The sequence below is a fragment of the Thermoanaerobaculia bacterium genome (assembly GCA_018057705.1).
Lineage (GTDB): Bacteria > Acidobacteriota > Thermoanaerobaculia > Multivoradales > JAGPDF01 > JAGPDF01.
Genome location: JAGPDF010000042.1, coordinates 1 through 41,783 on the forward strand (window position 1 = coordinate 1; position 41,783 = coordinate 41,783).

Consider the following 41,783-nt stretch of genomic DNA (forward strand, 5'->3'; position numbering starts at 1 on the left):
TGCCGATGTTGGCGTTGATCTTGGTCTTGAAGGCTTTGCCGATGACCATCGGCTCGAGCTCGGTGTGGCGGATGTTGGCCGGAATGATGGCGCGTCCGCGGGCGACCTCCGAACGGATCGACTCGGGGTCGATGCGCTCCTTCGCGGCGATGAAGTGCATCTCCTCGGTGATGACGCCCTGGCGGGCGTAGAAGAGCTGCGTCGGGGTGGCGTCCCCGGTGCGGCGCGCGACCCAGGGGGCGCGCGGCAGGGCGATGCCGAAACTGTTCGTGGAAGGCTGGTTCATGTCGCATTCCCTCCGCCGGTCTGAACCGGTTCAGGTTCCAAGGGTCTGATCTCAGCCCCCCGCCGGCCCGAACGGCCGCGGCAGGACACCCCTTGCGATGACGTTCAGTGAATCTGCAGCTTGACGAATCTCCGCTTGCCGACCTTGACCAGGTAGGGTTCGGGGCGCGCCGCGAGGGCGAGGTGAGCATCGCTCACGCGTTCCCCGTCGACCGCCACGGCGCCTTGCTCGACCAGGCGCCGTGCCTCATTCTTGGACGCCACGACGCCCGCGCCGACCAGTTGCTCCACCAGCAGGCTCCCAACCTTTACCGAGCCTTCTGAACCGGCTGCCGAAAGCGTTCCGGAATCCGAGACAAAAACAAACTCCGGGACTTCATCCGGCGCGCCGCCGCCGGCGAAGACGCGCTCGAACTCAGCCTCGGCTTCGGTGGCCGCCGCCTCGCCGTGGAAGTCGGCGACCAGGCGGCGGGCGAGCTCCTGCTTGACGAGCTTGGGGTGCAGGGCGCCCGCGGCGACGGCGCTCTTCTTGGCGTCGATGTCGGACTTCGGCAGGTCGGTGAGCAGAAGGAGCCAGTCCCACATCAGGGTGTCGGGGATCGACAGCGTCTTGCCGTAGATCTCCTTCGGCGTGTCCTCGACCGCGATCGCGTTGCCGAGCGACTTCGACATCTTCTCGTGGCCGTCGAGGCCGACGAGGAGCGGCACCGTCAGGCAGACCTGGGGCTCGAGTCCCTCCTCCTTCATGAGGTCCCGGCCGACCAGCAGGTTGAAGATCTGGTCGTGACCGCCCAACTCGACGTCGCAGCCGAGGTCGGGGATCTTCGCCATCTCGACCGAGTCTTTCGCCTGCACGAGCGGGTAGAGCAGCTCGTGGAGCGAAATCGGCTGCTGCTCGCGGAAACGGGTGCGGAAGTCGTCGCGCTCCATCATCCGCGCCAGCGTCCACTTGCCGGCGAGGCGAATCATCCCCTCGGCTCCCAGCGGCGTCAGCCACTCGCCGTTGTAGCGGATGACGGTCGCCTCACGGTCGAGCACCTTGAAGACCTGGCGCTTGTAGGTCTCGGCGTTCGCCAGCACCTGCTCGCGCGTGAGCTGCGGGCGGGTCGCCTTCTTGCCCGTCGGGTCGCCGATCATGCCGGTGAAGTCGCCGATGAGGAAGATCACCCGGTGGCCGAGCTGCTGGAAATGCCGCATCTTGCGCAGCAGCACCGTATGGCCGAGATGGAGGTCGGGGGAGGAGGGATCGAAGCCGGTCTTCACCGCGAGCGGCTTCCCGGTCTTCCGCGATCGCTCCAGCTTGCGCGCCAGATCGGCCTCCGAGACGAGGTCGACGGCACCGCGGCGGAGCACCTCCATCTGTTCTTCGACCGGCAGGAATTCGCGCGTCATGAGGCCGGCGAGCTTAGCAAATGGGAGATCGCGGAACCGGCGCCGCGCTGGGCGCGACTCAGGCCGACCAGCGGGGAGCGGGCGGCGGCGGCAGGCCGGCCTCGGGGGTCAGCTCGACGCTGCCGAGGATGCGGGCGTCGCCGGCGAGCGACCAGTTGCGCAGCGCGGAGTCGACCGTCTGGCCGTCCACGGTGAGCGTGAAACCGCCGAGCGTGCTCGCGGAGAGCGGGAGCCGCGCGAGGTTGAGCAGGAGGCCGACGGCGGTCGCCGCCAGGACGCCGGTGCCGCAGGCGAGGGTCTCCGCCTCGACACCACGTTCGAAGCTGCGGATCTCCATCCGGTTCGAGGTCGGAAAACGGACGAAATCGACGTTGGTTCCGCCTGGCGCGAACTCAGGATGGGCGCGGAGGGCTCCCCCCAGTTCGGCGACCGGAGCGTTGGCGAGCGACTCGGGCCAGACCAGCACGAAGTGGGGTACCCCGACGGTGACGAACCACCCTTCGTGAGCCCGCCCGGCGACCTCCAGGATGCGCCTGCGCGGCACGTTCTCGGGTGCCGGTAGCTGGAGCGCGATCTCGGTCGGGGCGACGGCGCGCGCCGCGAAAGTGCCGGCATCGGTCGTGATGCGGAATCTGTCCTTCGCCCAGCCGAGATGGAGCGCCAGCCGCGCGGCGCAGCGAGTGCCGTTGATGCAGAGCGCCGCGGGGAGGCCGTCCGCGTTCCAGTAGCGCATCCGGACATCGCCCGGAAGGTCGGCGTCGGCCGGGAGCGGGGCGCTGCTCGGCGGAGGGGCCGCTCCCGCGGGCGGTACGGCGGCGACCCGCTGCAGAGTGAAGAGGCCGTCGGCCCCGAACGACAGGCCGCGCGCGCACCAAGAACGGATCTCGTCGGCGGACGGCTCGCGTTCCGGCGCGGCGAGCGCCAGAAAGTCGTTGCCGCCGCCGGAGACCTTGTAGACCGGGCTCACGGCACGCGGGTCGCGACCGCGGCGCCCGGAGGGCCGAGGTTCCCCGACTTGTCGATGGCAGCCACCCGGAACCGGAAGGTGAAGCCGGACGACAGACCGCGGTCGGTGAACTCGAGAGCGGCGACCGGTTCGGCATTCACGCGGTGAAAGTCGGCATCCGGCTCGGCGCGCTCGATGACGTAGCCGGCGACGTCGGGATCGGGGCTCGCCGACCAGACCAGGCGGACCTCACCGACGCTGCCCAGCGCCGAGAGCTCCGCCGGCGGCAGAGGAGCGAAGCGGTCCTGGTGGTCGATCTCGCGTTCGGCCGAGAGCGCGCTCTCCGACAGCGGCTCCCGGGTGCCGATCGCTGTCAAGGCGTAGATGTAGCGCCGGCCGTAGACGACACCGGTGTCCGCCATGGTGGCGACGGTGGCGTCGAGCGTAGCGATCGGTGCGCCGTAGGAAGTGCGCGCAGCGTCCCGCCGGTAGACGTTGTAGCCGGCGATGGCGCCGGTTCCGGCAACACCGGGGCCACCGGCCGGCGCCGCGGTCCACGAGAGCTCGACGCCGTTGCGGCTGGCGACGGCGAGGAAGTCCGCGGGCGGCGACGGCGGCAGACGCGGCACGAGCCCGGCGAGATTCGACCAGTCGGAGGTCTCGCCGCCGGTGGCGTGAGTGCGGACGCTGAAGATGCGCGCCGGCATGTCGGTCGCGAGCGGCTCGGGGAGGCGGAAACGCAACGTGATCCGGTCGCCGGAGATGGCGCTCGCGAGCTCCGCTCCGGAGAGCGCGAGGAACGGCTTGGCTGCCAGCGCGAACTCGCGCGGATCGGGCATCACCAGGACGAAGGCAGCGCCCGGGGCGCCCGGGGGCGGCGCTGGTGACGCGGTGACCGGGGGGGGCGCAGGGGTCGCAGGGGTCCCAGAGGGTGCAGGAGTCGCAGGGGTCGCAGGAACGGCAGCGACCGCCGAGGCGACCGGCCGGTCGAGCGCGAAGAGCGTCACCGCGTCGATGCCCGGCAACGGCAGGCCGGCGACGGTCGACTTCGGGTAGGCGAACTCCGCCACGACCTCGAGGCCGCGCTGGCGAACCTTGAGGTCGCTCGCGGCCTGCGGAATCGTGCGCGGCGCCGGCATCGGATCGCCCTTCTTGCCGCAGGCGAGGACGGGCAGGAAGAGGGCGCCCAGAAGGAGCGCGCCCAGGGCGCGCGTCGAGAGGCGAACCGGTCGGCTAGAGGACATAGCGGCTGAGATCCTGATTCTGGACGATGTCATCGAGAATTCTGCGAACGAATGCGGCGTCGATGTCGAGCACCACTCCGGCCATGTCCGGGGCTTCGAAGGAGACCTCCTCGAGCAGCCGTTCGATCACCGTGGCGAGCCGCCGGGCACCGATGTTCTCGGTCGAACGGTTGACCTCGACGGCGATGCGCGCGAGCTCGACGATCGCGTCTTCCTGGAAGCGGATCGTCAGCCCCTCGGCCCCCAGGAGCGCGGTGTACTGCTTGGTGAGGGCCGTCTCGGGCTCGGTGAGGATGCGGATGAAATCGGCCTCGGTGAGCGGCTCGAGCTCGACCCGGATCGGAAAGCGGCCCTGGAGCTCGGGGATCAGGTCGGAGGGCTTCGAGACGTGGAACGCCCCGGCGGCGATGAAGAGAATGTGGTCGGTCTTCACCGGCCCGTACTTGGTCGCCACCGTCGTACCTTCGACGACCGGCAGGAGGTCGCGCTGCACGCCCTCCCTGGAGATGTCGGGGCCGTGGCTCGAGCCTTCGCGCCCGGCGATCTTGTCGATCTCGTCGAGGAAGACGATGCCGGTCTGCTCGACCCGGGTGCGCGCCTCGCGCGCCAGCTGCTGACGATCGATCAGCTTCTCGGCCTCCTCGGCGATCAACGCTTCGCGGGCCTCGGCGACCGTGGCCTTCTGCCGTCGCCGCCGCGAGAAGAGGCCGGGCATCATCTCCTTGAGATTGATGCCGATCTCTTCGACGCCCTGGGGCGTGAACATCTCGAGCGACGGGGCACTGCCGTCCTCCACCTCGATCTCGACGATGCGCCCGTCGAGGGCGCCCGAGCGCAGCTTCTCGCGCAGCTTCTCGCGCGTCGAGTGGGCGTCCTCGGGGTGCGCTGCCGCCGCGCCGGTGCCCGCGGCGGGCGGGGCGCCCGTCACGCCCGCGGCAGGGGCCGGAACCGTTGGCGGCGAGGTGCCCAATGTCGCGAGCGTGGTCGCGCCGGAGGGAGGCCCCGGTGGCAGGAGCAGGTCGAGCAGGCGCTCTTCGGCGCGTTCGGCGGCGGTCGCCGCGACGGTTTCGCGACGCTCTTCGCGGACGATCGCGACGCCGATCTCGGTGAGGTCGCGCACGATCGATTCGCAGTCGCGGCCGACATAGCCGACCTCGGTGAACTTGGAGGCCTCCACTTTGAGGAACGGCGCCTTGGCAAGCTTTGCGAGGCGGCGGGCGATCTCGGTCTTGCCGACGCCGGTCGGCCCGATCATCAGGATGTTCTTGGGCACGATGTCGTCGCCGACTTCGCGCGGCAACTGCTGGCGCCGCCAGCGGTTGCGCAGGGCGATCGCCACCGAACGCTTGGCGGCGCGCTGGCCGACGACGTACTTGTCGAGCTCTGCGACGATCTGGCGCGGGGTCAGATTGTCGAGCGCGAGCTCCGGCCGATCGGCGGAAGCGCGCGGGCCGTCCGGCGGTGAGGCGGTCACAGCTCTTCCAGGGTCAGGCGGTCGTTGGTGTAGATGCAGAGCTCGGCCGCGATTCGCATCGCCTCGCGGGCGACCTCGTTCGCGGAGAGTGCCGTGTGGCGCAGAAGAGCCCGGCCTGCCGCGAGGGCGAAGTTGCCGCCGGAGCCGATGCCCAGCAGGCCGTCTTCGTCGGGCTGCAGCAGGTCGCCCGTGCCCGAGACGAGGAAGCTCTTCTCGGCGTCGGCGACGATCATCACCGCCTCGAGCTGGCGCAGGACGCGGTCGGTCCGCCAGTCCTTGGCGAGCTCGACCACGGCGCGTTCGAGGTTCTGGTTGAACTCCTCGAGCTTGGTCTCGAACCGGGTGAAGAGCGCCAGACCGTCGGCGGCGCCGCCGGCGAAGCCGACCAGCACCCGGCCCCCCTTCCCGGCACGCTTGACCTTCGCGGCGCCGGACTTCATCACGGCGTTGCCGAGGGTCACCTGACCGTCGGACGCCATCGCCACGCGGCCATCGCGTCGCACCAGGAGGACCGTCGTCGCGCGCATTCGGGGCATCGGACGGTCATTGTATCAACCGGACGACGCGGACCGGACGACGTGCGGCGGACGATGCTCAGACCTGCGCTGGCGGAGCTTCGGCGAAGTAGACGCGGATATGGGTACCGGCTCGCGGACGCGACTCGAGGGCGACGGCGGCGCGATGAGCGCGGAGGATCCCGAGAACGGAGGGCAGGCCGAGCCCGCGTCCGCGCTCCTTGGTGGTGAAGAACGGTTCCCAGATGCGCTCCATCGTCGCGACTTCCATGCCGGAGCCGTTGTCGATCACCTCGAGGAGCACGGCAGGGCCGGGCGTCATGCCGTCTCCGAGCAGGAGCGACCCGAGGTCGCCGGGTCGGAGCTCGACCCTCCGCGTCCGGACCAGCACCCGCCCGGGCTCCTGACCCTGCCCGGCGCCCGCGCCGGCGGCGCTCGTCGGCATGGCGGCGATGGTGGCGATGGCGTCGTGCGCGTTCGAGAGCAGGTTCAGGATGACCTGGCGGAGTTGGCTCGAATCCCCGCGGATCGGCGGCAGGCGCGGCGCGAGATCGAGGCGGGTGGCGGTGGAGAGGGTCGCCAGCGCCCGCAGCAGGTGGATCACGTCCTCCACCAGGGCGTTGAGGTCGATCGCCCGCGGCTCGATCTCGCCCCGGCCGGCGTAGACCAGAAGCTGGCGTGCCAGCTCCGTGGCCCGGTCGGCCGCCGCGCTGATGGCGAGCGCCCGGTCGCGAAGCGGCGAATCCGCAGGCAGCCGGTCGAGCAGCAACTCGACGTTGCCGACGATCGGCGTCAGCAGGTTCGAGAAGTCGTGCGCGATGCCGCCGGCGAGGAGCCCGAGACTCTCCAGACGCTCGGTGCGCCGCAGGAGCTCCTCGCTGCGCTTGCTTTCGGTGATGTCCTGGGTCATGCCGAGGATCTGGCGGATGCGCCCTTCGTCGTCGCGCAGGAACGGCGTGTTGTGCGACCGGAACCAGCGCCACTCGCCGTTCCTGTGCCGCAGGCGGAAGTCGACCGTCAGGGAGCTGCCGTCGACGAAGCCCTGCCAGCGCGTATCGCGATCGAGCGCCGCCGCCACGTCGTCGGGATGACAGAGCTTCGCGAACGGGTAGGGACCGAGAGCCGCGGCCTCGGCAGGGGAGTAGCCGAGCGCTGCCGGCACCGAGCGGTTGATGTAGATGTCGCGTCCGAGGTCGTAGTCGTAGATGAAGAGAAAATAGGGCGCGACCTCGGCGATCCGCGCCAGACGCCGGCTCATCTCCTGGGCGTCGCTCCGCACCTGCTCGCGGTCGGTGACGTCGCCGAGGAAGGCGAGCACCGCCGGCCGGTCGTGCCACCGCACCGGCATGGAGTGCACTTCGAGCACGAGAATGTCTCCGCCCGGGCGGACGATCTTCGTCACCGTGCTCCGTTCGCCCGTGTCGCCGGCGAGGCGGCGCAGGTAGAGCTCCTGGACGACGCTCTGGTCCGCAGGGTGGACGAAGTCGAGGAAGGAGGCTCCGATGAGCTGGTCGATGGCGCTCGCGGAGATGCGGGCGGCTGCGCGGTTCGCCACCGTGATCCGGCCGTCCTGAAGGACGAGGATCGCTTCGTGGCTGTTGTCGAAGGCGACACGGTAGTGCGCGTCGGCCGCAGGCTCGGCCCCGGCGGCGGTCGCCGGCGGCGCGCCTGCGGACGGTGGCCTCGTTTCGTGCATCCCGGGAGCTCCTGTCGACTCCGGTTCTAGCCTACTCGCATTCCGTCCGCCGCGGAGGTACGGGCTGGGCGTGCCCGCAGGAGCGGCCCGCGAGGGTCGTGAGCGCCGGAAGCGCCGTGATCGAAGCCACGAGACGCCGGATCGCGGCCGGGGCGCCCTCGAGGAAGAGCGTCGGCTCCGCCAGCTCGAGCTCGAGCAGGAGTGGGTCGCCGGCGTCGTCGCGGGCGAGGTCGACACGCGCGTAGAGGGCCTCCGGAGTGCCGGTCGCCTCCCGGGCGGCGGTGAGGATGCGCCGCGCCGCGGCGAGCTCGTCGGGCGCCGCAGCGACCGGAATGCCCTCGGGTACGCCGGCCCGGCGTCCGCCGAGAGTAAGTGCGTTCTTGCGCACGGCGTGGCTGAACTGGCCGTCGATGTGGACGAGGGAGCGTTCGCCATGGGTCTCGACCGACCTCAGGAACGGCTGCACGAGCATGTCGCGCGCGGGCAGCAGGCGCGCGAGGTGTGCCTCGCCGGCCTCCTTGTCATCGGCGCGCACGACGATCGTCTCCCAGGAGTCGGCGGAGATGGCCGGCTTGAGGACAGCGTCACCCCAGCCCCGGGAGGCGAGAAGCCGGGAGAGGGTTCCGGCTGCGCAATCCATGGAGCGTGGCAGGAGTGCCGTCGGAACGACCGGCAGACCCCGCGCTGCGAGCTCCACGAGGTACCCCTTGTGCAGGTTCCAGCGCACCGTCGGCAGCGGGTTGACCAACAGCGTCGCCGCGGCGGCGCGCTCCGCCCAGGCGAGAAACTCCGCCGCGCGGTGAAAGTAGTCCCAGGGCGACCGCAGCAGGGCGACCCGCGTCGACCCCCAGTCGAAATCCGGATCGTCCCAACAGACGATCCCGACGTCGAGCCCGGCGGCTCCGAGCGCCCGGGCGAGCGGCCGGTCGTCGGGGAAGAGCTCGGGAAGCTCGGCGCAGGTGACGAGCGCGATGTCCATCAGGCCTTCTGCGCGCTCGCGGGGGAGATGTCGGCGGGGGCGCTGTCGGCGGGGGTTGCGGTCGTCTCCGGACCCGGCCCGCCCTGCGCGCGGGCGCGTGGGTGGGCGTCGCGGTAGACCGCCTGCAGGCGCTCGATGTCGACGTGGGTGTAGCGCTGGGTCGTCGACAGCGAGCTGTGGCCGAGCAACTCCTGAATGGCCCTGAGGTCGGCGCCGCACTCGAGAAGGTGGGTGGCGAAGGTATGGCGGAGGGTGTGCGGATGGACGCCGCTCGCGGTGGCGGTCGCATCGACGTAGCGGTCGAGGATGCGGCGCACCGAGCGGTCGGTGAGGCGCTCGCCGCGCAGGTTCACGAACAGGGGCTCCTCGGAGGCTGGCGCGCGGCGACCGGCGAGGGCGCGCTCGCGCAGCGCCGTCCAGCCGCCGCGCCAGGCGCGTAGCGCCGCCTGCGCGGGACGCCCGAACGGCACCATGCGCTCCTTTCCCCCCTTGCCGAGGGTGCGGAGCACGCGCTCCTTGAGCTCGACGTCGCGCCAGTCGAGTCCGACCAGCTCGGCGACACGCAGGCCGGTGGCGTAGAGCAGCTCGAGGACGGCGCGATCCCGCTGCGCCATGGGTTCCTCCCCGGCCGGGGCTGCGAGCAGGGCCTCGATCTCGCCCGGTCGCAAGTGGCGGGGCAGGAGCTGCGGCGCCTTCGGGGTGCGCACCCGCTGCGCCGGGTTCGCGGCGGCTTCCCCGACCCGGCAGGCCCAGCGGAAGAAGGTCCGCAGGGCGGAGAGGGCGCGCCCCTGGCTGCGCCGCCCATGGTCCTTGGCGAGCGCGGCGAGGTAGGAGCGCACGGCGACGACGTCGATGGCGGCGAGGTCGATCGCCTCGGGAGGCTGGTTCCAGTAGTCGACCGAGAGGAACTCGACGAAGCGCAAGAGGTCGCCTTCGTAGGCGCGGACCGTGTGCGGCGAGAGGGCGCGTTCGCCTTCGAGATGAGCGAGGAAGCGGACGATCAGAGCCCGCACTGCGCCTTCCACTCGCCGAGCGCGGCGAGCGCCCGCCGGGCATAGACGCCGCGGCGTTCGTCCTTCTTCGGCAGCGGCTCGACGGGCGTGAACAGCCCGTAGTGGATGTTGGCGGGCTGGAAGTGCTTGGGATCGGACTCGGTCAGATGGCGCGCGAGCGCGCCGAGCGCTGTGGTCGCCGGAAAAGAGGGGGGTGGCGCACCGTCCTCGCCCGCCCGGCGCTCGAGCACGAGATAGAGCGCCACCGCGAGTCCGGTGGCCGCCGACTCGAGGTAGCCCTCGACGCCGGTGATCTGGCCGGCGAGGCGCAGCCGGGGCGACTTCTTTACCCGGTAGTCGGCCGTCAGGTGGCTGGGCGAGTTGATGAAGGTGTTGCGGTGGATCTGGCCGAGGCGGACGAACTCGGCGTTCGCGAGCCCGGGCAGCATGCGAAAGACGCGCTGCTGGTCGGGCCACTTCATCCGCGACTGGAAGCCGACCAGGTTGAAATGGCTCTTGGTGAGGTTCTCCTGGCGCAGCTGCATCACCGCCCAGGGCCGGTTGCCGTCGAGGCCGCGCAGGCCCACGGGCTTCATCGGCCCGAACCGGAGCGTGGCTTCGCCGCGCCGCGCGAGCTCCTCGATCGGCAGGCAACCCTCGAAGAAGAGCGCCTTCTCGAAGTCGTGGAGCGGCAGCACCTCGGCGTCGAGGATCGCCTGGTAGAAGGCGGCATACTGCGCCTTGTCGAGCCCCGAGTTGAGGTAGTCGTCGCCGTTGCCTTTGCCGTAGCGCGACATCCAGAAGAGCTGCGTCATGTCGAGCGACTCGCCGTCGACGATCGGCGCGATGGCGTCGTAGAAGTAGAGGTAGTCGCTCCCCAGGAGCTCGCCCAGCTCGGCGGCGAGCGCCGGCGAGGTGAGCGGTCCGGTGGCGAGGACGGTGTCGTGCTCCGCCGTCAGTGCGGCGAGATCGGTGACCTCTTCGCGCCGGATCTCGAGTCCCTCGAGGGCTTCGAGCTTCGCCGAAACGGCGGCCGCGAAGCGGTCACGATCGACCGCGAGGGCGCTGCCGGCTGGGACCGCGCATTCACGCGCGGTCCCGATCACCAGCGAGCCGAAGAGCTCCATCTCGCGCTTCAAGAGCCCGGCGGCATGCTCCGGGTCGTCGCTGCGCAGGGAGTTCGAGCACACCAGCTCGGCGAAGTCGCCGCTCTTGTGCGCCGGCGTCTCGCGCACCGGTCGCATCTCGTGCAGCACCACGGGCACCCCGCGCGAAGCGAGCTGAAAGGCGCACTCGCTGCCGGCGAGTCCTCCACCGACGATATGGACGGGAGCGAGCGGGGAGGGCATGGCCCGCATTGTAGCTGCCGTGACCCCTGGACAGCCCCGTTTCCGCCTGTAGAGGTAAGGGCGGGACACCTCTGCCGCCCGGGGAGATCTCCGATGGACGCCGCGCTCGCCATGCCGAACTTCCTCACGCGCCCGAAGCTGGGCGAGACCCTGCGGTTCTTCGGCCTCCTCTCGGGCGCCGAAGTCGAGATTGCCCTCAGCCGGCAGGCGAACGAGGGCGGCCGCCTCGGCACCTGCCTGCTCGACACCGGCCTGATGGACGAGGCGACGCTTCTCGCGGCGCTCGGCGCACAGCTCCATGCTGCGACCGTCGATGGCGCGACGCTCGCCGCCGTGCCGCAATCGAACGCGACCCTGCTGCCGGCGCGCGCTGCCCTGGTCGCCCGCGCCGTGCCGCTCGCCAGGAACGGCCGCACCCTCGAGGTCGCCATGCTCGATCCGGGCTCCATGCGCCTGATCGACGAGCTTTCGGCGGTCAGCCGGATGATCATCGTGCCGCGCCTCGCTCTGGAGGTGCGCCTGACGGAGTGCCTCGAGCGGCTCTACGACCAGACGATCTCAGGGCGGCTCGCCCGCACCCGGGCGAGGATCGAGCGGCGGCGAGAGAAGCAGGATTGCCAAGCGTCCTGAAGCCGTGAGGCCGTGACAGGACGGCGGGAGATCACCAGAAGACGCGGATGCCGAAGCTCTCGAACGCCGGGTCTCGGGTGACGAGCGGCAGCTCCTCGAGCGTGCTCTGCGCCGCGAGCATGCGATCGAAGGGGTCGCGGTGGGGATGAGGCCAGGCGCCCGCTCGTTGCGCATGCTCGATCGCGACCGGCAGGGCGGCGAAGCCGGCGCGTCGTACCCAGCCGTCGATATCCTGGACGAGCTCGCTCGCGACCGCGAGCTTTCCGAGGCGGTACTTGGTCGCGATCTCCCAGGCCGAGGCGGCGGAGACGAGGATCTCGTTCTGTGGTTCGGCGACGACCTCGCGCGCCGCCGGCGAGAGCCTCGGGTCGTCGAAAAGCCACCAGAGCAGGGCGTGAGTGTCGAGCAGGAATCTCAACTTTCCCATGCCGCAAGCTCCTCTTCCGGGAGAGGAGCGAACAGATCCTCGGCGACCTTTCCGTGGAGGAGGCCGGGCTGGCGGCGCGCCGGTGCCTGCAGCGGGCAGAGGCGGGCGTGCGGCCGGCCGCTTTTGGAGATGATGACCTCTTCGCCGGCGTGCGCCCGATCCAATAGCTTGGAGAGGTGCGTCTTCGCCTCATGGACGCTCACGGTCTTCATTCTGAAATTGTGACCAACAAGGTGAGCTAAGTCAACCAAGCGTCAGTGGGTCATCCGATCTGACCTTCCTTCGGGGGGTGGAGAGGGTGGTACGCCCTCGATGCGTTTCGCTGCGCCCTACGCACCCTACAAGGTGTTACCTACTCGGTGGCGCCGGGGCTTTCCGGGGCCTCGTAGGGTGCCGTGTAGTCGCACTCCTCGTTGGGGCAGACGAGCTCGGTGCCGCGGCGTTTGGTGGTCTTCAAGGTGAGGAGGGCGTAGGCGCACTTTGGGCAGGGTTGGGCGACTGGCGGGTTCCAGAGCGCGAACTTGCAGTCGGGGTAGCGGCTGCAGGAGTAGAAGATCTTGCCGCGGCGCGACTTCTTCTCCTGGATCGTGCCCTGCTTGCACTCGGGACACGCGACGCCGGTGTCCTTCGGTGGCGCCGGCGGCGGCCCGGTCTTGCGGATGTTCTTGCACTCCGGGTAGCCGGTGCAGCCCAAGAAGGTGCCGAAGCGGCTGCGGCGCATCGCCATGGGCTTGCCGCACTTCTCGCACGGCAGGGTATCGGATGGCTCCGCCGACGTTGCGGCTCCGCCTTCGGCGCCGGCGTTCAGGTCGCGCGTGTAGTCGCAGGGCGGCTCGTTGCGGTAGGTGCTGCAGCCGAGGAAGGCGCCGTAGCGGCCGAAGCGCATCACCAGATCCGAGCCGCACTTGGGGCACTTCTCTTCGACCGGCACGCCGTCGCGCTTGACGTTCGGCATCTTGTCGGTGGCGGTCGCGAGGTCCTTCGAGAAGCGGCTGTCGAACTCCTCGACCGCCTGCTTCCAGGGCATCTTGCCCTCCTCGATGCGGTCGAGCTCCTCCTCGAGCTGGGCGGTGTAGCCTTCGTTCAGGATGTCGGCGAAGCCCTGTTGCAGCATGCTGTTGACCATCTTGCCGAGCGCCAGCGGGTTGAATCGGCCCTCGAGCTTTTCGGCGTAGTCGCGCGTGGTCAGCGTCGAGAGGATCGCGGCGTAGGTCGAAGGCCGGCCGATCCCGTTCTCCTCGAGCGCCTTGACCAGCGTCGCCTCGCTGAACTGCGCCGGCGGCTGGGTGAACTTCTGCTCCTTGTCGAGCTTGACCAGCCTCAGCGTCTCGCCTTCCTTGAGGGCCGGCAGGAGCCCATCGGACTCGTCCTCGTCGTCGACGTCGCCCTTTTGCGCGGCGCGGCGCTCCGCGGCCTCCTCCTTGGCCTCCTGGTAGACGGCGAGGAAGCCCGGGCTCTTCATGACCTTGCCCGCGGCGCGCAGGGTGTAGATGCCGTTCTCGATGTCGACCTGGGTGACGTCGAAGACCGCCGGCAGCATCTGGCTGGCGATGAAGCGCTCCCAGATCAGGCGATAGAGCTTGAAGTCGTCGGGCTCGAGGTAGGGCGCGACCGCCTCGGGGGGCAGGTCGAGATAGGTCGGGCGGATCGCTTCGTGGGCATCCTGGGCGCCCTTCTTCGAGGCGTAGACGTTCGGTTTCGCCGGCAACTTGTCGGCGCCGTAGGTCGCGGCGATCGTCTCGCGCACGGCGTCGATCGCCTCCGCCGCCACCCGCGTCGAATCGGTACGCATGTAGGTGATGAGACCGATCTGGCCACGGTCGCCGATCTCCTTGCCTTCATAGAGACCCTGGGCGATGCCCATCGTGCGCTTCACCGAGTAGCTGAACTTCCGGGCCGCCTCCTGCTGCAGACGGCTGGTGATGAAGGGGGCCGAGGGGCGCTGCTTCGACTCCTTGCGCTCGATCGCGGCGACCTTGAACTTGCCCGCCAGGAGGTCCTTCTCGATGGCGGCGGCCTGCGTCCCGTCGCCGACCCTGGCCTTCTTGCCCGAGATCTGGTGCAGGCGGGCCGTGAACTCCGGCGGCGTCTTGGCAGCGAAGCGCCCGCCGACGATCCAGTATTCCTCCGGATTGAAGGCATCGATCTCGGCCTGGCGCTCGCAGACCATCTTGAGCGCCACCGACTGCACCCGGCCGGCGGACAGGCCCCGCTTCAGCTTGTCCCAGAGCAGCGGCGACAGCTTGAAGCCCATCAACCGGTCGATGACGCGCCGGGCCTGCTGGGCGTCGACCCGGTTGTAGTCGATCTTGGACTTGTTCTCGAGCGCCTTCATGACCGCGCTCTTGGTGATCTCGTTGAAGGTGACGCGGTGCATCTCCCCCTCGACGTCGCCCAGAACCTCGGCGATGTGCCAGGCGATCGCCTCGCCTTCGCGGTCCGGGTCGGGGGCGAGGTAGATCTGCTTGGCCTTCTTCGCCGCTTCCTTCAGTTTTTTGACGACGTCCTTCTTGGTGGCGAGGACGGCGTAGGTCGGTTCGAATCCGGGTCCCAGCCCCATGTCCTTCTTGGGCAGGTCGCGAATGTGTCCGACGGAAGCTTCGACGGCCCAGTCGCGCCCGAGGAACTTCTTCAGGGTGCGCGTCTTGGCGGGGCTTTCGACGATGATCAGGTTTTTGGCCACGGGAGTCCGATAAGGAAGGCGGCGCGGCGAAAATTCCGCGCCGGAGGGTGCCGGAGCCGCGGGATGCCTCCCGGGGCTTGCGAAACGAGCCGGCCGGCTTGGGGGGCCTTCCGGCAGCTTTTCGAAGGGGCGGAGGCTACCACAGCCGTCAAGGGGACCCCCGGCGGTAGCCGCCCACGGCGGACCGGATCGCCCAGCCGGCGAGCTCCAGCTCGAGCAGCGCCCCGACCGCCACATCGATACCGAGATCGGCGTTCGCCGCCAGCTGGTCGATGGCGAGGTCGCGCGTCGGATCGAGCGCCTGGAGCAGTGCGGACTGCGCCGGCGGCAGGCTCGGCGGGGCCAGCACCGTGCCCTCCGGGCTCGCACCGCGAGCTTCCCCGGTGGGCAGGCCGAGGCGCTCCAGGATGTCCGCCGGGTGGGTGACCGGCGCGGCGCCGTCGCGCAGGAGGTCGTTCGTCCCCAGGGCCTGCTCGTCGGTGATCCGCCCAGGGACGGCCAGGACTTCCCGCCCGAGCTCGAGGGCGAGCCGTGCGGTGATCAGCGAGCCCGAATGCGCCGCCGCTTCGACCACCACCGTGATTCCGGCCAGGGCGGCGATGATCCGGTTGCGAATGGGGAAGTTTCCCGCCGTCGGGCCGAGAGCGCAGGGGAACTCGCTGATCAGGGCGCCGCGGCCGCGGATGCGCTGCCCCAGCTCGCGGTGTCCCTTGGGGTAGTCGCAGGAGAGCCCACAGCCGAGGACGCCGATCGTCAGACCGTGCTCGGCGGCGAGAGCGCCCTGATGGGCGGCGGCATCGATCCCCCTGGCGAAACCGGAGACCACGACGACCCCCTGTCGGGCGAGCTCCCTGGCCAGCCAGGAGGCGACTTCGAGACCGTAGGGCGAGGCCTTCCGCGAGCCGACGATGGCGACTGCCGGGAAGCTCGAGGTGGGGCCCGACAGGGCGGCCTCGGCTGCGGGCAGGGTGGCCCGAGCGCCCGGATGCTCGAAGAGGGCCGCGCCCGAGCCGGCGATGGCAAGAACCGGCGGCGGCAATGCGAGGTCGGCGAGCCGGGTGGGATAGTCCGTTTCGAGCCGGGTCACGAGCCGCGCTCCGAGGCGCTCGGCCGCCTGTTCCTCCGCAAGGAGTGTCGCCTTCGCTCCTGCGACTCCCTGGATGGCGGCCCGGGCGTAATCCAAGGAGATGGAGAATCGGCTGGCCAGGGCTCTCTCGCGGCCGGGCTGCATGCAGTCCCGCCAGGTGTCGATCTCCTGCGCCAATCGGCACAGCGCCGCCCGGGGAAGTCCCGGGCAGGAGTTGAGGGCGACCAGGAGAGCGCGGTCGGAGGGGCGGTCTGGGCCTTGCATCCCGTTCATGAGCAGTTGGTAAAGACGAAATTCCAGGTCCACATCTGGCAGTTGTGCCGCAAAGATGCGGAGACCGATATGCCGGGGGGTACAGCCGGACTCCGGGAATGCGTCGTATATTCTGCCGACCGGTCGGCAAGGCACGCTGCGGGCCCCTGCCGCACGAGGTCTTTCCGGCTGGCGAGCAAGAGGGGGTTTATGAACCGGCTCAAGGTCGCGCGCAGCGCAGTCACAGTGTCGGTCCTGATGTGGAGTGTCTGGAGTCCCCCCGGTGCGGCCGCCAAGTCCGCCCCGGACGCCAAGTCCCAGCTCGCTTTCGGGGTCGACATGGCCAAGCGCGGGCTGTGGAGCGAGGCGCTCTTCCGGTTCGAGCAGGCGCGACTCCTCGCGCCCGGCAGTGTCTCGATCCTCAACAACCTGGCGATCTGCTACGAGGCTGGCGGCCGCTTCGAGGAGGCGCTCGAGGCCTATCGCGAAGCGCTCCAGCTGGCGCCCGAGAACAAGGCCGTAAAGCAGAACTACTCCCGTTTCGCCGAGTTCTACCAGGGCTACCGTCCCCGCAAGGCGACGGCTCCCGCGACGGCCCCGGCCCCCGTGCCGGTGCCGGAGGAAGCGCCGGCGCCCCCGACGGACGCCCCCGCATCCCCGCCGTCCCCAACGTCCCCAACGTCCCCAACGTCCGATGCTGCACCCGGCGCAGCCGCCGACCCGGCCGCGCCGCCGCCGGCCGCCGAACCGGTCTCCGGAGGTGGCGCGTGACCGGATCCCGCGGGTCCCGCCGGCGCCAAATGCCGCTCTGGCTTTCGGCAACGCTGCTCGCGGCCGCGCTCGGGACGCTCGGGTTCGAAGCACCGGCCGCCGCCGCCGTCGAGGTCAAGCTCCGCCTTCCGGTCCGGGCGCGCATCGATCTCGCCGGCAAGCGCACGATCACTCCGGCCCCCTTCATCGTCGTCACGCGTGAGGGCGCCGGTGAGACGCCGGGCGCCTCCTCGCTCAACGTGCAGCGCGAGTTCGAGCGCTACCTGGTCAAGGTCCTGCGGCGCGAGACCTCGCTCAAGATCCTCGAGAGCGGCCCGGTCGACTACCCCTCTTACGACCTCGATGTGCTGTCGCGCAACGTCGAATTCTGGCGCGCCCTGGGCGAACGCAGCCAGGCCGATCTGATCGTCGCCGGCAGCCTCGACTTCGACGTCCAGGACAAGAGTGGCTACCGCACGGAAGAGTACGTCTCGCCTTACGATGGTCGGGTCTACTACCGACAGGTCCTGGTCGAGCGCACCGGCTTCGACTACGACATCGCCATGATGGTCTTCGACGGCCAGACCGGCGAGCGCATCTTTTTCGACAACTTCAAGGACTTCAAGCAGTTCGAGGGTGAAGGCGCCGATCCCCTGAAGGGGATGTTCGAGAACCTGGCCTCGCTCGAGGACCGCATCGTCAACATCTTCACCCAGAAGACCGTCGAGACCAGCCGCACGCTGTTGACCGATTGACCGGAAAGGAGTTCCCTTTGGCTCATCTGGACCGCCTGGATCGATCGGCTGCTCGCACCGGCCGCGCCTTCGCCCGGCTCGCTGGCGCTGCTCTCGCCGCTCTGCTCTTCCTTGCCCTGGCCCCCGCCGCGGAGGCCCAGTTCGGCAAGAACAAGATCCAGTATCGCGACTTCGACTGGAAGCTCTATTCTTCGCCGCACTTCACCTTTTTCTACTACGAGTCCGAGGCCGACCAGCTCGAGAAGGTGGCCTCGCTCGCCGAGAGTGCCTACGACCGGCTGACGCGGGAGTTCGATCATCAGATCCAGGATCCGATCCCGATGATCTTCTACCTCACGCATTCGGCGTTCGAACAGAACAACATCATTCTGAACTTCATCCCGGAGGGTGTCGGCGCGTTCGCGACTCCGGTGCGCAACCGCATGGTCCTGCCGATCGACCTGCCGGACGGCGAGCTCTTCGCCCTGATCCTCCACGAGCTGACCCACATCTTCCAGTACGACATCCTCTACGCCGGCAAGGTCGGGCGAGGGGTCGGCGGCGGGGCTCCGCAGTGGTTCATGGAGGGAATGGCCTCCTACATGGCGAAGGACGAGTCCACCTCCGACAAGATGTACCTGCGCGATGCGGTGGTGAACGACTCGATCCCCTCGATCCTGCAGCGCGGCACCTCCGGGTTCCTCGCCTACCGTTTCGGCCATGCTGCCTTCGACTTCATCGAGGAGCGCTGGGGCAAGGAGGGGTTCCGCGACTTCCTGTTCGAGTTTCGCAACACGTTCGGCGGCCGGGCCGACCGCGCGGTCGAGCGCTCCTTCCGGATCGATCCGGAGGATTTCGACCTCGACTTCCGCCGCTGGCTGCGCAAGAAGTACCTGCCGCAGCTGGTCGAGACCGGCGAGCCTTCCGATTTCGGACGGCCGTTCCGCGACGACAAGGGCGAGATCCAGCAGGTCCTTTCGCCGGCAGCGTCGCCGTCCGGCGATCTGGTGGCGGCGCTCGCCGTCACCCGCGGCGATCTCGACATCGTCCTGTACGACACTCGCACGCGGCGTCCGATCGCCAACCTGACGAAGGGCTATACCGGCGAGTACGAGTATCTGGGGGCGCAGTTCCTGACCATCGGCGCGCGCATGGGCCGCGACATCTCCTTCTCGGCCGACGGCAACTACGTCGCCGCCTTCGCCAAGCGCGAGCGCGGCCGCAGCCTGATGATTTTCGACGTGCTCGAGCGCAAGCTCGTGAAGACGATCGAGATGGAGGTCGAGCAGCAGATGAACCCGGCCTTCAGCCCCGACGGCCGGACCGTCGCGTTTTCCGGCAACCGGGCCGGCCGGTTCGACATCTACACGGTCGACCTCGAGACTCGCGAGGTGACGAACGTCACCGATGACGAAACCTACGACGGCGCCCCGGTCTTTTCGCCCGACGGCGCCTCGATCGTGTTCACCTCCGTGATCGGCGAGAACGACGGCCATCTGTTCCGGGTCGATCTCGCCAACCGCAGCCAGCGCTACCGCCTGACCGAGGGCAACTGGACCGACAAGGACGCCATCTACAGCTCGAACGGCACCTGGCTGGTCTTCACCTCGGACCGCACCGGCATCGACAACATCTACGCCATGGAGCTCGCGACCGGCCGGACGCTGCAGCTCACCAACGCGGTCACCGGCTGTCTGATGCCGACCGTGCTCAAGCGCCAGGGCGAAATCGACCAGGTGGTCTACGCCGGCTTCTGGCGCGGCGGCTTCGACCTCTACCTGGTGGACATCGACAAGCCGGTGGCCGACGCCACGATCGCGATTCCGCCGGCCGAGCCGACGGTGGCGCAGCCGCTCGAACAGTTCGAGCCCGACATCCGGGTGACCCTCGACGAGGCCAACCGCTCGCAGTACCGGGGCTTCAAGCTCTTCGTCGAGGACGCCGGGGCATCGGTCGGCGTCACCGACGACCAGACCCTGCTCGGCTATACCTACCTTTCGCTCAGCGACTATCTGGGCGACCGGCGCCTGGTCATCAACTTCAGCTCGGTCTCGAGCTTCTCGAATTTCGACGTCGCCTACTTCGACCTCTCGCACCGCTGGACCTGGTCGGTGCAGGCGTTCGACCGGCGCGACTTCTACGTCCTCGGCGGCATCTCCGGCTCGCCCCTCGATCGCGAAGAGCGCCAGCAGGCGATTCAGCAGACCGGCGCCCAGGGCTCGTTCATCTACCCGTTCTCGCTCTATCACCGGGTGTCGGCCGGCGCCGGCTACATCTTCCAGAAGGCGGACCTGTTCACCGGGCAGGTCGTCCCGGACGAGAACGGGAACCCGGTGCCCGAGATTCAGAACTTCGAGGACGAATATCCCTACGTCACGGCAGCCCTGGTCGGCGACAGCGCGGTCTTCACCCAGCACGGGCCGGTCTCGGGCCGGCGCTGGCGCCTCGACGCGGTCTACGCCTTCGACCAGGACGCCGGCGGAGCGCTCTACACCCAGTACGAGCTGGAGATGCGCCAGTACCTCGCCGTCAGTCAGCGCAGCAACCTGGCGCTGCGCCTCTACACCGGGTACGCCGGCGGCAACGAGGTCCTCCCGCTCTACTTCGGCGGCCTGGACGACCTGCGGGGCGTCGACTTCCGTTCGATGGTCGGGGATCGCGTCTTCTACACCAACATCGAGTACCGCTTCCCGTTGATCGACGTCCTGGCGACGCCGCTCGTGAGCTTCCGCGGGGTGCGTGGCCGCGTCTTCCTGGATGTCGGAGGCGCGTGGTTCGACGTCTACGGTCAGGATTTCGACTTCTGGAACAGCGAGGACGGCCGTCTCCAGGACGCAGTCTCGTCCTACGGGTTCGGTGTCACCATCAACCTCATGGGCATCGACCTGAACTGGGACTTCGCGCAGCTCTGGGACTTCAAGGACAGCCTGGACGACAGCTTCGGTACCCAGTTCTGGATCGGAACGCGCTTCTAGGGCGGGGCGCGCGAGCATCGATGAGTCCCGAACCTTCGGTCGATCTGGAGCGCCGCGTCAGGGAGCAGGAGGCACTGCTCGAGATCGGTCTCGAGCTCGCCGCCACGCTCGACCTGCGTCGCGTGCTCTCTCTCGCTCTGACCAAGGCCGAGGAGTTCTGCCGGGCCGAGACGAGCTCGATCTGGGAGGTCGACGAGGCGGCGGGCGACCTCTTCTTCCGTGTCGTTCGCGGGCGCGCCGCGCCGGAGATCGAGAATCTCCGCATCCCCATCGGGCAGGGAATCGTCGGCGCCGTGGCGGCCAGCGGGCGCGTCGAGACGATCAACGACGTCGCGAGCGACCCCCGCTGGCGCGGCGACGCCAGCGAGCAGTTCGACACCCGGGCGATTCTCGCGGTGCCGCTCACCGCTCGCGGCAAGGTCATCGGCGTCCTGCAGCTCCTCAATCCGGTCGGCAAGGAGGCGTTTTCCGCGGGCGACGTCCGCCGCATGCAGCTCTTCGCCGGCCCGCTCGCCCATGCGCTCGAGAACGCCCGTCTCTACGCGGCGCAGCAGCGCCTGTTCGTCGAAACCGTGACGGCGCTGGCCGAGGCCGTCGAGAAGCGCGATCCCTACACCGGCGGGCATCTGCGCCGGGTGGTCGCTTACTCGCTGCTGCTCGGGCGCGAGCTCGGCCTCGACTCCGAGGCGCTCGAGGGCCTCGCGCTCGGTGCGACGCTGCACGACATCGGGAAGATCGGTGTTCCCGACCAGGTTCTGCTCAAGCCCGGGAAGCTCGACGACGAGGAAGCGGCGGCGATGCGCCGCCACCCGGAGGACGGCGCCGAGATCGTGTCGCGCATCGAATCGCTCGCCGGGATCCTGCCGATCGTGCGCAGCCATCACGAGAGGATCGATGGCCACGGTTACCCCGACGGCCTCGCGGGCGAGGCGATTCCGCTCGCGGCGCGAATCGTCGCCGTGGCGGACACGTTCGACGCCATGACCACCAGCCGCCCCTACCGCCAGGCGTTGGCGTACGACATCGCCGCCCAGGAGATCGTCAGGCATGCCGGCGTTCAGCACTGCTCGACCGTCGTCTCGGTTTTCGAGCGTCTTTTCACCGCCGGCCGCTTTCGCGTCGAGGCGGGAGAGCTGTTGGCTCGTACCTTGTCGGAGAAAATCGAGCAAGAGTACAATGACTGGTAAGCGATGAAAGTAGAGATTCTCGGAAGTTACGGCGGTGAGAGTATCGACTGCCGCATGACCTGTCTGCTGCTCAACGATTCGATCGCGCTCGATGCGGGCTCGCTCTCGCAGAGCCTGCCGATCGAGCGCCAGCGCCTCGTGCACTCGATCGTGCTGACTCATTCCCACATGGATCACACGTCGTCGTTGCCTTTCTTCATCGAGAACGTCTTCGGCAAGCTCCGCGAGGCGGTGGACATCTATGCCTCGCCGGCGACGATCTACGCGCTGCGCCGACACCTGTTCAACAACGACACCTGGCCCGACTTCACCCGGCTCCCCAACCATCTGCTGCCGGTGATCCGCTTCCACGAGCTGCAGGACGAGGTGCCGATCGTCATCGGAGAGGTCGGGGGCAGCGGCGGCGTGCGTCTCACTCCGATCCCGGTGAACCACGTCGTTCCGACCTACGGTTTCCTCATCGAGAGCGACGGCGCGAGCTTCCTCTGGTCGAGCGACACCGGACCGACGCAGCGCCTCTGGGAGATCGCCAACCGCGCGAAGAACCTGCGCGGAATCTGGATCGACTGCAGCTTCGACAACGCGATGCAGGGGATCGCCGACGTCTCGGGCCACTTGACGCCGGCGACGGTGGGTCTCGAGTTGAAGAAGCTCGAGCACCGCGTGCCCATCCTCCTGCACCACCTGAAGCCGCCCTGCATCGAACAGATCCAGCGGGAAGTCTCCGCTCTCGGCAACTCCGACATCGGCTTCCTCGAGCAGGGCCGGACCTACGAGATCTGAGGCCGGCCGCGTCGACTGGAAGCGCTCGAGCCCGGATCGCCGGGTGCTAGCATTCGGGTGTGCTCGCGCCTCTGGATGCAGCGATTCTCCGCCAGCTGTTCGAGGCCCTGAACCGGGAGAGAGTGGAGTACGTCCTGGTGGGAGGTCTGGCGCTCCTCGTGCACGGGCTAGGCAGGACGACAGAGGATATCGACCTCTTTGTCGCGCCGGGTGAGGAGAACACCGGGCGAGTCCGCTCAGCGCTCAACGCGGTCTTTGACGATCCGGAGATTGCCGGCATTACGGCTCGGGACCTCTCGGGAGAGTACGGCGTCGTGCGTTACGGACCGCCGGCACACGAATTCCTGATCGACCTCCTCGTACGAATCGGCGAGATGTTCCACTATCGCGATCTGGAGTGGGAAGTGAAGGACTTCGATGGCGTTCCGGTGCGGGTGGCGACTCCCTTGACGCTCTTTCGTATGAAGCGAGGAACCGCGCGCGAGCTCGATCGCGCCGATGCGGAGCAGCTCCGCCGCAGGTTCTCGCTGGACGAGAACTGAAATGCCTGTCAAGAGATTTCGGGATCTGGACGAGGCGAGGCGGGAGCTCGAGGCGGGTCCGCGAGCCAGTGTGGCCACTTTTCTCGCGCTGAGCGATTTCGCGCGACGCGTTCGCCGGGCAGGCAGAGGGATCGAGGCGCGGCCTTCGACGCGCGGCGTTCATCGTTTTCGGTCGCTCGACGAAGCCCAAGAGGACCGCCTCCGCTCGTCGACGTAGCCGATGCCGCCCTCTCCTACCCTCGAATGACCGGAGTCCCACAATCTCTGGAGCGCCTCGTCCCGGCGGAGATCCGCAGGCGGGGAGAGGACTATGTCGCGCGCAAGACGGTCCGGCTCGTGCGGGCCGAAGCGGGCTCCGTCACGGCGGAGGTGCGCGGCACGTACCTGTACACGGTCGAGCTCCGGCAGCGTCACGGCCGCGCCTACTACTCCTGCAGCTGCCCCTACTTCGATCGCGAGGTCGAAGTCTGCAAGCACATCTGGGCGGTGGTCGCGACGGTGTCTTCGCGACTGGGGCTCGAGAGCTGGCCGGCGCGCAAGGACGATTGGTATGCCAGCCTCGAGCTCGCCGCCGGCGACTTCGATCGCGAAGGCCCCGGAGCGGATGCCTCCGCCACCGGCGAGGATTCGTTCTCGCGGCTCGCGAGGCCCTCCACCCACCTGCCGGCATCGGCGGTATCGGAGCCAGCGGCGGCATCGGCGGCATCGGAGCCAGCGGCCAGCGGCGAGGGTCCGGTCCGCCCGGCGAAGAGCTGGCGGACCGAGCTCGCCCGCATCGGCGTGCTCACCCGCCATCATCTCCACCCTTCCGCCGAGGGACCCGCCGCTTCGGCACGCGAGCTTCTCTACGTACTGCGCCGGCCGCCGACCGCGGGCGGTCGCTGCCTCCGGCTGACCTGCGAGGTGCGCTCTCCCGGCAAGGACGGAGAGTGGGGAAAGCGGACGCACCTGCGGATCGAACGCCATCTCATCCCTGCGCTGCCGGAGATCGCCGACCGGGAGATTCTCGGGCTTCTGGCCGGAGTGCAGGCTGCCGACACCTATGGTGGCGGTTTCGACTCCTGGCGGCGCGAGCTCCTGCCGCACTCCTTCGACCTCGAGCCGTTTCAGGTCGCGGCGCTGTTTCCGGCCCTGTGCGCGACGGAGCGGCTGCGGGCCGAGATCGTGGGCGCCGACGGCGCGAGACAGCTCGGGCCCGCGATCGCCTGGCGGCCGGAGGCGTGGCGGCTGCGTCTGCGCCTCGAGCGGAGCTCTCTCGCCCGCGAAGCCCCGGCGTCCCCAGCGTCCCCAGGGTCCCCGGCGTCCCCTGAGTCCGACGCCGCCTTCTCCTCCTCCGCGACCTCCACCGGCCCTGCGAATTCTGACGTAGCCGATTTCAGCCTCACCTCCGAGCTCTGGCAAGGGGAGCGGCGGGTCGAGCCTGAGGATCGTCTGCTCTGGATCCTGCCCGGCGGGACGCTCGTCGCCGCCTCGTGGGCCTCGCCGTTCGACGACGGCGGAACCCCGGAGTGGCTGGCGCTCGCGGCTCCGGGTGGCAGTCTCACCGTGCCCGCGGACGAGGTCGACGCCTGGCTCGAGGCGGTGCATCGCCTGGCGCGGGTGCCGGAGCTCGCGTTGCCGCCCGAGCTCGCGCTCGCCGAAGTGGAGGCCGTGGCGCGCCCCCGGCTCTCGATCTCGGCGCCCGAGGCGCTGCAGCCCTGGGGCCAGCGCAGGGCCGTGCGGCTCCAGCTCTCGTTCGCCTACGGCGACGAGCGGCTCGACGCCGGGGATGCTCGCACCTGGATCCTCGATCTCGTCGCGAGGCGCCGGACGCGCCGAAACGACAGCGCCGAAGCCGCCGCCGCTGCCCGCCTGTTCGCGCTCGGGGCGCGTTCGATTCCCTCCTATCGCGGCGCGGGCGAGACCCGCCTGGAGCTCTCCCCTGCGGCGGTACCCAATGTCGTGCGGCAGCTCCTCCTGGAGGGCTGGGAGGTCGAAGCCGAGAGCCGGGCGTTCAAGTCTCCCGGAAAGGCCTCGTTCAGCCTCTCGAGCGGCCTCGACTGGTTCGAGCTCGAAGGCGGCATCGAGTTCGGCGACGAGCGGGTACCGCTGCCGAAGCTCCTCCAGGCGATGCGGGCCGGCAAGGGCATGGTCGAGCTCGGCGACGGCAGCTACGGACTCCTGCCCGAGGCCTGGCTGGTGAACAACGCCCTCATGGGAGATGTCGGCGAGGTCGAAGGGGCGACGGTGCGCCTCTCGCGGCCGCAGGCGATGTTCGTGGACGCCTGGCTGCAGGGCGACGCTCTCGCCGAGGTCGTAGCCGACCCGCCCTTCGAGCGCTGGCGCCGCGAGCTCGCCGCCTTCTCCGGCATCGAACCGGTCGATCCGCCGAAGGGATTTCGCGGCGAGCTCCGCGGCTATCAGCGTGAAGGTCTCGGCTGGATGCTGTTCCTCGAACGCTTCGGCTTCGGCGGCTGCCTCGCCGACGACATGGGGCTCGGCAAGACCGTGCAGATTCTCGCCCTGCTCGCCGGCCGGCGGGCGCGCCGCTCCCGGCAGGCGTCAGGGTCCGCCGGCTCAGCTGGCTCGGCTGGCTCGGTCGCCTCGGCTGGTTCTAGTGGCGCGCGAGCCGTCGCGGGTCGGATGCCATCGCTCATCGTCGTGCCGCGTTCGCTGCTCTATAACTGGCGCGAAGAGGCGGCGCGCTTCGCCCCGCGCCTCGCGATCCTCGAGCTCCACGGCGCCGAACGGCGCTGCGATCCGGCGACTCTCGCGGAGTTCGACGTCGTCCTCACCACCTACGGCACGCTCAAGCGCGACGTCGACCGGCTCGCGGCGATCGAGTTCGACTACTGCATCCTCGACGAAGCGCAGGCGATCAAGAATTCGAACACCGCCGGCGCGCGCGCCGTGCGCCGCCTGCGGGCGCGGCATCGGCTGGTCGCGACCGGCACGCCGGTCGAGAACCACCTCGGCGAGCTCTGGAGCCTCTTCGAGTTCCTGAATCCGGGGCTCCTCGGACGGCTCTCGAACTTCCGCGCCACGAGCGGCGTGGCCCGGAAGATTCCACCGGAGACCCGCGAGCGGCTGGCGATCGCCCTGCGGCCGTTCCTGCTGCGGCGCACCAAGCAGCAGGTCGCGCCGGAGCTGCCGGCGAAGACCGAGCAGACGGTGCTCTGCGAGCTCGACGGGACGCAGCGCAAGCTCTACGACGAGCTGCGCGATCACTATCGCCGGAGCCTCGCCGCGAAGGTCGCCCGTCAGGGCTGGGCGAAGAGCAAGATCCACGTCCTCGAAGCGCTCCTGCGGTTGCGCCAGGCCGCCTGTCACCCAGGACTTCTCGACCCGCGCCGCGAGAGCGACGAGAGCGCCAAGTTCGAAGCGCTCCTGCCGCGTCTCGAGGAGATCCTCGAGGAGGGCAGCAAGGCGCTGGTCTTCTCGCAGTTCACGAGCCTGCTGGCGCTCCTGAAGAAGCGGCTCGACGCCAAGGGCTGGGTCTACGAGTACCTGGACGGCGCGACCACCGACCGGCAGGCGCGGGTGGAGCGCTTCCAGACGGACCCCGCCTGCCCGCTTTTCCTCGTCAGCTTGAAGGCCGGCGGCCTCGGGTTGAACCTGACCGCCGCGGAGTACGTCTTTCTCCTCGACCCGTGGTGGAACCCGGCGGTCGAAGCGCAGGCGATCGACCGCGCCCACCGCATCGGCCAGCGCCTGCCGGTCTTCGCGTATCGCCTGATCGCCAAGGACACGGTCGAGCAGAAGATCCTCGAGCTCCAGGCCGAAAAGCGCGAGCTCGCCGACGCTCTCCTCGGCGGCGACGAGCGCCCCCTCGCCGGCCTCACCCGCGACGACTTCGAGCTGCTGCTGGGGTAGGCCAGCAACACCCGCTTACCCGCTGCCGCCGGCCGGCTTGCGACCCATGGCGCGCGCCAGACGAAGCGCGGCGCGGCGGGTCGCGACCCGGGCGGAATCGGCCGAGGCGCGTTTCGTCACCAGCGCCAGCTCTTCGAATGACAGACCCAGCTCCACCCGCCCGACGAGCAGCGTCTGGTCGTCGTCGCCGAGGCTCAAAAGCGCCGTGCGATAGTGCCGGTGGCTTTCGGAGTCGATCGCCTCTTCGAGCGGCGAGGCGCGCGGGTCGGCCGGATCGGTGAGCCGGTTCGCTACCTCGCCGTGGCTCGCGCGGCGGACTTCGTCGGCGATGCGATTGCGAATGGCGATGGCTAAGTACTTGGCGAGCGCCTGCGGATCGACGGTGTCGATATGCCCGAGGTTGCGCAACACTCCGACGATCGCCTCCTGCACGACGTCGCCGGTGTCCATCCGGCGCCGGGCGTAGCTCGGCAGGCGACCGTGGGTCCAGCGCTGGAAGAACGGCAGGAGCGTCGCGATGACCCGTTCGACCGCGGCGAAACGGCTGGGCGCCTCCTCGCGCCCGGCCGCGGCCGGGCCGATCCCTGCACCCTCACGCATGGCTGACCTCCAGGAAATCGGGCGGAGTGTATGCCACAGATGTGACGCCAGCGCCGCGCCTCCGATTTCCTTCCCCGAGCTGTTCGGTTTCCCCCCGCCGTTCGTTGTACACGGGCAGGAAGCGATCGGGAGACCGCATGTCCGAAGAGCCGACGACGAACGGCGCAGGAACGGCCGCGCCTGCGCAGCTGCAAGGCCGGCTCTTCGCGATGCCGGCGGCCGGCGCACCACCCGGTCTTCCGGCAAGTCTTCCGGAGTGCGCGGCGGCGGATTCCGGCGTCGCCCATGCCGCCGACACCGGCCGCTTCGGCCCGCCGTGGGCGGGGGTCTGTATTTCCGGCGGCGGCTCGCGTTCGCTTTCGGCGGCGATGGGGGAGCTCCGCGGCTTGGCCGCGCTCGGCGTCCTGCCGCAGATCGGCTGGCTGTCGACGGTCTCGGGCGGCACCTGGGCCGGTACGCTCTACAACTGGGCGCCGGGCATCTACTCCGACGCCGAGCTCCTCGGGCCGCTCGAGCTCGACCCCGCCGCGCTGCGCTGGGATTCGGGCGGCGACGTCGACGATCTCGGCGTGCTCGATCCGCACGCCATCGGTTCAGCGGCGACGCGCCTCGGTCTCGAGGAGATGTTGGCGAAGGCGATCGAGCTCTACCACCGGGGCGTGCCGGTGTCGGAGCTCTGGCCGCGGGCGATCGGCGAGCTGGTGCTCGAACCGTTCGACCTCGGCGACACGCCGCAGCGCTACTTCACCTGGACGAAAAGCTGGCTCGAGCGCCGCATCCTCGCCGACAACCCGGCGCTCCGCGCCAGCGACTTCCTGCTCACCCGGCCGGACCGCCCCTACCTCATCACCAACTCGACACTCTTCTATCCGCCGAACCCACCGGCATCGCTCGAGCCGCCAGTGCGCCCCGCCGGCGCCGGTGGCCCGCGGAACGCCTGGGAGGTCGGCTACGACTTCGAGACCACGCCGATTTCGGCCGGCATCCCGCCCGCCTTCCCGAACGCCGGCGCGCCCAACCCCGGCCAGCCGGGGAGCTCGGACCTCGGCGGCGGCTGGATCGACCCGTTCACGATGGGCAGCATCGCCCCCTCGACGGTCTCGCCCGAAGGCCGCTTCCGCGTGCCGACACCGCCCAACCGCTTCCGTTTCTCGGACGCCGCAGGCCTCTCGAGCGTCGCCTTCGTCTACGACCTCCTCGACCTCGCCCACCAACGCGGCATCCACTTCCTCGACGACATGGTGCCCGAGACCACCTGCTGGCCGGTCTACCGCGCTGCCCAACTCCCCAGGAACGCCGCCCGCCCCTACCTCTTCGGCGACGGCGGCAACCTCGAGAACCAGGGAATCATGGCGCTCCTGCGCCGGAGGCTGAAGAAGGTCCTCGCCTTCGTCAACACCGAGACGCAACTCTCGATGAGCGGCAACGAAGTCATCGTCGACTCCGACCTCCCCCCCCTCTTCGGCCTCGAGTGGAGCAGCGCCGCCGGCGCCTACGTCGCCATCTCTCCCGACTCCCCCTTCCGCAACAACCAAGTCTTCGACCGCGCCACCTTCGACGACCTCCGCCGCCAACTCTGGAACCGCGCCCAACTCGGCGCCACCGCAATGGCTGTGCAGAAGAACGTCCCCGTGCTAGCGAACGCCCACTTCGGCATCCAAGCCGGCACCACCGACCTCCTCTGGATCTACCTCCACCCCGTCAACGCCTGGCGCCAACAACTCCACGACACCGTGAAGATCGCCATGGACCTCGAACCCCTCGACTACGGGATGTTCCCGAATTACTACACGGTGGATCAGCTGCATCTCAATGCACGGCAGGTGAACCTGCTGGCGCATCTGACGAGTTGGAATGTGGCTAGCGAGGAGGAGGTGAGTGGGTTTCCGAGCAACGCGGAGGTGGTGAGGGGTTTTGTAGGGGAGTGAGGCCCCTTAGGTTGTCGAAGGTGGCGAGTGAAAAGAGCTTGGAGACTCAGATCGAGCGACACCACCTCTATGCGCTTCGGGTTGTGGCGCCGCTCGATCCCAGTAAGAAGTTACTGAGAGCCAATAGCGGCTCTCAAGGACTAGTTCCAACCAGAGGACGCTCGACAATGACTCGTTGCCTTGCGAAGCACTTCGCTCATCGGCCTGGAACTAGTTGGTTAGTCGCTGTTCTCGCAGCGAGCTTCGGTCTGTTCGGCTGCTCGCTCCACACTGAGCCAAGGCTCGCAGCGGTTCGACAGGCGTCAGCCGGAACTGAGCCGTCTCCCCCTAGGGCTCTCTTTGTGTTCTTAGACGGTACCGCGAACAGCGGACTCGCCAAGGATGAGAGATCGTCGACCAACGTCTGGAGGTTGTACAAGAAGGTCAAAGAGGAAGCGCCCGAGGGTTCGAGAGCGTTCTATGTGGAGGGCGTAGGAAACGCCCGCAATCCGTTGACCGGGATGATCCTCGGCAAGGGAATGGAGAAGCGAATCAAGCTTGGGTACGAGTTCCTGGCGCGGAACTACCGTCCAGGGGACAGTATCTACATCTTTGGATTCAGCCGGGGTTCGCATCAAGCGCGAGCTTTGGCGGGGCTCATCTCCTACGCCGGCCTTCCAGTGGGCATCGACGCGCGGACCGCTCGAGTTCGTCACAAGATGAACGCCGTAGTCGAAGTCGCCAAACGCCATTCGGACGCCGATTTTGTATCGAAGTGGGCGTCGTGGAAGGAGGGGAGCGTCCCGTTCCTTGCCGCGGAAATCGAGTCGGAGGCTGGGCTGAAGGTACAGCCTGCCACAATCGAGCTGCTCGGCGTTTGGGACACCGTGCCCGGCTCCCTCCTCAAGAACTTCGGCGAGTGTTCGGAGCTTCCAGACTCGAAAGCTGGAGATCGCTACAAGTCGGGATCGTATCCACCGATCCGCCAGATTGCGCACGCTGTTTCGCGAGACGAGAAGCGGAACAGATTTGCGCTGCTGCGGGTCTGTGACGCGATCGACCCGTCGCGCACAGAAATCAAGGAAACCTGGTTCCCAGGAGCCCACTCGGACGTCGGAGGCGGCTACGACGATTCCAAGCGAGGAGTTGGCGGCCCTGCGCTTTCCAACGCGCCCTTCAACTGGATGACATCGGTTCTCGCCGCCCACGAATTTCTCGGCATAACTGCGAGTCACCTGCCAGAGGATCCGAAGGCGCTCGCGCACTGGCCGGTGGGGAGCCGCCTCTACAAAGCGATAGCCAAGTGCGTAGACCGAGCAGAGCCTGCCGAGCATGCAAGACACGAAAGTGTTCAAGCTCGAGAGTCCCTCCCGAGCGCTCCGATCCTCGTGCGTGATCAGGTTCTCGAAACGAAGTACCCCGCCAAGTGTCAAGACTTAGATTGAACTGGGCCAATGCAACGGGAGACTCTTGCGAGCTGGTCGGATCGATAGAGGCACGTCAACGTAGGTTCTCAGCGACGATGCCGCCGCAAGCCGGTGAAACGGGACCCGCATCGTTCCCGGGCAAAGACGGCAACACAACGCCTGAAGGGCATCATCTCGCTACTAGGGGGCGACTCATGTTTGGAAAGACAACTGCAAAGCCGGAAGCGGCGTCGAATCGGTACTGGACTGGCTCCTCGCCTAAGCGAATAGCGCTGACATGGCCTCTTGGTGCCCTTCTGGGCGCCCTGCTTGTCCCCGCTGTCTCGTTCGCCCAAGCGAAGCTGAAGATCGGAGATCGCGAAGAAGTCCTGTCGGGGCCGGCGGACCAGATAGCGCCCCGCGATATCGAGAAATACATCGAAGCGCCGCTAGCGTCAACGGGTTTGGCCGCCGGCGTGAGCCTGTTTGAGGGGCGCGCCTATCGAGCGCTTTCCGTCGAGTGGGAGAAGGGGACTACTGTGACGATTCAGCTCTTCGGGCGAATGAAGGAGGAGGTGAACGGAAAAACCGAATTCGTAGTGAAGAACTGCGGGCGCCTCACTGCTGCCGAGACTTCATGGACGTTAGGTCCTGATGACCTGGTTTGCAATGGCAACTACATCGACAAGTCGGCGCTTATCGAGTTTCGATTCGAAGATGGGAGCGGAAGTGCGAGGTTCGCCTACGTGCGGATCTTCAACCGGAGATTCCCTGTGGCGGGCTCGGACGCGGGCATCGTCCTGACCCTCACCGAGAGATTGAAGGCGGGCGACGACTCTGACGATGGATTCACTGCGACGAACGGCATCTCCGTCTATTACGCCGTCTCTCGATTGAAGTCCCAACGTTTCCGCGGCATCGTCCACGTTTCGGCGCTCGATCAGCTCAAGGATGAGAAGGACCTGGAGGTCGGTCTAGGCGCGGGCTTCCTTTTCAAGAGCAATGGCTTCATGGACACCAATACCGGGCTCAGCTTGGCTGGCGGCATCGGGTACAACTTGATGATCCCGAAGTCTAACGAGCGCTGGTATTGGTTCGTTGGCCTAGGCACCAACTTTGACTTGGGTAAGAAGGACTAGCTGCTCGACGTGCAGGGCACTTGGAAGCGAGGCGGTTGCAGCCACGACGTTGCGAGCTAGGTGCCTCCGGTAGTAGGAGAAGAAGCTCGCTGTTTGAGGCCTCAGGCCACCAGGAAGACGGGAGTCGCGCTGCGCGACTGTGGCTAGTTCTTGGGCTATGGAGTGCCGCGCGAGTCGAGGAACGAGCAGAGAGGGAGTAGAGGACATGAGCTCGACTGGACGGCGTGGAGCTTGTGGGCTGGTGCTGATGCTCCTGTTCATATGCGCTGTGCCGCACGGGCTGTGGGGGCCGCTAGCCTAGTGAGATCGCTTGGGAATAGTCCGGGCCGGTTTGCCGACGCGAGGAACTGGTCGGGCGCTTCCCAGCTGATGGCTGGCCGGCAAGAGTCCTTCTAGTCATTGGCGAGGGGTTGGTGGGAGGAAGCCTTGCGAAGCCCGCCAGGAAATGGGGGCCTGCTGGCGATCCGATGGGTTCCATCCAATCTCGAAGTAGCGCAACTGCGACTGATAGGAGAGCCAAGTGAACAAGCGCCTCCGCAACAGAGTAACAGTCCTGATTGCATGCGCAGGTCTGCTCGCAGGCGCTGGCCAGGCAGATGCTTGGGACCGGCGTGTTCACTACGAGCTGACACTTTGGCTCGCCAAGAAGGCGGGATTCAAGGAGGCCGAAGCGGCTGCAGTTGCAAGCGGAGCGCAGAGCTATGACGACAGCGCGCACACCTCTGCCGTGGCGTCGATGGTCTGGGTGATGCTAACGGGCGACCAAGTTGCGGCCGGGGAGATCAGGAAGAGGCACTTCCCAAGCAATAGCCACTTGCCTGCGCCGCCTGAGGTCCGAGTCGTCGTGGCGAACAGCTCCGCTGCTCGCTACGAAATCGACAACGCAGTAAGGGTAAGGGATGCTCGCGACGCTGCGTTCCTGCTGGGCCAAGCTGCGCATCCGCTTCAGGACTCTTGGTCCCACGCCGGCGAGCCGGATATTCCACTGAGGCCATTTCCTCAGATCAGACGGTCGATGGGCTTCGGGCATCCGAGGGCTCGAGGAGGCTGGCGGCACCACTTCGCAGACCTAGCTCACGAGCACGCTTGCGAAGTTCAGAAGGTAGCGGAAGAAACCTATGCCTACCTGTTGGAGTTTCTCAGGAACAACCCTACCTACCAAGGCACTAGACCTGCGCGTTGGAAGGAACTAGAGGCGGCGGTCTTGGAGTTCGCGAACGCGAAGGATAAGAGCTCCAGAGACGTTTGGAGCTCAAAGTACGATCCACCTTCCGCGTCGTCCGGCCCCTCCGGCCTTTCGCCAGCGCCAAGCGGTCCAGAACCTGGAGGGGGCGACCCTTGGGTGCTAGATCCGCCCGGGCGTCCAAACGGGAATGAACCCCCGCGCGAGTTGGTGGAGCAAGCGCAGGCGTTCGTAAGGGCCTGGATCGGAGAGAGGAATATCGCCGCCGCGGCCCAATTCGTCGACAACGCGCTTCTCGCGAGCGAGCTCGAGAAGCTAGAAGAGCGCGACAGCGGAGGTTTGCTGACTGGCGCGGACGCCTTCTCCTGGACCAAGAGGTTTCTTACCTCCTATCTGATTGCTGACCACGCCGCCGTGGATGCCGCTGGGCATCTAGACATCTCAGCTCCGGGTTACAAGAGCCTTCCAGAAAGCGTCGAATCGGCGCGCGGGGTCTTTGCCACGTCGCGAGAGCCTGGCTGGCGCGCGCCGACGATCTGTACGAACAGCTTCGTGCGCATCCAGCGATACGAAGCCCTCGAGGCTAACCTAGTGACGAGTGCGGGAGACGAAGGCACCCAGGCGCGGGTCTACGCGATGGCCCTCCAGTTCCCGGACCAACCATTCGACGCCGTCGTGGTGATCTGGGGTCTACGCGATGGCCGGTGGATCATCGAGCGCCTGTTTGGAGTAGTCGCCTAGGCCCTCGTCTTCAATCGGAAGCGAGGCGAAAAGTGCCGGCCCACGTGCGGGCGCAGCTAAGGGTGCTGGTGAAGCGGATCCTAAGAGAGTACGGCTATCCGCCCGACAAGCAGGAGAAGGCGACGCAGACCGTGCTGGAGCAGGCGGAGGTGTTGAGCGGGGAGTGGGCGGCCTAGAACGGTCCGAGGCGCTGCCGTCTGCCCGAAGTTCTGAGCGGGCTCGAAACTAGGAAGCGCTTCGCTCTCTTCTTGTGCGGAGTCGTCTTCGTGGCCTCACCCGCCGCGGCGCGCAAGGCCATCCGCGACGCCCGCAAAGCCACGAGCAACCTCCTCGGCACGGCGGAGCTGCTGATGACCTACCTCTAGAACGGCGCCAGTTTCACCTGCGACTTTGGCGACATCGAAGAGCGGTTGTTCATCAGCATGGAGTCGGCGCTGGACGAGCTGGCGGACCTGTTGCACGGCGATGCGCGGGGGCTCTATCCGCTGTTTTTGGGCCGGTTGGCGAGCCTTGCGCAGAGGACGACGGGCATCGGCTGGGGCTTTCACCACTGAAGCCCATAGCGTTCCTGGAGAGCTTCCGGCCGCACTGCGCCGTCGTTGGACTGTTCCAGCGGATGTATTCGTATGGCAATACAAAAGAATCTATTTGTATTATTCTGTTGATATGTCCGGGAGATCCACTGGACGCACCAGCCTCACGGCTCCGGCCCTCAGTGCGCTCGCGCAGCTTGGGGCGGACTTGGCGCTGGCGCGGGCTCGGCGCTCGTTCAGCCTGCGGGATGCCGCCGCGCGGCTGTTCGTGAGCGTCAACACGCTGCGGAGCCTCGAAGCGGGCAAGCCTGGGGTGGGGCTCGGCGTGCTGGCCAGCGCGCTCATGCTGTACGGGATGCTCGATCGTCTGCGCACGCTTGCCGATCCCGCGGAGGACTCGGTGGGCCTGAGCCTCGATCGGCGGCGACTCCTGCTACGCGGTCGGGCCCGGGAGAACACTTTCGATGTCTGACCGGGCGTTCGTCTTCGGCTACTTGCCGGGAGCGGCCGCGCCCGAGCTGCTCGGGCAGGTCATCGTCTTCGAGACCGGCAACTCGGGGTTCTGCCGATTCAAGTACGCGCCGTCCTGGCTGGCACAAGCGAAGGCCTTTGCGGTCGACCCCGACTTGCTGCCCCTCGACGAGCGCGAGTTCGAGTCGCAACCCGGGTGGGAGGTGTTCAGTGCGTTGCGTGACGCCGCTCCCGACTTCTGGGGGCGCAAGGTCCTCGAGCGCCAGCTGGGGCGCATCGGCCTCACCGAGCTCGAGTTCCTGCTCGCGACCGGCGATCAGCGCACGGGAGCGCTCGCCTTCTCGAACGAACGCACGTTCGTCGGCGGCTCGAGCGCTCCGAGCTCGCACCGCCTTGCGGAGCTCATGGACGCCGCCCTTCGCCTCGAGCGCGACGAGCCCATCCCGCCTGATCTGCTCACGCTGCTGGGCGAAGGGTCCGGGAGCCTCGGCGGCATGCGGCCCAAGGCGACCGTCGAGCGCGACGGCGATCTCTGGGTGGCGAAGTTCCCGGCCAAGGACGATCGCCACGCGATCACACGCTGGGAACACGCCACCCTGAGCCTCGCGGCTCGCTGCGGGATTCGAGTGCCTCAGCACGAGTTGGTCGAGGTCGGCGGGCGGGCGGTATTGATGACGCGGCGCTTCGACCGCCGCACACAGCGTGAGGGGTTCGCCCGTGCGCACCTCTTGAGCGGATTGACCCTGCTCGGGCTGCACGAACGCGACTACGGCGACGGGAGCTATGCCGACCTCGCGGCGTGGATCCGCCGCCACGGCGCGATGCCTCGGGAAGATGCACGCGAGCTGTTCCTGAGGATGGTCTTCAACATCGTCGTCGGGAACACCGATGACCACCTGCGCAACCACGCGGTCGTGGACGCAGGCGACGGCTTTCGCCTCTCGCCGGCGTTCGACCTGGTGCCCCAGGTCGCGACGGGCACCCGCCGCAGCCAAGCGATCGGTGTCGGCGACCATGGGCGGGATGCGACGCTCGAGAACGCGACCACGCACGCCGGGCAGTTCGGGCTCGACGGCGCCGAGGCGCAGGCGGTCATCCGCAATCTGTGTCTTGCCATCGCGCAGGGCTGGAACGAGGATTTCATCGCTGCGGGCGTCGCCGGGCCGGAGCTCGTCGCGATCGAACGGCTGTTGCGTCCCTACCTTCCCTAGATAGCCGCTGCGCTCTCTCCCGCCGCCGCGGGCGCGAAAAAGTCGCCGATTCGCGACCGGTTTTCCCCCTTCATTCGTGTATACCTGAAAGGGACCACTCCTTCGTGGCCCCGGGGAGGGGCCTTGACCTGGATCACCTCGGCGGCGGCCAAGACGAACCTCCAGGAGGCGCTCATCGTCCTGGGGCTGGGCGAAGAGCCCGATCGACCAGCGGCCATCAGGATTCCGGCGCTACGCCATGTGTGACCTGCGGTTCGCTTTGGAATGCCTGCGAACCTGGCTCTTGACGGCCCTGCTGGTCGCCCTCTCGGGCTGCGCGAGCGGCGCGGGGGGCAGGCACACGCGGCCGCATGCTGCGCGCGACACTGCCATTCCAAAGCTCGAGTCCCGGCCGCCGATGGTGGCCCGGGACGAGGTCGCCATGGCGTTCCCGGACGAGGCGGGTGGCGTCGACAGTCCGCCGGACGAGCGGGTCGAGGAGATCGTCGTGACGGGGGCGCGGCGGGAGACCACCGCCTCGCCAGAGCTTGGGGCGACGGCGGGGCCACCGCCTGCCGCTGCGGTGGACGGCTCGGCGGACGAGCGGGCGGGGCTGCTTACGGAGGTGGACCGGATTCTGGCGGGGCTGCCACTGGGGAACGCGGCGTTTGGGGTGCCGCCGCAGATGAAGGTGGGGGAGCGGACGACGGCGCGGTTGCGGCTTTCTTTGCAGGAGAGTGCGGCGACGCTGGCGGCGGAGATTGGGCGGCTTTCGCCGGATGCGGCGGCGGTGCTGTCGGACCCGGTGCGGGTGCATACGGTGATGTTGGCGCGGCTCGATGGGACTTCGGGGCTCGAGATCCGGCTGCTCGGGGGGCAGGAGGAGCGGACGCTCGACTCGGCGGCGACGGAGGAGTGGGTGTGGGAGGTCACCGCGGTCCAGCCCGGCGCCGAGAGCGTGCATCTCGAGCTCTTCGCGGTCATCGAGGTGCAGGGGGAGCAGCGGAAGAACCTGCGGCGGAGCTGGGACGCGGTCGTTGCGGTCGAGGTGCCACCGCTGCCGCCGGTTCTGCCGGCGTCGAAGTGGTCGGCGCTGCTCGCCTGGGTGGGGAAGAACTTTCAGTGGTTGTGGGCGGCGATTCTCGTGCCGCTCGGGGGGCTCGCCTATCGCACGTACCAGGCGCGGCGGCGCAAGGAGCCGCCGCCTGGGTTCACGGAGATCAAGGAAGCCAGCAAGGAATCCACCAGGGAAGCCACGGAGGTCACCGACCATGCCGATTGAAGCGCCGTTCTATCCGATCGTCTATATCCGCGGTTACGCCATGAGCATGTCGGAGATCGAGGACACGGTCGCCGACCCGTACATGGGTTTCAACCTCGGCTCGACGAAGATCCGTCAGCGCTGGGACAAGAAGATCGTCAAGTACTTCTTCGAGTCGCCGCTCATCCGCCTGATGAAGGAGCACGGCTACGTCGACATCTACGACGACGGCGACGAAAGGAGCGCCGTCGGCGCCAAAGACGGCAAGAGCATCTGGATCTTCCGCTACTACGAGGAGTCCTCCGGCGACCTCGGCACCGGCAAGGTCCAGGACATCGAGTTCTTCGCCCGGCGCCTGGGGGAGCTCGTCGAGCGCATGCGCGATGAGCTTTGTGGGACGCTGGCGGGGGCGGCCGGGCCGTCCGGATCGACCGACGCAATCCGCAAGGCGCGCAAGGCCTTCAAGATCCACCTCGTCGCCCACTCGATGGGCGGGTTGATCGCGCGCTGCTACCTGCAGAACATCGCCGCCGGCAAGGAGACGCCGGTCGACCGGGTCTTCACCTACGGCACGCCGCACGGGGGCATCGACCTGCGCGGCCTGGGGAACATCCCGAGCTTCGTCAAGTTCAACGAGATCGATACCTTCAGCGAGAGCCGCATGCGCGGCTATCTCAAGATTCCGAAGAGCAAGCCCGTCACCTCGCTGAACGGCGCCTTCGACGAGAGCCGCTTCTTCTGCCTCGTGGGCACCGACTACAAGGACTACGACGCCGCCAAGGGTCTCGCTCAGCGGGCGGTCGGCCCGATGAGCGACGGCCTGGTGATGATCCAGAACGCCGCGGTCGACGGCGCGCCCAGGGCCTTCGTGCACCGCGCCCATTCCGGGCACTACGGCATCGTCAACTCGGAGGAGGGCTACCAGAACCTGAAGCGCTTCCTCTTCGGCAACGTGCGCGTCGAGGCGCTGCTCGAGATCACGGAGCTCTCCCTGCCACCGAATGTCCAGAAGCAGGTCGATGCGGGCAAGAAGGTCAAGGCGTCGTATCACGCCGAGGTCGTGGCGCGAGTGCGCGGCAAGCGCTGGGCGCTCCACCGGCGGACGGTCGACGAGGAGTCGGCGATCTTCATCCCGTTCGAGAAGGTGAAGGCGCAAGACCCCGTCCACCTGGCGAGCGCCTTCTTGATGCGCTCCGAACGGGTCGACAAATCCGCCGCGGGGCTCGGCTTCAGCCTCGACCTGGGCGTCGTCGTCCCGGAGTACGAGATCGACGGCGCCCTCTTCCTGAAGCAGCACTTCGAGGGCGGCTATCTCTATCGCGAAAAGATCAACCTCGAGATCTTCTGGGAAAACGACGAGCCGAGGCTGCGCTACGGTTTCGACAGCAAACAACCCAACCAGACCAGCCGCAGCGCCACGGTCGCGAAGATCGAGGAGAACGGCGGCTTCGTCGGCTACGAGTTCCGCATCCCGGTCGCCCAGAACACCAGGCCCGGAATGAAGGGGACCCTCATCCTGAGGTCGTTCGGCTGGGGTTAGCGCGGATGGCGACACCTCGTCACGAAAGCTGGCAGAAGGTTCGGGCTGGCGTGACCGGTTCGCCGCTCTCGTTCGTGTATACCTGAGGGAGGGGCCCGTTCCTCACCGGGCCCGGGGAGAAGCCATGGGAAAGATCGTTTCGGCGCGGGCGTGGGCGAACAACGAGGTGGCGTATGTGGCCTGGGACATCGACGACATGATCGTCGGGTGTCTGGGATTCGAGGTCACGCGGGTCTACCTGAATGCCGACGGGACGGTGGCGAGGCGGCCGGACGGCACGGAGTATCGCGTCTCCTGCGCCTCGTGGGTCGCCTTCAAGGGGCAGAGAAACCCCCTCTGGCTGCCGCAGGACACGGGCGTATGGCCGGTGCAGAAGATGGCCTGGCGCGACCTCACTCTGCGCAAGAAGCGCGACGGCATGACCCGGCGGCCGGACGAGGTGCGGGTGCGCTACGAGATCCGGCCGGTCGGCGACCTGGCACCGGGCCTGCCGGCAGTGCCGCCCAACGGCAAGGAGCTGCAGTGGGTGGCGAAACGCGACGCGGACGGGAACCGCGTCCTCAAGGCGGATGGGAGGCCCGCTTGGGAGAAGGTGCGCGCCTACGTGGGGCCGGCGCGGCCGCTCGCCTACCTGGCGCCGGCGTTCGCCACCAACGAGGTCGTCGTCTCCGCACAGCGGGGGGCCTTCCGCTCGACCTTTACCAACGGCATCCTCGCGGCGCAGTGGCTGTCGAACGTCCTCAACGAGGACGGGGTGATCGAGAAGAACGAGCTCATGGAGAAGATCGCCGACCCGGACGATCCGCACCGCAAGTACCTCGCCGGGGACGTCCTGCCGATGCTGCACGATCTCTTCGCGCGCCCGGGGGAGTTCTACCTCGCCCTCTACGAGCTCGAGGACGAGGAGCTCGAGGCGCTGCTGGTCGCGAATGCGGCGCGCCTCCACGTCATCCTCGCCAACACCGGCCCCGGCACGGGCGCCAACAAGGCGAGGTGGGACCTGCGCAACAAGGCGGCACGCAAGCGTCTCATCGACGCCGGGGTCGACCTCCAGCACCGGATGTTCAACAACTCGACCCATATCGGCCACAACAAGTTCGTCGTCCACGTGCCGCCGGCGGCTCCAGGTCATCCTGCGGGGGCTCCGGCGGCCCCCCGTTCCGTCTTCACCGGCAGCACCAACTGGACCTCGACCGGCGTCGCCGGCCAGACCAACAACGCCCTGTGGATCGAGGACGACGCCGTCGCCGGAGCCTTTCTCGACTACTGGCATCGTCTCGCCGCCGATCCGCAGAAGCTGCCGCAGCCGTTCAGCCGGCCGATGAAGGACAACCAGCAGGGCAAGCCCTTCCGGACCTCGAACGAAGCGGCGACGGAGGTCGCCCTGGCGAACGGAGCGACCGTGCGCCTCTGGTTCTCGCCCAACCGCCCCGAGCGTCGCAAGCCAACCTCCAAGACCAAGCCGACACCGGTTCCGCCGGACCTCGTCGAGGTCTACCGCCGGATGCGCCAGGCGAAGGAGGCGATCCTCTTCCTGGCCTTCTATCCGGGACAGTCGGGGAAAGACTGCATCATCGGCGAGGCGATCGACATCGGCCTGCAGGACCCGGAGCTGCTCGTCACGGGAGCGGTCTCCTCCCCGCAGGCGATGCCCAACTACGTCGCGACGAAGAAGGACGACGACGGCGTGATCGAGGTGGAGGGCGAGTCGCCGACCACCTTCGACAACGGCAACGTCGCGATCGTGCGCGCGGCACGGATCGACGAGAAGGAGCTGCTCGGGGATCTGGGCGTCGAGCAGCTCACCGCCAAGGGGGGCATCGGCGCGATCATCCACGACAAGGTCGTGGTCATCGACCCGCGGTCGCCCGACTGCACCGTGATCCTCGGCAGCCACAATCTGGGCTTCAAGGCCTCGTACTCGAATGACGAGAACCTGGTGATCGTCACCGGCGATGCCGGGCTCGCGGCCGCCTACGCCGTCCACATCCTCGACGTCTACGACCACTACCGCTTCCGCGCCATCACCGCCGAACAGAAGAAGAAGGGCAAGCCCACCTGGGAGGGCTACCTCGCCACCACCGACCCGTGGCAGAAAGGGTACGTCGAGCGAAGGAAGGGCGCCTTGATGCGCTACTTCGCCGGCTAGGGTGCCCGGAGGGGGCTGGCCCATGGCCCCTTTTCCGCTGCTTTGCGCGCAGTGGGATGAAACGAGCCCTCCAACTTCCGGGCTCGGACAGGAGTGGGGACGATGGGCACCCGGCACGGCGGACTCTGCGGCTCGGCTTGCGGACTGTTGACGATTCTCCTGGCGGCGGCGAGCGGCGCCCCGCTCGCCGCCGAGCTCTACGGCCTGCGTTCTCAGGAGCTCCAGGACGGCTTCGAGGGTGCGATCGAGGGCTTCGCCTTCGAAAACGATGCCCTGGGCCGGGCCTTCGCCGTGGGTGACTTCAACTGCGACGGCCGGGACGATCTGGCGATCCACGACAACGAGTCGATCACCGACGATCAGGAGGGGGCCGTCCACGTCCTCTACTCGAACGCCGATGGACTCCCGGGAACCGATCAGGTCTGGAAAGACTTCAATGCTGCGGACGGCAGCAACGACCGCGAGCTCCTCGACCTCTTCGGCTGGGCGCTCGCGGCGGGGAACTTCGACGGCAACAGCTTCGGCGGCCACGGCTGCGACGACCTGGCGATCGGCATCCCGGGGGAGGACGTGGCCGGAGCCGCCGACGCCGGCGGGGTCCTCGTCCTCTACGGGTTTCCGATCTCCGGCCTGGCCGCCACTTCGAGCCCCGGAGCGTGGCGCTGGACCCTGGGGGCCGGCGGAATCGGGGGAACGCCTGCCGCAGGCGACAATCTGGGCGCTGCGCTTTCGTCGGGCGACTTCGACAACGACGGCCGGGACGATCTCGCGATCGGCATCCCGTCGGCGGACGAGGGCGGGACTCCCAACGTCGGCAAGGTGCTCGTGATGTACGGCACCACGGCGACCGGTCTCGCTCCTGCCGATCACCGGATCTTCTCGCAGAACT

General features: G+C 68.0%; 34 protein-coding genes, 1 pseudogene and 1 riboswitch. Of the genes and pseudogenes, 20 read left to right on the forward strand and 15 right to left on the reverse strand.

Annotated features, from left to right (window positions below; all coding sequences use genetic code 11):
* The 10 genes from KBI44_13480 to trmFO form a co-directional block, all read right to left on the reverse strand.
* Positions 1-286, reverse strand: a 286-nt coding sequence (locus KBI44_13480; protein ID MBP9145492.1) for a phosphomethylpyrimidine synthase ThiC, incomplete at its 3' end; no start/stop codon positions are given.
* Positions 276-389, reverse strand: a riboswitch (TPP riboswitch). (Overlaps the previous gene by 11 nt.)
* Position 390: 1 nt before the next feature.
* Positions 391-1,662 (reverse strand): tyrosine--tRNA ligase, encoded by a 1,272-nt coding sequence (locus KBI44_13485; protein ID MBP9145493.1) that lies wholly within the window; start codon positions 1,660-1,662, stop codon positions 391-393.
* Between the two features lie 73 nt (positions 1,663-1,735).
* Positions 1,736-2,644 carry a diaminopimelate epimerase gene (gene dapF, locus KBI44_13490; protein ID MBP9145494.1) on the reverse strand — a complete coding sequence of 303 codons (909 nt, stop codon included), beginning with the start codon at positions 2,642-2,644 and terminating at the stop codon, positions 1,736-1,738.
* Positions 2,641-3,867, reverse strand: coding sequence for a fibronectin type III domain-containing protein (locus tag KBI44_13495; GenBank protein ID MBP9145495.1), 1,227 nt, complete (start codon positions 3,865-3,867; stop codon positions 2,641-2,643). The genes dapF and KBI44_13495 overlap by 4 nt, the downstream gene beginning before the upstream one ends.
* Positions 3,857-5,341 carry an ATP-dependent protease ATPase subunit HslU gene (gene hslU, locus KBI44_13500; protein ID MBP9145496.1) on the reverse strand — a complete coding sequence of 495 codons (1,485 nt, stop codon included), beginning with the start codon at positions 5,339-5,341 and terminating at the stop codon, positions 3,857-3,859. Before hslU ends, KBI44_13495 begins: the two co-directional genes overlap by 11 nt.
* On the reverse strand, positions 5,338-5,877 hold the full coding sequence (gene hslV, locus KBI44_13505) for an ATP-dependent protease subunit HslV (protein ID MBP9145497.1): 540 nt from the start codon (positions 5,875-5,877) through the stop codon (positions 5,338-5,340). Before hslV ends, hslU begins: the two co-directional genes overlap by 4 nt.
* Positions 5,878-5,935: 58 nt before the next feature.
* Positions 5,936-7,552, reverse strand: coding sequence for a PAS domain S-box protein (locus KBI44_13510; protein ID MBP9145498.1), 1,617 nt, complete (start codon positions 7,550-7,552; stop codon positions 5,936-5,938).
* A 31-nt stretch (positions 7,553-7,583) separates the two neighbouring features.
* Positions 7,584-8,531: a hypothetical protein gene (locus KBI44_13515; protein MBP9145499.1), complete on the reverse strand. Its 948-nt coding sequence runs from the start codon at positions 8,529-8,531 to the stop codon at positions 7,584-7,586.
* Complete coding sequence (gene xerC / locus KBI44_13520) at positions 8,531-9,544, reverse strand: tyrosine recombinase XerC (protein ID MBP9145500.1); 1,014 nt, start codon at positions 9,542-9,544, stop codon at positions 8,531-8,533. Before xerC ends, KBI44_13515 begins: the two co-directional genes overlap by 1 nt.
* Entirely contained in the window at positions 9,532-10,872 is a 1,341-nt protein-coding gene (trmFO, locus tag KBI44_13525; protein ID MBP9145501.1) for a methylenetetrahydrofolate--tRNA-(uracil(54)-C(5))-methyltransferase (FADH(2)-oxidizing) TrmFO, read from the reverse strand. Before trmFO ends, xerC begins: the two co-directional genes overlap by 13 nt.
* Positions 10,873-10,965: 93 nt before the next feature.
* Between trmFO and KBI44_13530 the strand changes: the two genes are divergently transcribed.
* Entirely contained in the window at positions 10,966-11,502 is a 537-nt protein-coding gene (locus tag KBI44_13530; GenBank protein ID MBP9145502.1) for a hypothetical protein, read from the forward strand.
* A gap of 31 nt (positions 11,503-11,533) precedes the next feature.
* Here the strand turns inward: KBI44_13530 and KBI44_13535 are convergent, their stop codons facing one another.
* The 4 genes from KBI44_13535 to dprA form a co-directional block, all read right to left on the reverse strand.
* Positions 11,534-11,920, reverse strand: coding sequence for a type II toxin-antitoxin system VapC family toxin (locus KBI44_13535; GenBank protein ID MBP9145503.1), 387 nt, complete (start codon positions 11,918-11,920; stop codon positions 11,534-11,536).
* A complete protein-coding gene (locus KBI44_13540; protein ID MBP9145504.1) occupies positions 11,917-12,141 on the reverse strand; it encodes a type II toxin-antitoxin system Phd/YefM family antitoxin in 225 nt (74 codons plus the stop codon). Before KBI44_13540 ends, KBI44_13535 begins: the two co-directional genes overlap by 4 nt.
* Positions 12,142-12,281: 140 nt before the next feature.
* Positions 12,282-14,612, reverse strand: a complete 2,331-nt coding sequence (gene topA, locus KBI44_13545; GenBank protein ID MBP9145505.1) for a type I DNA topoisomerase — start codon at positions 14,610-14,612, stop codon at positions 12,282-12,284.
* A gap of 148 nt (positions 14,613-14,760) precedes the next feature.
* Positions 14,761-15,972: a DNA-processing protein DprA gene (dprA, locus tag KBI44_13550; GenBank protein ID MBP9145506.1), complete on the reverse strand. Its 1,212-nt coding sequence runs from the start codon at positions 15,970-15,972 to the stop codon at positions 14,761-14,763.
* A 189-nt stretch (positions 15,973-16,161) separates the two neighbouring features.
* Between dprA and KBI44_13555 the strand changes: the two genes are divergently transcribed.
* The 7 genes from KBI44_13555 (at position 16,162) to KBI44_13585 (ending at position 26,774) form a co-directional block, all read left to right on the forward strand.
* Positions 16,162-16,722 carry a tetratricopeptide repeat protein gene (locus KBI44_13555; GenBank protein ID MBP9145507.1) on the forward strand — a complete coding sequence of 187 codons (561 nt, stop codon included), beginning with the start codon at positions 16,162-16,164 and terminating at the stop codon, positions 16,720-16,722.
* Positions 16,719-17,456 (forward strand): hypothetical protein, encoded by a 738-nt coding sequence (locus KBI44_13560; GenBank protein MBP9145508.1) that lies wholly within the window; start codon positions 16,719-16,721, stop codon positions 17,454-17,456. The genes KBI44_13555 and KBI44_13560 overlap by 4 nt, the downstream gene beginning before the upstream one ends.
* A gap of 17 nt (positions 17,457-17,473) precedes the next feature.
* Positions 17,474-20,410, forward strand: a complete 2,937-nt coding sequence (locus KBI44_13565; protein ID MBP9145509.1) for a PD40 domain-containing protein — start codon at positions 17,474-17,476, stop codon at positions 20,408-20,410.
* A 20-nt stretch (positions 20,411-20,430) separates the two neighbouring features.
* Positions 20,431-21,597 carry a GAF domain-containing protein gene (locus tag KBI44_13570; protein MBP9145510.1) on the forward strand — a complete coding sequence of 389 codons (1,167 nt, stop codon included), beginning with the start codon at positions 20,431-20,433 and terminating at the stop codon, positions 21,595-21,597.
* Between the two features lie 3 nt (positions 21,598-21,600).
* Entirely contained in the window at positions 21,601-22,380 is a 780-nt protein-coding gene (locus KBI44_13575; GenBank protein ID MBP9145511.1) for a 3',5'-cyclic-nucleotide phosphodiesterase, read from the forward strand.
* A gap of 59 nt (positions 22,381-22,439) precedes the next feature.
* On the forward strand, positions 22,440-22,922 hold the full coding sequence (locus tag KBI44_13580) for a nucleotidyl transferase AbiEii/AbiGii toxin family protein (GenBank protein ID MBP9145512.1): 483 nt from the start codon (positions 22,440-22,442) through the stop codon (positions 22,920-22,922).
* A 243-nt stretch (positions 22,923-23,165) separates the two neighbouring features.
* Positions 23,166-26,774, forward strand: coding sequence for a DEAD/DEAH box helicase (locus tag KBI44_13585; protein MBP9145513.1), 3,609 nt, complete (start codon positions 23,166-23,168; stop codon positions 26,772-26,774).
* Between the two features lie 15 nt (positions 26,775-26,789).
* Here the strand turns inward: KBI44_13585 and KBI44_13590 are convergent, their stop codons facing one another.
* Positions 26,790-27,374, reverse strand: coding sequence for a sigma-70 family RNA polymerase sigma factor (locus tag KBI44_13590; protein MBP9145514.1), 585 nt, complete (start codon positions 27,372-27,374; stop codon positions 26,790-26,792).
* A 137-nt stretch (positions 27,375-27,511) separates the two neighbouring features.
* On the opposite strand from KBI44_13590, the gene KBI44_13595 reads away from it, so the two are divergent.
* The 12 genes and pseudogenes from KBI44_13595 to KBI44_13650 all read left to right on the forward strand — a co-directional run.
* Positions 27,512-29,302 (forward strand): hypothetical protein, encoded by a 1,791-nt coding sequence (locus tag KBI44_13595; GenBank protein ID MBP9145515.1) that lies wholly within the window; start codon positions 27,512-27,514, stop codon positions 29,300-29,302.
* A gap of 341 nt (positions 29,303-29,643) precedes the next feature.
* Positions 29,644-30,726: a DUF2235 domain-containing protein gene (locus KBI44_13600; GenBank protein ID MBP9145516.1), complete on the forward strand. Its 1,083-nt coding sequence runs from the start codon at positions 29,644-29,646 to the stop codon at positions 30,724-30,726.
* 176 nt (positions 30,727-30,902) lie between these two features.
* Positions 30,903-31,826: a hypothetical protein gene (locus KBI44_13605; GenBank protein ID MBP9145517.1), complete on the forward strand. Its 924-nt coding sequence runs from the start codon at positions 30,903-30,905 to the stop codon at positions 31,824-31,826.
* A 520-nt stretch (positions 31,827-32,346) separates the two neighbouring features.
* Positions 32,347-33,750, forward strand: a complete 1,404-nt coding sequence (locus KBI44_13610) for a hypothetical protein (GenBank protein MBP9145518.1) — start codon at positions 32,347-32,349, stop codon at positions 33,748-33,750.
* Positions 33,751-33,794: 44 nt separating this feature from the next.
* A pseudogene (locus tag KBI44_13615) lies at positions 33,795-33,926 on the forward strand (DUF3387 domain-containing protein).
* 234 nt (positions 33,927-34,160) lie between these two features.
* Positions 34,161-34,304: a hypothetical protein gene (locus tag KBI44_13620; GenBank protein MBP9145519.1), complete on the forward strand. Its 144-nt coding sequence runs from the start codon at positions 34,161-34,163 to the stop codon at positions 34,302-34,304.
* Between the two features lie 112 nt (positions 34,305-34,416).
* Positions 34,417-34,755, forward strand: a complete 339-nt coding sequence (locus KBI44_13625; GenBank protein MBP9145520.1) for a helix-turn-helix domain-containing protein — start codon at positions 34,417-34,419, stop codon at positions 34,753-34,755.
* Positions 34,748-35,965 carry a type II toxin-antitoxin system HipA family toxin gene (locus tag KBI44_13630; GenBank protein MBP9145521.1) on the forward strand — a complete coding sequence of 406 codons (1,218 nt, stop codon included), beginning with the start codon at positions 34,748-34,750 and terminating at the stop codon, positions 35,963-35,965. Before KBI44_13625 ends, KBI44_13630 begins: the two co-directional genes overlap by 8 nt.
* Before the next feature lie 238 nt (positions 35,966-36,203).
* Positions 36,204-37,226, forward strand: a complete 1,023-nt coding sequence (locus tag KBI44_13635) for a hypothetical protein (GenBank protein ID MBP9145522.1) — start codon at positions 36,204-36,206, stop codon at positions 37,224-37,226.
* The gene (locus tag KBI44_13640) at positions 37,216-38,745 is read left to right on the forward strand and encodes a hypothetical protein (GenBank protein ID MBP9145523.1); all 1,530 of its coding nucleotides are present in this window, start codon (positions 37,216-37,218) and stop codon (positions 38,743-38,745) included. Before KBI44_13635 ends, KBI44_13640 begins: the two co-directional genes overlap by 11 nt.
* 124 nt (positions 38,746-38,869) lie before the next feature.
* The gene (locus KBI44_13645) at positions 38,870-40,894 is read left to right on the forward strand and encodes a hypothetical protein (protein ID MBP9145524.1); all 2,025 of its coding nucleotides are present in this window, start codon (positions 38,870-38,872) and stop codon (positions 40,892-40,894) included.
* 102 nt (positions 40,895-40,996) lie between these two features.
* Positions 40,997-41,783: FG-GAP repeat protein (locus KBI44_13650; GenBank protein ID MBP9145525.1), on the forward strand; the 787-nt coding region annotated here is incomplete at its 3' end.

Excerpts from the sequence above, each read along its gene's own strand:
- KBI44_13570 (MBP9145510.1), top strand. The coding sequence starts at position 20,431 with ATGAGTCCCGAACCTTCGGTCGATCTGGAGCGCCGCGTCAGGGAGCAG.
- KBI44_13645 (MBP9145524.1), top strand. The coding sequence starts at position 38,870 with ATGGGAAAGATCGTTTCGGCGCGGGCGTGGGCGAACAACGAGGTGGCG.
- KBI44_13555 (MBP9145507.1), top strand. The coding sequence starts at position 16,162 with ATGAACCGGCTCAAGGTCGCGCGCAGCGCAGTCACAGTGTCGGTCCTG.
- KBI44_13630 (MBP9145521.1), top strand. The coding sequence starts at position 34,748 with ATGTCTGACCGGGCGTTCGTCTTCGGCTACTTGCCGGGAGCGGCCGCG.
- KBI44_13495 (MBP9145495.1), bottom strand. The coding sequence starts at position 3,867 with ATGTCCTCTAGCCGACCGGTTCGCCTCTCGACGCGCGCCCTGGGCGCG.
- KBI44_13590 (MBP9145514.1), bottom strand. The coding sequence starts at position 27,374 with ATGCGTGAGGGTGCAGGGATCGGCCCGGCCGCGGCCGGGCGCGAGGAG.
- KBI44_13595 (MBP9145515.1), top strand. The coding sequence starts at position 27,512 with ATGTCCGAAGAGCCGACGACGAACGGCGCAGGAACGGCCGCGCCTGCG.
- KBI44_13605 (MBP9145517.1), top strand. The coding sequence starts at position 30,903 with ATGTTTGGAAAGACAACTGCAAAGCCGGAAGCGGCGTCGAATCGGTAC.
- hslV (MBP9145497.1), bottom strand. The coding sequence starts at position 5,877 with ATGCCCCGAATGCGCGCGACGACGGTCCTCCTGGTGCGACGCGATGGC.
- KBI44_13585 (MBP9145513.1), top strand. The coding sequence starts at position 23,166 with ATGACCGGAGTCCCACAATCTCTGGAGCGCCTCGTCCCGGCGGAGATC.
- KBI44_13530 (MBP9145502.1), top strand. The coding sequence starts at position 10,966 with ATGGACGCCGCGCTCGCCATGCCGAACTTCCTCACGCGCCCGAAGCTG.
- KBI44_13635 (MBP9145522.1), top strand. The coding sequence starts at position 36,204 with ATGTGTGACCTGCGGTTCGCTTTGGAATGCCTGCGAACCTGGCTCTTG.
- KBI44_13640 (MBP9145523.1), top strand. The coding sequence starts at position 37,216 with ATGCCGATTGAAGCGCCGTTCTATCCGATCGTCTATATCCGCGGTTAC.
- KBI44_13540 (MBP9145504.1), bottom strand. The coding sequence starts at position 12,141 with ATGAAGACCGTGAGCGTCCATGAGGCGAAGACGCACCTCTCCAAGCTA.
- KBI44_13515 (MBP9145499.1), bottom strand. The coding sequence starts at position 8,531 with ATGGACATCGCGCTCGTCACCTGCGCCGAGCTTCCCGAGCTCTTCCCC.
- dprA (MBP9145506.1), bottom strand. The coding sequence starts at position 15,972 with ATGAACGGGATGCAAGGCCCAGACCGCCCCTCCGACCGCGCTCTCCTG.
- trmFO (MBP9145501.1), bottom strand. The coding sequence starts at position 10,872 with ATGCCCTCCCCGCTCGCTCCCGTCCATATCGTCGGTGGAGGACTCGCC.
- KBI44_13510 (MBP9145498.1), bottom strand. The coding sequence starts at position 7,552 with ATGCACGAAACGAGGCCACCGTCCGCAGGCGCGCCGCCGGCGACCGCC.
- KBI44_13575 (MBP9145511.1), top strand. The coding sequence starts at position 21,601 with ATGAAAGTAGAGATTCTCGGAAGTTACGGCGGTGAGAGTATCGACTGC.
- KBI44_13625 (MBP9145520.1), top strand. The coding sequence starts at position 34,417 with ATGTCCGGGAGATCCACTGGACGCACCAGCCTCACGGCTCCGGCCCTC.